This is a genomic window from Promicromonospora sp. NPDC057488 (assembly GCF_042802395.1).
Lineage (GTDB): Bacteria > Actinomycetota > Actinomycetes > Actinomycetales > Cellulomonadaceae > Promicromonospora.
In genome coordinates this window covers 1-55657 of record NZ_JBHVEG010000013.1, presented here as the reverse complement: position 1 = coordinate 55657, position 55657 = coordinate 1, and the positions used below count along the sequence as shown (strand labels likewise).

The 55657-nt window shown below is 72.8% G+C and carries 53 protein-coding genes, 3 tRNA genes and 1 other RNA gene (1 of these 57 cut by a window edge); 42 read left to right on the top strand and 15 right to left on the bottom strand.

The window, feature by feature from the left end; all coding sequences use genetic code 11:
* Positions 1 to 649, bottom strand: the 5' portion of a protein-coding gene (locus tag ACFU5G_RS04760; RefSeq protein ID WP_377241294.1) for a LysR family transcriptional regulator ArgP. Its footprint begins 272 nt before the window's first position; 649 of the gene's 921 nt are visible here — the first part of the coding sequence; the start codon lies at positions 647 to 649; its stop codon lies beyond the left edge, outside the window.
* Positions 650 to 739: 90 nt separating this feature from the next.
* On the opposite strand from ACFU5G_RS04760, the gene ACFU5G_RS04755 reads away from it, so the two are divergent.
* Entirely contained in the window at positions 740 to 1357 is a 618-nt protein-coding gene (locus tag ACFU5G_RS04755; RefSeq protein WP_377241292.1) for a LysE/ArgO family amino acid transporter, read from the top strand.
* Between the two features lie 6 nt (positions 1358 to 1363).
* On the opposite strand, the gene ACFU5G_RS04750 is transcribed toward ACFU5G_RS04755, so the two are convergent.
* Positions 1364 to 2626: a pyridoxal phosphate-dependent aminotransferase gene (locus ACFU5G_RS04750; RefSeq protein ID WP_377241290.1), complete on the bottom strand. Its 1263-nt coding sequence runs from the start codon at positions 2624 to 2626 to the stop codon at positions 1364 to 1366.
* Between the two features lie 179 nt (positions 2627 to 2805).
* Here ACFU5G_RS04750 and ACFU5G_RS04745 point away from each other — a divergent pair, with 179 nt between their 5' ends.
* The 6 genes from ACFU5G_RS04745 to ACFU5G_RS04720 all read left to right on the top strand — a co-directional run bounded on the left by ACFU5G_RS04745 (position 2806) and on the right by ACFU5G_RS04720 (position 7207).
* On the top strand, positions 2806 to 4218 hold the full coding sequence (locus ACFU5G_RS04745) for a CpaF family protein (RefSeq protein WP_377241288.1): 1413 nt from the start codon (positions 2806 to 2808) through the stop codon (positions 4216 to 4218).
* Positions 4218 to 5075 (top strand): type II secretion system F family protein, encoded by an 858-nt coding sequence (locus tag ACFU5G_RS04740; RefSeq protein WP_377241286.1) that lies wholly within the window; start codon positions 4218 to 4220, stop codon positions 5073 to 5075. Before ACFU5G_RS04745 ends, ACFU5G_RS04740 begins: the two co-directional genes overlap by 1 nt.
* The gene (locus ACFU5G_RS04735) at positions 5072 to 5989 is read left to right on the top strand and encodes a type II secretion system F family protein (RefSeq protein WP_377241284.1); all 918 of its coding nucleotides are present in this window, start codon (positions 5072 to 5074) and stop codon (positions 5987 to 5989) included. The genes ACFU5G_RS04740 and ACFU5G_RS04735 overlap by 4 nt, the downstream gene beginning before the upstream one ends.
* 41 nt (positions 5990 to 6030) lie before the next feature.
* Positions 6031 to 6234: a hypothetical protein gene (locus ACFU5G_RS04730; RefSeq protein WP_377241314.1), complete on the top strand. Its 204-nt coding sequence runs from the start codon at positions 6031 to 6033 to the stop codon at positions 6232 to 6234.
* Positions 6231 to 6611, top strand: a complete 381-nt coding sequence (locus ACFU5G_RS04725; RefSeq protein ID WP_377241282.1) for a TadE/TadG family type IV pilus assembly protein — start codon at positions 6231 to 6233, stop codon at positions 6609 to 6611. Before ACFU5G_RS04730 ends, ACFU5G_RS04725 begins: the two co-directional genes overlap by 4 nt.
* 188 nt (positions 6612 to 6799) lie before the next feature.
* Positions 6800 to 7207 (top strand): pilus assembly protein, encoded by a 408-nt coding sequence (locus ACFU5G_RS04720; RefSeq protein WP_377241280.1) that lies wholly within the window; start codon positions 6800 to 6802, stop codon positions 7205 to 7207.
* A gap of 176 nt (positions 7208 to 7383) precedes the next feature.
* Here ACFU5G_RS04720 and ACFU5G_RS04715 read toward each other — a convergent pair whose 3' ends face one another.
* The gene (locus ACFU5G_RS04715) at positions 7384 to 8697 is read right to left on the bottom strand and encodes an endo-1,4-beta-xylanase (protein WP_377241278.1); all 1314 of its coding nucleotides are present in this window, start codon (positions 8695 to 8697) and stop codon (positions 7384 to 7386) included.
* 338 nt (positions 8698 to 9035) lie between these two features.
* Here ACFU5G_RS04715 and ACFU5G_RS04710 point away from each other — a divergent pair, with 338 nt between their 5' ends.
* The 3 genes from ACFU5G_RS04710 to prfB all read left to right on the top strand — a co-directional run bounded on the left by ACFU5G_RS04710 (position 9036) and on the right by prfB (position 11070).
* A complete protein-coding gene (locus tag ACFU5G_RS04710; protein ID WP_377241276.1) occupies positions 9036 to 9446 on the top strand; it encodes a hypothetical protein in 411 nt (136 codons plus the stop codon).
* Positions 9447 to 9478: 32 nt separating this feature from the next.
* Positions 9479 to 9892: an ankyrin repeat domain-containing protein gene (locus tag ACFU5G_RS04705; protein WP_377241274.1), complete on the top strand. Its 414-nt coding sequence runs from the start codon at positions 9479 to 9481 to the stop codon at positions 9890 to 9892.
* Between the two features lie 68 nt (positions 9893 to 9960).
* The gene (gene prfB / locus ACFU5G_RS04700) at positions 9961 to 11070 is read left to right on the top strand and encodes a peptide chain release factor 2 (protein ID WP_377241272.1); all 1110 of its coding nucleotides are present in this window, start codon (positions 9961 to 9963) and stop codon (positions 11068 to 11070) included.
* Between the two features lie 49 nt (positions 11071 to 11119).
* Here the strand turns inward: prfB and ACFU5G_RS04695 are convergent, their stop codons facing one another.
* Positions 11120 to 12163, bottom strand: a complete 1044-nt coding sequence (locus ACFU5G_RS04695; protein ID WP_377241270.1) for an NAD(P)-dependent alcohol dehydrogenase — start codon at positions 12161 to 12163, stop codon at positions 11120 to 11122.
* A 198-nt stretch (positions 12164 to 12361) separates the two neighbouring features.
* On the opposite strand from ACFU5G_RS04695, the gene ftsE reads away from it, so the two are divergent.
* The 5 genes from ftsE to ssrA all read left to right on the top strand — a co-directional run bounded on the left by ftsE (position 12362) and on the right by ssrA (position 16547).
* Entirely contained in the window at positions 12362 to 13138 is a 777-nt protein-coding gene (gene ftsE / locus ACFU5G_RS04690; RefSeq protein WP_377241268.1) for a cell division ATP-binding protein FtsE, read from the top strand.
* 2 nt (positions 13139 to 13140) lie between these two features.
* Entirely contained in the window at positions 13141 to 14052 is a 912-nt protein-coding gene (ftsX, locus tag ACFU5G_RS04685; protein WP_377241266.1) for a permease-like cell division protein FtsX, read from the top strand.
* Positions 14052 to 15422, top strand: a complete 1371-nt coding sequence (locus ACFU5G_RS04680; protein ID WP_377241264.1) for a peptidoglycan DD-metalloendopeptidase family protein — start codon at positions 14052 to 14054, stop codon at positions 15420 to 15422. The genes ftsX and ACFU5G_RS04680 overlap by 1 nt, the downstream gene beginning before the upstream one ends.
* Positions 15423 to 15512: 90 nt before the next feature.
* The gene (gene smpB / locus ACFU5G_RS04675) at positions 15513 to 15995 is read left to right on the top strand and encodes an SsrA-binding protein SmpB (RefSeq protein WP_377241262.1); all 483 of its coding nucleotides are present in this window, start codon (positions 15513 to 15515) and stop codon (positions 15993 to 15995) included.
* Positions 15996 to 16178: 183 nt separating this feature from the next.
* Positions 16179 to 16547: a transfer-messenger RNA gene (gene ssrA / locus ACFU5G_RS04670) on the top strand.
* Positions 16548 to 16650: 103 nt separating this feature from the next.
* On the opposite strand, the gene ACFU5G_RS04665 is transcribed toward ssrA, so the two are convergent.
* A complete protein-coding gene (locus tag ACFU5G_RS04665) occupies positions 16651 to 17355 on the bottom strand; it encodes an SRPBCC family protein (RefSeq protein ID WP_377241260.1) in 705 nt (234 codons plus the stop codon).
* Between the two features lie 149 nt (positions 17356 to 17504).
* Here ACFU5G_RS04665 and ACFU5G_RS04660 point away from each other — a divergent pair, with 149 nt between their 5' ends.
* The 7 genes from ACFU5G_RS04660 to ACFU5G_RS04630 all read left to right on the top strand — a co-directional run bounded on the left by ACFU5G_RS04660 (position 17505) and on the right by ACFU5G_RS04630 (position 26895).
* Positions 17505 to 19385, top strand: a complete 1881-nt coding sequence (locus ACFU5G_RS04660) for a propionyl-CoA synthetase (RefSeq protein ID WP_377241258.1) — start codon at positions 17505 to 17507, stop codon at positions 19383 to 19385.
* Between the two features lie 178 nt (positions 19386 to 19563).
* On the top strand, positions 19564 to 21339 hold the full coding sequence (locus ACFU5G_RS04655) for a beta-N-acetylhexosaminidase (RefSeq protein WP_377241256.1): 1776 nt from the start codon (positions 19564 to 19566) through the stop codon (positions 21337 to 21339).
* Positions 21336 to 22901, top strand: coding sequence for an amidohydrolase family protein (locus ACFU5G_RS04650; RefSeq protein WP_377241254.1), 1566 nt, complete (start codon positions 21336 to 21338; stop codon positions 22899 to 22901). The genes ACFU5G_RS04655 and ACFU5G_RS04650 overlap by 4 nt, the downstream gene beginning before the upstream one ends.
* Before the next feature lie 138 nt (positions 22902 to 23039).
* Positions 23040 to 24284 (top strand): alanine racemase, encoded by a 1245-nt coding sequence (locus ACFU5G_RS04645; protein ID WP_377241252.1) that lies wholly within the window; start codon positions 23040 to 23042, stop codon positions 24282 to 24284.
* Between the two features lie 85 nt (positions 24285 to 24369).
* Positions 24370 to 24774 carry a RidA family protein gene (locus ACFU5G_RS04640; RefSeq protein WP_377241250.1) on the top strand — a complete coding sequence of 135 codons (405 nt, stop codon included), beginning with the start codon at positions 24370 to 24372 and terminating at the stop codon, positions 24772 to 24774.
* A gap of 71 nt (positions 24775 to 24845) precedes the next feature.
* On the top strand, positions 24846 to 26114 hold the full coding sequence (locus ACFU5G_RS04635) for an MFS transporter (protein ID WP_377241248.1): 1269 nt from the start codon (positions 24846 to 24848) through the stop codon (positions 26112 to 26114).
* Positions 26107 to 26895: a MerR family transcriptional regulator gene (locus ACFU5G_RS04630; RefSeq protein ID WP_377241246.1), complete on the top strand. Its 789-nt coding sequence runs from the start codon at positions 26107 to 26109 to the stop codon at positions 26893 to 26895. Before ACFU5G_RS04635 ends, ACFU5G_RS04630 begins: the two co-directional genes overlap by 8 nt.
* 37 nt (positions 26896 to 26932) lie before the next feature.
* Here the strand turns inward: ACFU5G_RS04630 and ACFU5G_RS04625 are convergent, their stop codons facing one another.
* Positions 26933 to 27907: a DUF4349 domain-containing protein gene (locus ACFU5G_RS04625; RefSeq protein ID WP_377241244.1), complete on the bottom strand. Its 975-nt coding sequence runs from the start codon at positions 27905 to 27907 to the stop codon at positions 26933 to 26935.
* Positions 27908 to 28215: 308 nt separating this feature from the next.
* Here ACFU5G_RS04625 and ACFU5G_RS04620 point away from each other — a divergent pair, with 308 nt between their 5' ends.
* From ACFU5G_RS04620 to nagB, 6 genes are all read left to right on the top strand, one after another.
* A complete protein-coding gene (locus tag ACFU5G_RS04620) occupies positions 28216 to 29370 on the top strand; it encodes an ROK family transcriptional regulator (protein ID WP_051432856.1) in 1155 nt (384 codons plus the stop codon).
* 90 nt (positions 29371 to 29460) lie between these two features.
* Positions 29461 to 30753 (top strand): extracellular solute-binding protein, encoded by a 1293-nt coding sequence (locus tag ACFU5G_RS04615; RefSeq protein WP_377241242.1) that lies wholly within the window; start codon positions 29461 to 29463, stop codon positions 30751 to 30753.
* Positions 30754 to 30888: 135 nt separating this feature from the next.
* The gene (locus ACFU5G_RS04610; RefSeq protein WP_377241240.1) at positions 30889 to 31836 is read left to right on the top strand and encodes a carbohydrate ABC transporter permease; all 948 of its coding nucleotides are present in this window, start codon (positions 30889 to 30891) and stop codon (positions 31834 to 31836) included.
* Entirely contained in the window at positions 31833 to 32684 is an 852-nt protein-coding gene (locus tag ACFU5G_RS04605) for a carbohydrate ABC transporter permease (RefSeq protein WP_377241238.1), read from the top strand. Before ACFU5G_RS04610 ends, ACFU5G_RS04605 begins: the two co-directional genes overlap by 4 nt.
* A gap of 65 nt (positions 32685 to 32749) precedes the next feature.
* The gene (locus ACFU5G_RS04600; RefSeq protein ID WP_377241236.1) at positions 32750 to 33733 is read left to right on the top strand and encodes an ROK family protein; all 984 of its coding nucleotides are present in this window, start codon (positions 32750 to 32752) and stop codon (positions 33731 to 33733) included.
* Entirely contained in the window at positions 33733 to 34512 is a 780-nt protein-coding gene (gene nagB, locus ACFU5G_RS04595) for a glucosamine-6-phosphate deaminase (protein ID WP_377241234.1), read from the top strand. Before ACFU5G_RS04600 ends, nagB begins: the two co-directional genes overlap by 1 nt.
* A gap of 49 nt (positions 34513 to 34561) precedes the next feature.
* On the opposite strand, the gene ACFU5G_RS04590 is transcribed toward nagB, so the two are convergent.
* The gene (locus tag ACFU5G_RS04590) at positions 34562 to 35971 is read right to left on the bottom strand and encodes an AAA family ATPase (protein WP_377241232.1); all 1410 of its coding nucleotides are present in this window, start codon (positions 35969 to 35971) and stop codon (positions 34562 to 34564) included.
* Positions 35972 to 36153: 182 nt separating this feature from the next.
* Here ACFU5G_RS04590 and ACFU5G_RS04585 point away from each other — a divergent pair, with 182 nt between their 5' ends.
* The 5 genes from ACFU5G_RS04585 to ACFU5G_RS04565 all read left to right on the top strand — a co-directional run bounded on the left by ACFU5G_RS04585 (position 36154) and on the right by ACFU5G_RS04565 (position 41030).
* A complete protein-coding gene (locus ACFU5G_RS04585) occupies positions 36154 to 36456 on the top strand; it encodes a DUF3039 domain-containing protein (protein WP_377241230.1) in 303 nt (100 codons plus the stop codon).
* Complete coding sequence (locus ACFU5G_RS04580) at positions 36453 to 38258, top strand: DEAD/DEAH box helicase (protein WP_377241228.1); 1806 nt, start codon at positions 36453 to 36455, stop codon at positions 38256 to 38258. Before ACFU5G_RS04585 ends, ACFU5G_RS04580 begins: the two co-directional genes overlap by 4 nt.
* A 92-nt stretch (positions 38259 to 38350) precedes the next feature.
* Positions 38351 to 39799, top strand: coding sequence for a nicotinate phosphoribosyltransferase (locus ACFU5G_RS04575; protein ID WP_377241226.1), 1449 nt, complete (start codon positions 38351 to 38353; stop codon positions 39797 to 39799).
* A 173-nt stretch (positions 39800 to 39972) separates the two neighbouring features.
* Positions 39973 to 40281: an ATP-dependent Clp protease adapter ClpS gene (gene clpS / locus ACFU5G_RS04570; RefSeq protein ID WP_377241310.1), complete on the top strand. Its 309-nt coding sequence runs from the start codon at positions 39973 to 39975 to the stop codon at positions 40279 to 40281.
* Entirely contained in the window at positions 40278 to 41030 is a 753-nt protein-coding gene (locus ACFU5G_RS04565; RefSeq protein WP_377241224.1) for a DUF2017 family protein, read from the top strand. The genes clpS and ACFU5G_RS04565 overlap by 4 nt, the downstream gene beginning before the upstream one ends.
* Positions 41031 to 41036: 6 nt before the next feature.
* On the opposite strand, the gene ACFU5G_RS04560 is transcribed toward ACFU5G_RS04565, so the two are convergent.
* Positions 41037 to 41864 (bottom strand): MBL fold metallo-hydrolase, encoded by an 828-nt coding sequence (locus ACFU5G_RS04560; RefSeq protein WP_377241222.1) that lies wholly within the window; start codon positions 41862 to 41864, stop codon positions 41037 to 41039.
* On the bottom strand, positions 41864 to 42667 hold the full coding sequence (gene murI / locus ACFU5G_RS04555) for a glutamate racemase (RefSeq protein WP_377241220.1): 804 nt from the start codon (positions 42665 to 42667) through the stop codon (positions 41864 to 41866). The genes ACFU5G_RS04560 and murI overlap by 1 nt, the downstream gene beginning before the upstream one ends.
* 193 nt (positions 42668 to 42860) lie before the next feature.
* Between murI and rph the strand changes: the two genes are divergently transcribed.
* Positions 42861 to 43619 carry a ribonuclease PH gene (rph, locus tag ACFU5G_RS04550; RefSeq protein WP_377241218.1) on the top strand — a complete coding sequence of 253 codons (759 nt, stop codon included), beginning with the start codon at positions 42861 to 42863 and terminating at the stop codon, positions 43617 to 43619.
* A complete protein-coding gene (locus ACFU5G_RS04545; protein WP_377241216.1) occupies positions 43616 to 44299 on the top strand; it encodes a non-canonical purine NTP pyrophosphatase in 684 nt (227 codons plus the stop codon). The genes rph and ACFU5G_RS04545 overlap by 4 nt, the downstream gene beginning before the upstream one ends.
* A 124-nt stretch (positions 44300 to 44423) precedes the next feature.
* Here ACFU5G_RS04545 and ACFU5G_RS04540 read toward each other — a convergent pair whose 3' ends face one another.
* Positions 44424 to 44807 (bottom strand): DUF3054 domain-containing protein, encoded by a 384-nt coding sequence (locus tag ACFU5G_RS04540; protein ID WP_377217954.1) that lies wholly within the window; start codon positions 44805 to 44807, stop codon positions 44424 to 44426.
* Positions 44808 to 44867: 60 nt separating this feature from the next.
* Between ACFU5G_RS04540 and ACFU5G_RS04535 the strand changes: the two genes are divergently transcribed.
* A complete protein-coding gene (locus ACFU5G_RS04535) occupies positions 44868 to 46547 on the top strand; it encodes an ATP-binding cassette domain-containing protein (protein ID WP_377241214.1) in 1680 nt (559 codons plus the stop codon).
* Here ACFU5G_RS04535 and ACFU5G_RS04530 read toward each other — a convergent pair.
* Positions 46544 to 47113: an NUDIX hydrolase family protein gene (locus tag ACFU5G_RS04530; RefSeq protein WP_020013270.1), complete on the bottom strand. Its 570-nt coding sequence runs from the start codon at positions 47111 to 47113 to the stop codon at positions 46544 to 46546. The genes ACFU5G_RS04535 and ACFU5G_RS04530 overlap by 4 nt on opposite strands.
* Positions 47114 to 47267: 154 nt before the next feature.
* Between ACFU5G_RS04530 and trxA the strand changes: the two genes are divergently transcribed.
* Positions 47268 to 47630 (top strand): thioredoxin, encoded by a 363-nt coding sequence (trxA, locus tag ACFU5G_RS04525; protein ID WP_377241212.1) that lies wholly within the window; start codon positions 47268 to 47270, stop codon positions 47628 to 47630.
* 41 nt (positions 47631 to 47671) lie between these two features.
* Here trxA and ACFU5G_RS04520 read toward each other — a convergent pair.
* The 3 genes from ACFU5G_RS04520 to bcp form a co-directional block, all read right to left on the bottom strand.
* Positions 47672 to 47753 (bottom strand) — tRNA-Leu (locus tag ACFU5G_RS04520).
* A gap of 35 nt (positions 47754 to 47788) precedes the next feature.
* Entirely contained in the window at positions 47789 to 49000 is a 1212-nt protein-coding gene (locus tag ACFU5G_RS04515; protein WP_377241210.1) for an acyl-CoA dehydrogenase family protein, read from the bottom strand.
* A complete protein-coding gene (gene bcp / locus ACFU5G_RS04510; protein WP_377241208.1) occupies positions 49000 to 49482 on the bottom strand; it encodes a thioredoxin-dependent thiol peroxidase in 483 nt (160 codons plus the stop codon). Before bcp ends, ACFU5G_RS04515 begins: the two co-directional genes overlap by 1 nt.
* 198 nt (positions 49483 to 49680) lie before the next feature.
* Here bcp and ACFU5G_RS04505 point away from each other — a divergent pair, with 198 nt between their 5' ends.
* From ACFU5G_RS04505 to ACFU5G_RS04495, 3 genes are all read left to right on the top strand, one after another.
* Complete coding sequence (locus tag ACFU5G_RS04505) at positions 49681 to 49977, top strand: GroES family chaperonin (protein WP_377241308.1); 297 nt, start codon at positions 49681 to 49683, stop codon at positions 49975 to 49977.
* A gap of 115 nt (positions 49978 to 50092) precedes the next feature.
* Positions 50093 to 50168 (top strand) — tRNA-Lys (locus ACFU5G_RS04500).
* Between the two features lie 107 nt (positions 50169 to 50275).
* Positions 50276 to 50348 (top strand) — tRNA-Lys (locus ACFU5G_RS04495).
* Between the two features lie 57 nt (positions 50349 to 50405).
* Here the strand turns inward: ACFU5G_RS04495 and ACFU5G_RS04490 are convergent.
* Positions 50406 to 50708 (bottom strand): hypothetical protein, encoded by a 303-nt coding sequence (locus ACFU5G_RS04490; RefSeq protein WP_377241206.1) that lies wholly within the window; start codon positions 50706 to 50708, stop codon positions 50406 to 50408.
* A 141-nt stretch (positions 50709 to 50849) separates the two neighbouring features.
* Here ACFU5G_RS04490 and ACFU5G_RS04485 point away from each other — a divergent pair, with 141 nt between their 5' ends.
* Entirely contained in the window at positions 50850 to 54359 is a 3510-nt protein-coding gene (locus ACFU5G_RS04485; RefSeq protein ID WP_377241205.1) for a metallophosphoesterase, read from the top strand.
* On the top strand, positions 54356 to 55585 hold the full coding sequence (locus ACFU5G_RS04480) for a HupE/UreJ family protein (RefSeq protein ID WP_377241203.1): 1230 nt from the start codon (positions 54356 to 54358) through the stop codon (positions 55583 to 55585). Before ACFU5G_RS04485 ends, ACFU5G_RS04480 begins: the two co-directional genes overlap by 4 nt.
* Positions 55586 to 55657: the final 72 nt, after the last annotated feature.

Genomic DNA, 55657 nt, shown 5'->3' with positions numbered 1-55657 from the left:
CGCGTGCGCGCAGGTAGACGTCCTGCAGGTCGTCGGTCCGGTCGAAGACGACGACGGGCGCGGCGGCGAGCGCGTCCGGCGTCGGGCCGTCGGGGAACCAGCGCTCCGCGAAGGCGCGCGTGCACGCCGGGCGGTAGCGCATGATCCCGAGCGAGGTGCTGCGGCAGCCCTGCACCTGCGCGGTCTGCGACGTGACCGCGGCCATGACCACGCCCTCGCGCAGCAGGTCGGCCGTGCGGCTGTCGTCGGCGCGGTGCAGGTCGAACGTGACGCCCTCGACCTGGGCGAGGGCGGGCAGCACCCACGTGGCCAGCGAGTCGGCGCTGACCGCCAGGGGCACGGTGACGAGGCGGGCGGGCGCGCCGCTCTCCTCGTCCTTCGCCGGGGCGTCCTGGGCGCCGAGCTCGACGGCGACCTCCGCCCCGAGCAGCTCGGTCTGCCGGGCGAGGCGCAGCAGCGCCTGGCCCGACGGCGTGGCGACCACCGGGCGGGCGCGCCGGACCAGCACGCTGCCCGCGGCGTTCTCCAGCGCGCGGATGCGCTGGCTCACCGCGGACGGCGTGACGTGCAGGGCGCGGGCCGCGGCGTCGAACGAGCCCTCGGCGACCACGGCGGCCAGCGCCTCGAGCTGGCGGGAGTCCCATCGCATGGCACCAGTGTGGCGCATCTTCAGTTCTGCTTACGCGGCGTGAGAAACATGAACTGGTCTTCAGGCGGTGCGCTGCCTAGCGTTGACGTCATGCTCGCCCTGCTCGCCGGACTCGGATTCGGCCTCTCGCTCATCGTCGCCATCGGAGCCCAGAACGCGTTCGTGCTGCGCCAGGGGCTGCGCCGCGAGCACGTGGGCGTCGTGGCGGCGATCTGCGCGGCCTCCGACGTCGCCCTCTACGCGGCGGGGGCCGCCGGGTTCGGGCCGCTCGTGGAGCGCTGGCCCGACGCCGTCGTCGTCGTGCGCTGGCTCGGCGCCGCCGTCGTCGTCGGCTACGGGGCGATGGCCGCCTGGCGCGCGTTCAAGGGCGACACGACGCTCGCCGCGGCCGACGACGGCGCCCTCGGCGACGGCCCCGGCCGCCGCCTCAAGCCCGTGGTGCTCACGGCGCTCGCCCTGACCTGGCTCAACCCGCACGTGTATCTCGACACGGTGGTGCTGCAGGGCTCGGTCGCGGCCACCTACGGCGACACGCGCTGGTGGTTCACTGCCGGTGCGATGGTGTCCAGCCTCGCCTGGTTCGCCGCCCTCGGGTACGGCGCGCGGCTGCTCGCCCCCGTGCTGCGGCGCCCGAACGCGTGGCGCGTGCTCGACGGCGTGATCGCGCTGATCATGCTGGCCGTCGCCGTCTCGCTGCTGGCGGGCTGAGCCCCGCTAGCTCAGCGGGACCCCCAGGCCGGCCAGCCGGGTCGCGGCGTCGCGCAGCACGGCTTCCTGCTTCACGAAGGTGAACCGCACGTGGTTCGCCAGGGCCCGCGCCGTCGGGGAGCCCGGGCGGCAGAACGCCGACGCCGGGATCGCCACGACGCCCGCCAGCTCGGGCAGCCGCCGGCACAGCTCGACGCCGTCGCGCAGGCCGAGCCGGGCCAGCACGGCCGACGCGTCCGCCATCACGAAGTACGTGCCGTCCGGCCGGGTGACCGTGAAGCCGGCGGTCTCCAGCCCGGCGCACAGGAGGTCCCGGCGCTCGGCCAGGGACGCGGCCAGCGCGCGGGGCGTGTCGTCGTCCGCCAGGGCCTGCGCGATGGCCGGCTGGAACGGCGCGCCCGACGTGTACGTCAGGTACTGCTTGACGGTCCGCACCGCCGTGACCAGGTCGGCCGGGCCGTGCAGCCAGCCCACCTTCCAGCCGGTGAACGAGAAGGTCTTGCCCGACGACGAGATGGTCAGCGTCCGCTCCGCCATCCCCGGCAGCGTCGCGACCGGGACGTGCTCGGCGCCGAACGTCAGGTGCTCGTAGACCTCGTCCGTCACCACGATCGCGTCGTGCTCGCGGGCGACCGCGGCGACGGCGGCCAGCTCGTCCCGCGTGAGCACCGTCCCGGTCGGGTTGTGCGGGGAGTTGAGCAGGATCATCCGCAGCCGGTCGGTGGCCGCCGCGCGCAGGGCGTCGACGTCGAGCCGGAACCCGTCCGGCCCTGCGACCAGGGGGACGGTGACGTGCGTGGCGCCCGACATGCCGATCGCGGCCGCGTGCGAGTCGTAGAACGGCTCCAGCGTGAGCACCTCGTCGCCCGGCCGGGTCAGCGCCAGGACCGACGCGGTCAGCGCCTCGGTGGCGCCCGTGGTGACCAGCACCTCGGTGTCGGGGTCGACGTCCAGGCCGTAGTGCCGCTTCTGGTGCTCGGCCACGGCGTGGCGCAGCTCCGGCACGCCGTCCCCGGGCGCGTACTGGTTGCGCCCCGCCTCGATCGCCTTGATCGCCGCCTGCTTGACGTACTCCGGGCCGTCCACGTCGGGGAAGCCCTGGCCGAGGTTGATCGCCCCGGTCCGGACCGCCAGGGCGGACATCTCGGCGAAGATCGTGACGGCCACGCTGCCGTCGTCGGCCAGCAGGCCGGCGGCGCTCGCGGTGGCCTGCCAGCGGTCCTGGCCCCGGTCGGACGAGTCACGGCCAGGTGAATGAAGGGCGTTCATGGGCTAGACGATAGCCACCGCCCGTCCACCGCGGGTTCATCTCCGACATCCCGTACAACCCGCTTTACCTGCACCTTTGTGGACAAGCCTGTGGATTTGGTGGATAACTCGGCCTCCTGGGGAAAGTTATCCACAGGGTGCCCTGCGGAGATGAACGTTTGGATCTAGCGTTGCCGGTCATGGGCGATGAGGGGGCGCGGATCCTCGAGCACGAGGTCCGCGAGCTGGTGCGGCGCAGGGGGCTGGACCCGATCGGTGATCGGGCGGGGTTGTCGACCCTGGTGACGGACGCGGTGGGCGACTACGCGACCCGGGCGAGCGTCGGCGTGGTGCCGCCGCTCGACGACCCGGACGCCGCCGCTCGCGCCGTGACCGACGCGGTGGGCGGGTTCGGCCCGCTGCAGCCGTACCTCGACGACCCGGAGATCGAGGAGGTCTGGCTCAACGCGCCGACGCACGTCTACGTCGCGCGGCGCGGGGTGTCCGAGCTGACCAGCACGGTGCTGACCGACGAGCAGGTGCGCGACCTCGTGGAGCGGATGCTCAAGACCTCCGGGCGCCGGCTCGACCTGTCGAGCCCCTTCGTGGACGCCCGGCTGCCCGGCGGGGAGCGCCTGCACGTGGTGATCCCCGACATCACACGCTCCGCGTGGGCCGTGAACATCCGCAAGCACGTGGTGCGGGCCCGGTCGCTGGCGGACATGGTGCGGCTCGGCTCGCTCACGGCCCAGGCCGCGACGTTCCTCGACGCCGCCGTGCGGTCCGGGCTCAACGTGCTCGTCTCGGGCCAGACCCAGGCGGGCAAGACCACGATGCTCAACGCGCTGGCGGGGTCGATCCCCGGGTCCGAGCGCGTCATCTCGGCGGAGGAGGTCTGGGAGCTGCGCCTGCCGGTCCGCGACCACGTGGCGCTGCAGACCCGCCCCGCCAACCTCGAGGGCACGGGCGAGGTGCCGCTGCGGCGCCTGGTCAAGGAGGCCCTGCGCATGCGCCCGGACCGGCTGGTGATCGGCGAGGTGCGGGAGGCCGAGGCGTTCGACCTGCTCATCGCCCTGAACAGCGGCGTGCCCGGCATGTGCACCCTGCACGCCAACACCGCGCGCGAGGCCGTCGCGAAGATGACCACGCTGCCCTTGCTCGCCGGCGAGAACGTGTCGGACCGGTTCGTGGTGCCCACCGTCGCCTCCGCCGTGGACCTCGTGGTGCACCTCGGCCTGACGCGGGCGGCGGACGGCGTGGTGCGGCGCCAGGTTCGCGAGGTCGTCGCCGTCACCGGTCGGGTCGAGGAGGGTCGCATCGAGACGGCGGGCATCTTCGCCCGCGACGCCGACGGGGACCTGCGCCGCGGCGACGGCATGCCGCCCGGCGAGGACCGGTTCGAGCGCGCCGGGTTCGACGTGCACGCGCTGCTCGCCGACCCGCGGGCGCTGTCGCCGGACGGGGCGCCCTGGGGCCTGGCGCCGACGGCCGGCCGCGCGGTGGGCGCACCGGCGGGTGGCACGCTGCCGGCGGACGGCCGTGGCGCGCGCCCCACGGGGCCGTGGGCCGGTGTGAGCACCCGCGCCGGGTCGAGCCCCTGGGCGACCCGCTGATGGGCGCCGTCGTCGGCCTGCTCCTCGGCGCGGGCCTGTTCAGCGTGTGGTGGTCCTGCTGGACCCCGACGCCGCGCCCCACCGGCCGGGTGACCTGGCAGATGCGCACCCGCGACCTGCTCATCCAGGCCGGTGCGCCCTCCGTGACCCCGGCGATGCTCGTGGGCTCCTGCGTGGGGCTCGGCGTCGTCACGCTGCTCGTGGCGCTCGCCGTGACCAGGTCTCCCGCGATCGCCGTGTGCTTCGCGGCGCTCGCCGCGCCCGGACCCGTGGTGCTGGTCCGCGCCCGCGCCCGGCACCGCCGCCGGGCGCTGCGGGAGGTGTGGCCCGAGGTGGTGGACCACCTCGCCTCCGGCGTGCGCGCCGGGCTGTCCCTGCCCGAGGCCGTGGCCCAGCTGGCGCACCGCGGCCCCGTCGAGCTGCGCGAGCCGTTCGGCCGGTTCGCCCACGACTACCGGGCCGGCGGCCGGTTCGGCGACGCCCTCGACGCGCTCAAGGAACGCCTCGCCGACCCGGTGGCCGACCGCATCGTCGAGGCCCTGCGGCTCACCCGCGAGGTCGGCGGCCAGGACCTGGGCCGGCTGCTGCGGACCCTCAGCGGCTTCCTCCGGGAGGACGCCGCCACGCGCGGCGAGTTGGAGGCCCGGCAGAGCTGGACCGTCAACGGCGCCCGGGTCGCGGTCGCCGGGCCGTGGGTCGTCCTCGCCCTGCTGTCCACCCGGCCGGAGACGGCGCGCGCCTACGACTCGCCGGCGGGGATCACGGTGCTCGTCACCGGCGGCCTCTGCGCGCTGCTCGCCTACCGGCTGATGCTCCGGATCGGACGGCTGCCCGCCGAGCGCAGGGTGCTGCGGTGACGGGCTGGGCGGCCGGGGCGCTCGTCGGGCTCGGCGTCGCACTGGGGGTGCTGATCGTGCTCTCCCGCCTGCGGGCCCGGGCCGTCAGCCTCGACGAACGGCTCGCGCCCTACCTGCGCCCGCGCGACGCGACCTCGACGCTCCTGCGCGAGGCCAGTCGCACGTCGGCGGTGGTCCGGCTGCTCGGCCTGCACGACGTCGGCGCCCGGCTCGAACGCTTCGGCGCACCTCGGGAGGAGATCCGCCGCCGGCTCGACCGGGCCGGCTCCGCCGAGACCGTCGACCACTTCCGGGCCCGCCAGGTCGTGTGGACGGTCGCGGGGCTCGCGGTCGGGCTCGGCCTCGCCCTGCTGCTCGCGGCGACCCGTGGAGCGGCGGTCGTCCCGCTGGTCGCGCTCGTGATCGTCGCCGGCGGGTGCGGGTACGTGGCGTGCGACCAGGTCCTCACCCTGCGGGTCCGACGCCGCGAGGAACGGCTCCTCGCCGAGCTGCCGACCATCGCCGAGCTGCTCGCCCTGGCCGTGGCGGCGGGCGAGAGCCCGCAGGCCGCTCTCGAACGGGTGGCGTCCACCGCCCGAGGCGAGCTGGCGGGCGAGATCCGACGCATGATCGCCGAGGTGCGTGCCGGCGCACCCGTGACCGCGGCCCTCACGGCGCTCGCGGACCCGTCCGGGCTGCCCCCGCTGTCCCGGTTCGCAGAAGGCATCGTGGTCGCGCTGGAACGAGGCACCCCGCTGGCGGACGTGCTCCGGGCGCAGGCCCGCGACGTGCGCGAGGCGGGCCGCCGCTCCCTCCTGGAGGCGGGCGGCCGCAAGGAGATCCTGATGATGGTCCCGGTCGTGTTCCTCGTGCTGCCGGTCACTGTCGTCTTCGCTGTTTTCCCCAGCCTGGCCACCCTCCGGATCGGGCTCTGAGCACGACTCCGCCAGGGAGCCTGCCGACGAAAGGAAGCGCTGTGCGCGACGACCGAGGGACCAAGAACATGACCGAGACTCCTGCGGCAACCGAGACCACCGAGGCCGAGCGCGGCGACGTGCCCGGCTGGGTGCTCGTCACCCTGATGACCGCCGGACTCGTGGTGGCGCTCTGGGCCATGGCAGGCCCGCTGCTCGAGGGCGCGTTCCGTCAGGCGATCAGCAGCGTCACGGGCCAGGGGTGAGCGCCGGCCGGCGGGAGCACGGCTCCGCGGCAGCCGAGTTCCTGCTGGTGTCGGTGCTGGTCCTGGCCCTGCTGCTCGGGGTGGTCCAGGTGGCGCTGGCCGTCCACGTGCGCTCGCTCGCGATCGACGCGGCCGCCGAGGGCGCCCGGGTGGCGGCCCGCGCCGACCGGAGCCCGGCCGACGGCGTCGCCCGCACGCGGGCACTCCTGGCCGGTGCCCTGACCGGCGACTACGCCCGCGACGTCAGCGCCGGCCGTGCCACGCTCGACGGCCTGGCGGTGACCGAGGTGACCGTCCGCACGCCGCTGCCCGTCATCGGGCTGCTGGGGCCGGGCGGCACGCTGACGGTGCGCGGCCACGCCCTGGAGGAGGAGTGAGCCGGCCACACCAGGGATCGGGGGAAAGTGTGCAGGCACCCGAGGAGGTAACGCTGAGTGCACACTGCTACGTCTCCGTTACCTCGTCGGGAGCGATGAGTCCTCGCCCAGACCCTCCGAGCGTCCTGGGTCGGAGCTCGCGGCGGCGCCCGAGGCGCGCGGGTCGCACGAGCGAAGAGGGTTCCGCGATGGTCGAGTTCCTCGGCGTCGCGCTGATCCTCCTCATCCCGCTGGTCTACCTCGTGGTCACGCTCGGCCGGGTGCAGGCCGGCGCGTTCGCCGCCGAGGGCGCGGCGACGAGCGCGGTCCGCGCGCTGGTCACGGCCGAGTCGGCCGCGGTCGGGACCGCCCGGGCGGACGCCGCCGTGCGGCTCGCCCTGACGGACCAGGGCTTCGCCGGCCACGAGGGCGCGCTCACCCTGGAGTGCTCGCAGTCGCCGTGCCTGACGCCGGGCGGTGCCGTGGGCGCCGTCGTGCGCGTCGAGGTGCCCCTGCCCCTGCTGCCCGACGCCGTGCGCGGCTGGGTGCCGCTGTCCGTCCCGGTGGAGGCGGAGCGCACGGGGACGGTCGACGAGTACGCGGCGGTCCGCCCCTGAGCGGCGCCCCCGAGGTGCGCCCGGCAAGGTCTCGGGCACGACGACGGTCCGCACTCCTCCTCGGGGTGCGGACCGCCGTCGTCCTGCAAGGCCGGGTGGCCGCGGCTGGGCCAGGGCCCGCCCGCCCGGTGGCCGGGCGTCAGGTTGTCGAGCGTCAGGTGAGCGTCAGGTGAGCGTCAGGTGGTCGCGCAGGTCGCCGTGGGCAGGTTGGTGTTCCCGTTCTTGTAGAGCGTGATCCCGAACGAGTTCCCGTTCCCGTTCGGTGTGGCCGTCAGCGTGCCGGTACTCCCGGAGACCGTTGCGTTCCAGGAGTTCTGCAGGCTCTGGCTGCCCTGGAGCCCGATCGAGACGCGCCAGGTCGAGCTGCCGGAGACCGCGAGCGAGACGTTGAACCGGTCGGACCACTCCTCCGCGCGGGTGACCGACACCGTGCAGCTGCCGGTGGGTGGGGTGGTGGTGCCGCCGTTCAGGGCGTCGAGCGTGGCGGTGTAGGCGGCCTTCTTGTTGCCGTTGCCGTCGAACAGGAGCGGGGTGCCGCTCGCGCGCCACGAGTCCGTGTCACGGACGCCCCACACGCTGATGCCCGTGCACCGCGACACGGCGAGGCAGGCCTGGACGACCCGGCGGTAGTTGTCCGCCTGCGCCGAGCCCGAACCCTCGATGTCGAGCTCGGTGATCTGCACGTCGACGCCCAGCGCCGCGAAGCTCGACAGCGTGGTCTGGTAGTTGCTCGGCACGGGGCTCTGCGCGTTGAAGTGCGACTGGAGGCCCACGCAGTCGATGGGCACCCCGCGCGACTTGAAGTCGCGCACCAGGTTGTAGACGGCCTGCGTCTTCGCGTGCGACCAGTCGTCGGTGTTGTAGTCGTTGTAGCAGAGCTTGGCGTTCGGGTCGGCGGCCCGGGCGGCGCGGAACGCGGCCTCGATCCAGTCGTTGCCGGTGCGCTGCAGGTTCGAGTCCCGGCGGGCACCCGAGGAGCCGTCGGCGAACGCCTCGTTCACCACGTCCCACGAGTGGATCTGGCCCCGGTAGTGGGTCGCGACCTGGGTCACGTGGTTGAGCATCGCGGACCGCAGCGCGGAGCCGCTCATGTTCTGCATCCAGCCCGGCTGCTGCGAGTGCCAGGCCAGCGTGTGGCCGCGGACCTGCTTGCCGTTGCTCCGGGCCCAGCTCACGATGCGGTCGCCGTTGGTGAAGTTGAACTGGTTCTGGTTCGGCTCGGTGGCGTCGATCTTCATCTCGTTCTCGGCGGTGACCATGTTGAACTCGCGGTTCGCGATGGTGGTGTACGCCGTCTCGGAGAGTTTGTTCGCCGCGATCGCCGTGCCGAAGTACCGGCCGGACTCCGCGGCGGCCGCCTGCAGGGTGCTGCCGGCGGCCTGCGCCGTGGTGGCCGCGATGCCTCCGCTGAGCACCACGGCGGTCAGGGTGGCGAGCGCGACGGCTCGCAGGGTGCGCGGCCGGCGCGGTGGGGTGAGCGTTCGGGTCATCGTCGTTGATCCCCTCTGTAGGACGAGCCGTCGTTGGCCCGTCGGACATCGAAAAGGATTTCTATCCGACATGTCGGGTGTCAAGGGATTCCGCTAAACGTTTTCTAAGATCGGGCCGATCTAAACGTTTAGGTACCGCCCGGAGCCGTGACCAGCCACGTCAGGGTTGTCCACAGGCCCGTCGGGCCGGGCCCGTGCGCCCCGCGCACAATGGGCCGATGAGCCCCGCCGACCCCTCCACCGCGGGACCTGCCGCCCCTTCGGCCGCCAGGCCCGGCCCTCCTTCCGTCGCGCCTTCGGCCCGCGCGGCGACGGGGGACCGGGAGGGTGGCCGGATCATGCTGCTCACCTCGGCCTTCGTCGCGTTCGCGCTCATGCTGGTCGCGGTGGTCGCCTCCGCGACCGCGGTGCACCTGGACCGCAAGGCCTTGTACGACGTCGCGGACCTCGCCGCCGCCGACGCCGCGGACGCGATGTCCCCGGACGCGTTCTACGCGGGCGTCGGCGCCCCGGCCGATGGCGCCCCGCTCACCCTGTCCGACGCCGCGGTGCGCGCCTCCGCCGAGCAGTACCTCGCCGAGCACCCGCCGGGGCTGCCCGTGGCGGTGACCGGAGCGGCGTCGCCGGACGGCCGGTCCGCCCGCGTGACGCTCGCGGCCGTGTCCCGGCCGCCGCTGCTGCGCTGGTTCACCGACGCGTTCGGCGGCGGGGTGCCCCTGTCGGCGTCGTCCACGGCCCGAGCCTGGTGAGCGCGGCCAGGCTCGGCGAGCCGGGTTAGGTTGTGGCCATGAGCGAGCAGAGCACCGGCGAGCAGGGCGCGAACGAGCAGGGCGGCACCCGCCTGGAGCCCCAGCAGATCTTCGACCTCGCCCGGCAGGGCGCTGACGTGCTGCTCGACCTGGTGGACGCCGGCCTGCCGGTGGAGCTGGCCGACGAGGCGGACAACACCCTGCTGATGCTCGCCGCGTACCACGGGCACGCCGCCCTGACGGCGGGTCTCGCCGAGCGCGGCGCGGACGTGAACCGGCTCAACGGCAACAACCAGGCGCCGCTCGCGGGCGCCGTGTTCAAGAACGAGGCCGACGTGATCCGGGTGCTGATCGAGCACGGCGCCGACCCGGATGCGGGGACGCCCAGCGCCCGTGCGACCGCGCAGATGTTCGGCCGCGAGCTGCCCGAGCCGGGGGCTCGCTGACCCGGGCGTGAGGCGGCGCGGGATTTTCCGGCGTCGGGCACCGGGATGCGCGGGTAACCTTGAACATCGTGGCCACCAACGACTTTCCCGCTGAGATCAAGGCGCTTCGCACGACCCTCGAGTCCATCGAGGCCGTGAGCGACCCCACCGCGCTCGAGGCGAAGATCGCCGAGCTGTCGGAGCAGGCGTCGGCGCCCAACCTGTGGGACGACCCGGAGGAGGGCCAGAAGGTCACCTCCGCGCTGTCGGCCGCACAGGCCGAGCTGAGCCGGGTGGAGAAGCTGGCCGCCCGCATCGACGACGTCGAGACCCTCGTGGAGCTCGGCAACGAGATGGACGACGCCGACTCGCTCACCGAGGCCGAGGAGGAGGTCGCGAAGATCCGCAAGGACCTCGCCGCCCTCGAGGTCCGCACGCTGCTCAACGGCGAGTACGACTCCCGCGAGGCGGTCGTGACGATCCGCGCGGGCGCCGGTGGCGTGGACGCCGCCGACTTCGCCGAGATGCTGATGCGCATGTACCTGCGCTGGGCCGAGCGGCACGGCTACCCGACCAAGGTGGGCGACACGTCCTACGCCGAGGAGGCGGGCCTCAAGTCCGCGACCTTCGAGGTCAACGTGCCCTACGCCTTCGGCAACCTGTCGGTCGAGGCGGGCACCCACCGCCTGGTGCGCATCTCGCCGTTCGACAACCAGGGCCGCCGGCAGACGTCGTTCGCGGCTGTCGAGGTGATCCCGCTCATCGAGACGACCGACCACGTCGACATCCCGGACACCGAGCTCAAGATCGACGTGTACCGCTCGTCGGGCCCGGGCGGTCAGTCGGTCAACACCACGGACTCCGCCGTCCGCATGACGCACATCCCCACGGGCGTCGTCGTCGCGATGCAGAACGAGAAGTCGCAGATCCAGAACCGTGCGGCCGCCTACCGCGTGCTCCAGTCGCGCCTGCTGCTGCTCCGCAAGGCGGAGGAGGCCGCGAAGAAGAAGGAGATGGCCGGCGACATCAAGGCCAGCTGGGGCGACCAGATGCGGTCCTACGTGCTGCAGCCGTACCAGATGGTCAAGGACCTGCGCACCGAGCACGAGTCGGGCAACCCGCAGGCCGTGTTCGACGGCGCCATCGACGACTTCATCGAGGCCGGCATCCGCTGGCGCCGCGGCGGCTCCGGCAGCTGACGTCCCACGCCGGGCAGCCTCCGCGAGGCCGCCCGGCGTTCTCGCGCCCTCAGGCGTGCGGCACGATGACGGCGCGTCCGGAGAGCTGCCCCGACTCCAGCTTCCGGTACGCCTCGTCGTACCGGTCGAGGGTGTATCGCTCGACGTCGGGCACGATCTGCCCCGCCCGGTACATCGCGACCACCTCGTAGAGCTCCTCGACGGTGCCCCAGTAGGTGTTGGTGATCTCCGCCTCGTACGGGTTGGTGAAGAAGCTCCACTCGGTCACCCCGCCGGCGATGCCGACCACGGTGAGCCGCCCCTGCTGGGCGAGGCACGCCTGCGCCGTCCTGATCGTGGGCGCGGCGCCCACCAGGTCGAAGGCCGCGTCGACGCCGCGGCCGCCGGTGATCTCGCGGATCGCCGCGACCTGGTCCGGCCCGCCGGGCACGGTGACGGCGCCGGCGGCCGCCGCGCGATCCATCGCGTCCTGCTTCATGTCGGTGGCGATCACGGTGGCGCCGGTCAGCGCGGTCAGGATCTGCACGGCGATCTGCCCCAGCCCGCCCAGGCCCACCACCAGCGCGAACCTGCCACCGCCGGCCAGCTTCGGCAGCGACAGCTTGATGGCGTGGTACGGCGTGAGGCCGGCGTCGGCCAGGGGAGCGGCCGCGACCGGGTCGGCGTCGCCCAGCGGCACCAGGTTGCGGGCGGGGGCCACCATGTACTCCGCCATGCCGCCGTCGCGCCCGATCCCGGTGGCCGCCCACGGCATGGTCGCCGCGTTCTCGCAGTACGTGTCCTGGCCGCGCGAGCAGGCCTTGCAGTGCCCGCACCCGTTGGGCCCGTAGACGAGGTACGCGTCGCCCTTGGTGAACCCCGTGACCCCCGGACCGAGCTCCTCGATCCAGCCCGACGCCTCGTGGCCCAGCACGAACGGCGGCGCGGACGCTCCCGGCTGCCCCTCGGCGAACTCCTTGTAGAGCGCGACGTCGGAGTGGCAGGCGCCCGAGCCCGCGATCTTCAGCAGCACCTCGCCCGGGCCGGGACTCGGCCTGTCCACCTCCCGCAGGCTGGGAAAGGTCTGGAACTTCTCGAACACGACTGCACGCATCAGCTCACGCTCCTGTCGCCGGGGGTCGGTTCCTCCATGAGAACTCATCGGCGTTGGTCCGGCGCGGGATACCTGTTCGGTGAAATGCCGCGTCCGAGTGTTTTGGCCGGATATGGCGAGCAACTCGGGGCGACGGGGTGATCTCCATCGGCGTGTCTGCCCGACACGCCACCCGATCTCCCACCTAGGGTCGGGCTCGTGATCAGGTTCGAGAACGTGTCGAAGGTCTATGCGCGCGGCGCACGACCTGCCCTCGACCAGGTCTCCGTGGACGTCGAGCGCGGCGAGTTCGTGTTCCTCGTGGGGGCCTCCGGCTCGGGCAAGTCGACCTTCCTGTCGCTGGTGCTGCGCGAGCAGCGGCCCACCCGCGGCCGTGTCTACGTGGCCGGCCGTGACGTCGCGAACCTCTCGGGGTGGCGCGTGCCCACGCTGCGCCGTCAGCTCGGCGTGGTGTTCCAGGACTTCCGGCTGCTGCAGAACAAGACCGTCCACGAGAACGTGGCGTTCGCCCTGCAGGTGATCGGCAAGCCGCGGCACGTCATCCGTGACACCGTGCCCGAGGTCCTGGAGATGGTGGGCCTGACGGGCAAGGGCAAGCGGATGCCCACCGAGCTCTCGGGCGGTGAGCAGCAGCGCGCCGCGATAGCGCGCGCCATCGTCAACCGGCCGCAGATCCTGCTGGCCGACGAGCCGACCGGCAACCTCGACCCCACCACGTCCCTCGGCATCATGCGCCTGCTGGACCGCATCAACCGCACCGGCACCACGGTCGTCATGGCCACGCACGACGACGAGATCGTCAACGAGATGCGCCGCCGCGTCGTCGAGCTGTCCGACGGCGTCGTCGTGCGCGACGAGGCCCGGGGTGGCTACGGCGAGCGCGAGGCGATCCTGCCCGACGTCGGCGCCTCGCCCGTGCTCGATGCCCCCGGCAGCGGTACCCGCGCCCCGGTCCAGACGGTGCGGGGGTCCTGAGCGTGCGCTTCCAGTTCGTGCTCGGCGAGGTCTTCAGCGGACTGCGCCGGAACACCACCATGGTCGTTGCCGTGGTGCTCGTGACGTTCGTGTCGCTGACGTTCGTCGGCGCCGCCGCCCTGCTCCAGGCCCAGATCGGCAAGCTCAAGGACGACTGGTACGACCTCGTCGAGGTCTCCGTCTTCCTCTGCCCCCAGGGCTCGGTGTCGCCCACGTGCGCCATGGGCGAGGCCACCGAGGACCAGATCGACTCCGTGCGCCAGGTCATCGACACCGAGCTGTCGAGCCAGGTCAGCAAGGTCTACTTCGAGTCGAAGCAGCAGGCGTTCGAGGCCTTCAGCGAGCGCTACCCCGACGGCTACCAGGGCACGCAGCTCACCGCCGACGACATGCAGGCCTCGCTGCGGCTCAAGCTGACCGACGCCGAGCAGTTCGCCGTGGTGAGCGACGTCCTGTCCGGGCGGGACGGCGTCGAGATCGTCGAGGACCAGCGGGCCGTCTTCGAGCCGCTGTTCCGCACGCTCAACGTCGCCACCCTGCTCGCGGCGGGCCTGGCCGGCGTCATGCTCCTGGCCGCGGTCCTGCTGATCACCACCACCATCCGGCTCAGCGCCGTCTCCCGGCGCAAGGAGACCGAGATCATGCGCCTGGTGGGCGCGTCCAACCTGTTCATCCAGCTGCCCTTCCTCCTGGAGGGCGCGCTGGCGGCCGTGCTGGGCTCGCTGCTCGCCGGCGGCGGGCTCTGGCTCGCCGTGCGCTTCATGGTCAGCGACTGGCTCGAACGGTCGGTCGACTGGGTCGCGTACGTCTCCGAGGTCGACGTGTTCCGCGTCGCGCCGCTGCTCGTGATCATGGCGGTCGCGCTGGCCGCCCTCTCGTCCTTCTTCACCCTGAACCGGTACACGAGGATCTGATGTCCACTCCCCGAAACCCCCGCTCCAGGGTCCCCGGCCGCGGCGCCGTCGCCGCGGCGCTCGCGGTCGTGCTGCTGCTCGGCGGCTCGTCCGTGGTGCAGGCCGACGACCTCGACGACCGCCGCGCCGCCGCGGAGCGCCAGCAGGCGGCCAAGGAGAAGGAGCGCGAGAGCCTCGAGGCCGAGCTGGAGCACACGGACACCAAGCTGGCGGACGCCGTGCTGGAGCTGGACCAGGTCGAGGGCCGGCTGCCGGTCGCGGAGGCCGAGCTGGCCGTGGCCGAGGCCGAGCTGCAGCGCGCCGAGCGCGAGGCGGCGATCCTCGCCCAGCGCCTCGCGGACGCCCAGCTCGAGGAGGCGCAGGTCACCCAGCAGCTCCAGGACGGCTCGGGCAAGGTCGACGGCGCCCGCGACGACATCGCGCAGATGGCCCGCGAGGAGTTCCGCGGCGCCGGCAGCACCTCGACCATCGGCCTGGTGACCGGCGCCCAGAGCACCGAGGAGTTCATCGACGGGTACTCCGTGTCGTCGTCGGCCGCCCGGATCCGGGCACGCACGCTCGCCGAGCTGCAGGACGCCGAGGCGACCGCCCGCAACCTGCAGGCGCGGCTGACGGCGATCCGCGAGGTGGTCACCGAGCTCAAGCGGCTCGCGGACGAGAACGTGCGGTCCAAGGAGCAGGCCAAGCAGGCCGCGGTGGAGCGCAAGGCCGAGATCGAGCGCCTGATCCGCGAACAGGAGCGGCTGAAGGCGAGCATCGAGCGGCGCAAGGACGCCGCCCTCGCGAACATGCAGTCCAACGAGCAGGAGCTCAGCTCCATCGAGTCGGACCTGAAGTCGATCATCCGCGACCAGAAGGCGCGGGACCAGCGCCTCGCCGAGCGGCAGGCCGAGCAGGGCTCCTCGGGCGGCTCGTCCGGTGGTGGCGGTTCGTCCGGGGGCGGGGGCAGCAAGGGCTCGTCCGGGACCATGTCGTTCCTCAGCTACCCGACGGCGAACCCCTTCATCACCTCGTCGTACGGCATGCGGTTCCACCCGGTGCTGAACTACTCCCGCCTGCACGCGGGCACCGACTTCCGGGCCTACTGCGGCACCCCGATCCTGGCCGCCGCGGACGGCACGGTGCTGTACGCGCGCACCCTGGCGGGCCTGGGCAACCAGGTGCTGATCGACCACGGCTACTCGTCGAGCGGCCAGAGCGTGATGTCGAGCTCGAACCACCTCACGTCGTTCGCCGTCTCGGCGGGGCAGCGCGTCTCGCGCGGTCAGCTCATCGGCTACTCGGGCACCACGGGTACGTCCACGGCGTGCCACCTGCACTTCGAGCTCTACATCAACGGCTCGACCGTGGACCCGATGACCTGGCTCTAAAAGCCTGGTCCCGCTGGACCGGGCGCGTAAACTGGGACGTCGCGCGACCCGCAGCGGGTTCTGCGCGCTCGCAGAACCCGGAGGGAGACCATGGCCAAGAAGAACGTCGATGATCCGCGCAAGATCGTGGCGAACAACAAGAAGGCCCGTCACGACTACGTGATCGAGGACGTCTTCGAGGCCGGGCTGGTGCTGTCCGGCACCGAGGTCAAGGCGCTCCGGATGGGCCGTGCGTCCCTGACGGACGGCTACGCCAACATCGACCGTGGCGAGGCGTGGCTCGAGAACGTGCACATCCCCGCCTACTTCCAGGGCACGTGGAACAACCACGCGCCGCGGCGTCGGCGCAAGCTGCTGCTGCACCGCGAGGAGATCGCGCGCCTGGAGTCCAAGTCCCGGGAGAAGGGGCACACCCTGATCCCGCTGTCGCTGTACTTCCTGGACGGCCGCGCCAAGGTCGAGATCGCGCTCGCGCGAGGCAAGAAGGAGTACGACAAGCGCCAGACGCTGCGCGAGCAGCAGGACATGCGGGAGGCGCACCGGGCGATCCGGCACAAGGAGATGCTCGGCTGAGCCGGAGGCGCAGCGCAGGCTCAGCCGACAACAAGCAGAGTCTGAGCTGCCGTTGAGCAGAGCCCGAGCCTGCAGGCTCGGGCGACTGTTGCGGAAATAACGTTCCCCAACAGCGCGTTGATCAACTAGGCTGGAGAGGTTCCGGACGGGCGTAGCTCGCCCGGGACTGTTGAAAAATCCATAGGGGCTGATCGGTTTCGACGGTGGTCGTGCTTCGAGGAGAAGCGGGCCGAGGATGCAGGCTTATCTCGTAAACGATGCCTGTAAACCAATAGTTGCCGATAACTCGCGCAACGAGTTCGCCCTCGCCGCCTGAGCGAGCCCGAACTCCGTCGGCCTGGGAGACGCTTCCGTCCCAGTAGCCGGCGTCATCTAGGAAGCCTCTGCTCGTAGCTCTCGTCATCGGGGCTACGGGAACACTTAGATGGCTGGGCCTGTCCGCGAACGTGTCTGCGCGAGCGCGGGGGCCGAGAAAATCCATAGCAGACTGCGCCCGGAGAAGTCCTCGAAAACCGATACCGGACCCGGGTTCGATTCCCGGCAGCTCCACGGATCAGGAGTCCCCGCCTCGTCGAGGCGGGGACTCCTTTGTCTTGTCCGACCGTCTTGTCCGACGGCGCCCCGCACCCTCGCCGCCCCGCACACCCGGCGCCCGTCACACCCGGCGCCGCGTCATCGACGACGGCAGCCCGCGCGCGTGCGCCCGCTCGGCACGCTCGCGGATGCCGAGCAGCATCCGCCGCGTCATCAGCAGCGTGACCGGGTCCATCAGCTCGCCGACCAGCCAGGACAGGCGTCCCGCGAGCCCGGGGGAGCGCGTCGACCGGCTGCGGACCAGCAGCCGGCAGCGGTCCGGTCCGTCGTCGGCCAGTACGAACGCCCAGGTCGCGTTCCACGGGTGCTCCGGCGGCCGCTGGCGCAGCACCAGCGCGTGCGGCGGGTCGACGAGCGCCACGCGGAACGCGTAGCCGTCGGGCACGCCCAGCGCGCCGGGCGGCGTCGCCCGGACGGGGCTGCCCACGGTCAGGTGCTGCCACTCGGGGTGCACCTCGTCGGCGCTGTGGATGTCCAGGCCGAACAGGTCCTCGAGCCAGTCGTAGCTGTACCAGCCGCCGCGGTCCTGGCCGAGCTGGACCAGCCACGGCCACACCTCCGCGCTCGGGGCGGTGACGGCGATGGCCCGCGTGGAGCTGGAGTCGGCCGCCAGGTAGTCGTCGCCGGGCAGCGGGCCGGCCACCTCCTCCGGCGTCGCGCCCCAGTTCCGCAGCCGGGCGCGCGTGGTGACGGCGCCGGCCACCGTCGCGGTGAGCGCGGTGGCCATGACCCAGGCCCGCCGGTGCCCTGGACTGACGTGGTCCATCCACCGACCACACCACGGCGGCCGTCGGGCACCCAGGGCCGAACGTCCCGACGGGATCGGATTTCGTCCCGGACCGTGCGGACGTCTCCGTGGCAGACTGGCAGCGGCGCGGACACCGGGGTCCGTGAGCCGGAGCGGAAGGGCACCACATGGCCGACTACGCGGACGTCTACCGGCGCAGCCTCAGCGACCCCGAGGGCTTCTGGGGCGAGCAGGCGGCTCTCGTCTCGTGGTTCCACAAGCCCACCCGGGTGCTCGACGCCGACAGCCCGCCGTTCTACCGCTGGTTCCCCGACGGCCGGCTCAACACCTGCTACAACGCGCTCGACCGGCACGTGATCGCGGGCCGCGGCGACCAGACGGCGCTGATCTACGACAGCCCGGTCACCGGGACCACCGAGTCGTTCACCTACGCCACCCTGCTGCAGGACGTCGCGGCGTTCGCCGGCGCCCTGCGCGACCTCGGCGTCGAGCAGGGTGACCGCGTGGTGATCTACATGCCGATGGTGCCCGAGGCGGTCGTCGCGATGCTGGCCTGCGCGCGCCTGGGCGCGGTGCACTCCGTGGTGTTCGGCGGGTTCGCGGCGAACGAGCTCGCCGTGCGGATCGACGACGCCCAGCCGAGGGTCGTCGTCTCCGCCTCGTGCGGCATCGAGCCGAGCCGCGTCGTGGAGTACAAGCCGCTGCTGGACCGGGCGCTGGAGCTGGCCGACCACGAGCCGGCGTCGTGCGTGGTGCTCCAGCGGCCGCAGGCCGTGGCGACGCTCGTCGAGGGGCGCGACCTGGACTGGGCGACCGCGATGCACGCCGGGCGGACCAACCCCGCGCCGTGCGCGGAGGTCGCGGCCACCGACCCGCTCTACATCCTCTACACCTCGGGCACCACGGGGAAGCCCAAGGGCATCCTGCGCGACAACGGCGGGCACGCCGTGGCCCTGGCCTGGTCGATGCGGAACATCTACGACATCGAGGCCGGCCAGGTGTGGTGGACGGCGTCCGACGTCGGCTGGGTGGTCGGGCACTCCTACATCGTCTACGGGCCGCTGATCGCGGGTGCGACCACCGTGCTCTACGAGGGCAAGCCGGTCGGCACGCCCGACGCCGGCGCGTTCTGGCGCGTCGTCGCCGACCACCGGGTCGAGGCGCTGTTCACCGCGCCGACCGCGATCCGCGCCATCAAGAAGGAGGACCCCGAGGGCATCCTCGTGGCCGCCCACGACACCACCTCCCTGCGGCACCTGTTCCTCGCGGGGGAGCGGCTCGACCCCGGCACCTACGAGTGGGCCGGCCGGATCCTGGGCGTGCCCGTCGTCGACCACTGGTGGCAGACCGAGACCGGGTGGGCCGTGGTGGCCAACCTGCGCGGGCTCGACCCGATGCCCACCCGGCCCGGGTCGCCGTCGGTCCCCGTACCGGGCTTCGACGTGCAGGTGCTGCTGCCCGACGGCTCGGTCGCGGGGCCGAACCAGGAGGGCAGCCTCGCCCTGCGCCTGCCGCTGCCGCCCGGCACGCTGCAGACGCTGTGGCGGGACGACGCCAGGTACGTGTCGTCCTACCTCGCCGCCTTCGACGGCTACTACCTGTCGGGCGACGGCGGCTACGTGGACGACGACGGCTACGTCTACGTGATGGGCCGCACCGACGACGTCATCAACGTGGCCGGGCACCGCCTGTCGACCGGGGCGATCGAGGGGGTCCTGGCCGGCCATCCCGCCGTGGCCGAGTGCGCCGTCATCGGGGCCGCCGACGCGCTCAAGGGTCAGGTGCCGCGCGGGCTCGTGGTGCTCAAGGCCGGGGTGGACCCCACAGGCGTCGCGGCCGAGCTCGTCGCCGCCGTGCGCGACCAGATCGGCCCCGTCGCCGCGTTCAAGGACGTCGAGATCGTCGCCGGCCTGCCGAAGACCCGCTCGGGCAAGATCCTCCGGCGCACCATGCGCCAGCTGGCCGACGGCGAGCACCCCACGGTCCCGTCGACGATCGAGGACCCGACGGTCCTGGAGACCCTGGAACCCATCCTCCGCCGCACCTGAGGGACAGCCGCCGAACGCCAGCCGCCGAACGTAGGGTCTGTCGGCGGATGAACGCGCATGCGGCGACAGACCCTACGTTCGACGCGGCGTGCCGCGTGCCGCGTGCCGCACGCCGCGTGCCGCACGCCGCGTGCCACGTGCCGCGTTCCGGTGAGGGTGCCGCGCTAGGGTGTCCGGCGTGCACCAGCCCGGAGGTCCTGGCCTTGTTCCCCTGCCTGCGTCGACGCAGGCGCTGGGTGGTTCGGTGCTGCTCACCGACGGCGCGCGCGTCGCGGCCGACCCCGTCCTGCGCCCGGCCGCGCGCTGGTGGCGCCGGGTCACCGAGGAGGCGTACGGCATCGACCTGGTGCCGGTGACCGACGGGCCCGCCGACGTCGTCCTCGCGCTCGCGGCCGACCTGTCAGCCGGGGGCTACCGGATCGAGGTGCGCGAGGCGCCGTCGGGCACCGGTACGACACACGGAACCGCCACGGTGCGGGTCGAGGCCGCCGACCTCGCTGGTGCCCACGCCGCCACGCAGACCCTGCGCCAGCTCGCCGGCCCGTCGGCGTTCCGCCGCGCGCCCGCCGACTACCGGACCGCGGGCACGCTGCCGGCCCTGCCGGCGGTGCGCATCGAGGACCACCCCCGGTTCGAGTGGCGCGGCGTGCTGCTCGACGTCGCCCGGCACTTCCTGCCCAAGCACGACGTGCTGCGGTTCATCGACCTGGCCGCCGCCCACCGGCTCAACGTGCTCCAGCTCCACCTCACCGACGACCAGGGCTGGCGGGTGCAGATCGACCGCTACCCGGAGCTGACGCGCACGGGCGCGTGGCGCCGGGAGTCCACCGTCGGCACCTGGCGCACCGGCTCCCGCGACGGCCGGCCGCACGGCGGCTTCTACACGCAGGACGACCTGCGCGAGATCGTCGCCTTCGCCCGCGACCGCGGGATCACCGTGGTGCCCGAGATCGACGTGCCCGGCCACGTCGAGGCCGCAGTCGCCGCGTACCCCGAGCTCGGCACGCGCAAGGACCGCAGCGGGGTGCGCACCACCTGGGGCATCAGCCAGGACGTGCTCGACCCGTCCGAGGGTTCGCTCGCGTTCTTCCGGCACGTGCTGGACGAGGTGCTGGACGTCTTCGACTCGCCCTGGATCGGCCTCGGCGGCGACGAGGTGCCGCCGACGCTCTGGCGCGAGTCGCCGCAGATCGTCGAGCGCGCCCGGGCGCTGGGCCTGTTCGGGCCAGGCGGCGCGGTCGACGTCGGGCGGCTGCACGGCTGGTTCGTCGCCCGGCTCGCCGAGCACGTGTCCGACGCCGGCCGCCGCGCCGTCGTCTGGGACGAGGCCGTCTCGCCCATGCTGCCGCGCGACGTCGTCGTCACCTCCTGGCGCGGGTACGCCCAGGGCGCGGCGGCGCTCGCGGCGGGGCACGACGTGGTGATGGCGCCCGAGCAGGTCGTCTACCTCGACCACCGCGCGGGCGACCACCCGGCAGAGCCCATCCCGGTCGGCTTCCTGCGCACTGTCGAGGACGTCTACGCCTTCGACCCGCTCCCGCCCGAGCTGGTCGAGCCCGCCCACGGGCGGGGGCGGCTCCTCGGCGCGCAGGCGCAGGTGTGGACCGAGCACCTCGACAGCGCGCGGCGGGTCGACTACGCGACCTACCCGCGGCTGGCCGCGTTCGCGGAGGTCGCGTGGTCGCCGCAGGCGGCCCGGGAGCCGGGCTCCGAGCGCTCCAGGGAGTTCCTGGCGCGCCTGGAGCGGCACCACCTGCCGCGGCTCGACGCGTACGGGGTGGAGTACCGGCCGCTCGCCGGCCCGCACCCCTGGCAGACGCGACCCGGGGTGCAGGGCTACCCGCGCGACCTCGCGGCGGAGACCGCCGTCGGCGGCTGGGCCGGGCTCGGCGGCTGGCGGGAGGACGGCGGCGTCGAGAACCTGCCCGAGCGGACGCCGGCGAGCGACACGTGACCGGCACGGTCCTGGTGCGCGGCGCCCGGCTGCCACAGCCCGACGGATCCCTGTCGGGACCGGTGGACCTGCACGTGGTGCGCGGCCGCGTCGCCGCGATCACGCGGGCGGGCGACGCCGGACCGGACACGGCCGCGACCGGCACCGCCGTCCTCGACGCGCACGGCCGCCTGGCCCTGCCCGGGTTCGTGGACGCGCACACCCACGCCGAGGCCGCCGTCTTCCGCCCGGACGTCCAGCTCGCGCTGCTCCGCCAGGGCATCACCACCCTCGTCGCGGGGCAGGACGGCGTGTCCTTCGCGCCGTCCGACCGCGCCACCTACGACTGGGCGAGCACGTACTTCGCCGCGATCGACGGGGACCACCCGGTGTTCGCGGGCGGCTCCGTGGGCGACCTCCTGGCGACCTACCACCGCACGGTCCCGGTGAACGTCGCCTACCTCGCGCCGCACGGCACGCTGCGCTACCGGGTGCTCGGCGCGGCGCAGCGCCCGGCGACGGACGCGGAGATCGCCGAGCTGGTCGCCCTCCTCGAACAGGCCCTGGACGACGGCGCCTGCGGCTTCTCGACCGGGCTGGAGTACGTGCCGGCCGCCTACGCCGACGAGCGCGAGCTGGTCGCGCTCGCCCGGGTGGCCGCCGCCCGCGGGCTGCCGCACGTGAGCCACATGCGCGGGTACGAGGACCGGGGCGTCGAGGGCCTGGCCGAGCTGCTGCGCATCGCGCGCGCGTCCGGCGTCGCGACGCACGTCTCGCACCTGCACGGCCCCGCCCGGGAGCTGCTGGAGCAGATCGAGGCGGCCCGCGCCGCGGACCACGACCTGACCTACGACTCGTACCCCTACCTGCGCGGATGCTCCATCCTGTCGATGGTCTCCCTGCCCACCTGGCTGCCCCTGGCGGACGCCGCCGCGACCGTCGCGGCCCTGCGCGACCCCGCCCTCGCCGGGCGCCTGGCCGAGCACTTCGCGGGGCTGACGGACCTCTGGCCGCGCATCACCTTCGCGTCCGTGCCCGGCCTGGAGTGGGCCGAGGGTCTGACCCTGCCCGACGTCGCCGCGCGGCTCGGGCGGTCGGCCCCCGACACCGTGGTCGAGATCCTGACGACCACGGCGCTGCGCGCGAGCTGCGTGTTCGCGCAGCCGCCCACCAACTCGCCCGAGTCGGTGCGCACGCTCGCGGGGCACGACGCGCACCTCGCCGGCTCGGACTCGATCTACTGGGGCGGGCAGCCGCACCCCCGAGGCTGGGGCGCCTTCGCCCGGTTCCTCGACGAGCACGTGCGGCGCGGCTCGTGGACCTGGTGGGACGCGGCCCAGCACCTGTCGGCCCGGGCCGCCCGGCGGTTCCGCCTCGCGGGCCGCGGCGAGCTCGCGCCCGGGGCCGTCGCCGACCTCGTGCTCGTGGACCCGGGCACCGTCCGGGACGAGGCCACGTACGAGCGCCCGCGCACCCCCGCCGTCGGCATCGAGGACGTGCTGGTGGGCGGCGTGCCCGTGCTCGCGGGCGGAGAGCTCACGGGCGCGACGCCGGGCCGCGGGCTGCGCCCCGCCGTCGTCTGACCCCCCTTCGAGGCCCGACTTTTCTTCGCTCTCACTCCCGTGAAAGCGAAGAAAAGTCGGGCCTCGAAAGGGAGTGGCGGGAGCCCGGTGATGCGGACCGGTTCGTCGGCAGCCCGCACCGCACGGCAGGATGGGGTCGTGCTGCGCATCGACGACCCCCGGTTCTCCTGGCCCCTGCTGACGCTCGACGAGCCGGCTCTGGACCACAACATCGCGACCGTGGCGGGCGCCTTCGCCGCTGCGGGCGTGGAACACGCGCCGCACGTCAAGACGCACATGTCCCGCCAGATCTGGGAGCGGCAGGTCGCCGCCGGCGCCTGGGGCGCCACGGTCGCGACCCCCGCCCAGCTCCGGACGGCCCTCGGCTGGGGCGTCCCCGGCGCCGGCCGTCGCGCGTTCCTCGCGAACGAGCTCGTGGACCCCCGCGAGATCGCGTGGCTCCGGACCGCCCTGACCGACGGCACCGCCGACGAGGTCTGGGTCTACGTCGACTCCGACCGCGGCGTCGACCTGCTCGCCGACGGCTTCGCGGGCGCCGCCCCCGAGGTCGCCGCGCGGCTGGGCGTGCTCGTCGAGCTCGGCGTCCCCGCCGGCCGTACCGGGGTACGCACCGTGCCCGACGCCGTGGCGCTCGCCGGCCGGGTGGACGACGCCGGGCTGCGGCTCGTCGGCGTCGCCGGCTACGAGGGCCCGGTCGCCGGCGGCACCAGCACCGAGGAGCTGGCCGCCGTCGGGCAGTGGTGCGACGGGCTGCGCGAGGCGGGCGCGCTGATCGCGAGCCTCGTCGACGGCCCCGTCGTGCTCAGCGCCGGCGGCAGCGCGTTCGCCGACGTCGTGACCCGGCGTCTGGGCGAGCCGCTCCAGGCCGCCGCGGACGACGGCGCCGCCGCCGGGGCGCTGTCCACCCGCGTCGTGCTGCGCTCCGGCGCCTACGTGACCCACGACCACGGCCACTACCTGCGCACCGACCCGTGGACCCGGCTGGGCGCGGAGCCGCTGCGGCCCGCGATCACGGTCTGGGCCTCGGTGCTGTCCGCGCCGGAGCCCGGGCTGGTCATCTGCGGCATGGGCCGGCGCGACGTCTCGTTCGACATCGACCTGCCGACGCCGCTCGTCGTGCGTCCGGCCGACGCCGACGGCCGGCTGGGGGAGGCCCGCGAGCTGACCGGCGTCGCCGTGACCGCGCTCAACGACCAGCACGCCTACCTGTCCCTGGACGGCGCGGCGGGCAGCGCGGCGGAGGGCCCGGCGGACGGCGCGCTCCGGCCCGGCGACGTGGTCGGGTTCGGCATCTCGCACCCGTGCACCACGCTCGACAAGTACCGCACGGCCCTGGTGACCCGCGGCGACGAGGTCGCCGAGCAGGTCACGCTGAGCTTCTGACCGGCGCCGCCGTCGGCGCCACGCCGCCGCGCACGGCACCCGTAGACCTCCCGACCGACCGCTGACAGAACCACAAGGAGAAACGATGACCGCGAAGACCGCCATCTCGACCCCGGACGCCCCGGCGCCCGCGCACACCTTCCACCAGGGCGTGCGCAAGGGGCCGTTCGTGCAGGTCTCGGGGCAGGGCCCCATGGACCCGGCGACGAACGAGTACGTGCACGAGGGCGACGTCGCCGCCCAGACCACCCGCACGCTGGAGAACGTCCGGGCGATCGTCGAGGCCGCCGGCGCGACGTTCGACGACGTCGTCATGCTGCGCGTGTACCTGACCAAGCGCGAGGACTTCGCCATCATGAACGAGGCCTACGGCGAGTTCGTGACCAAGCACTGCCCGGGCGGCGTGCTCCCGAGCCGGACCACGGTGTTCACGGGGCTGCCCCGCGAGGAGATGCTCGTCGAGATCGACGCGCTCGCGATCACCGACTGACCCGCGGCCGCGGCCGGCCAGGGACCGGCCGGGCTTGACCCCGACGCAACGTCATAGTTCTGACTGGGGTCATGAGGCTCACTCCCGTCGCGTACCTGGCGTCCTACCTGCTCTCCCTGCTGGGCAACTCGATAGCGGGCGTGGCGCTCCCGCTGATCGTCCTGCAGACCACCGGGAGCGCCCTGGGGACCGGTGCGGTGGCCGCGGCCACCGCGATTCCCGCGGTGCTCGCCGGCCTGGTCATGGGAGTGGTGATCGACCGGATCAACCGCCGGACGTCATCCGTGGTCACGGACCTCGTCTCGGCGGCCTCCGTCGCGGCACTGCCCGTGGTCGATATGGTCTCCGGGCTCAACCTCGGCTGGTTCATCCTGTTCGGCGTCATCGGGTCGTTCGGCGACGTGCCCGGGATGACCGCTCGTGAGGCCCTGCTGCCGGCGATCGTGCGGCACGGCGGGGTCACCTCCGAACGCCTCATGGGCATCCGGGAGGGGCTCGGCGCGATCGCGCTGCTCCTCGGGCCGGCGGCGGCCGGAACGCTGATGGTGCTCTTCGACGGGTCCACCGTCCTGTGGATCACCGCGGCGACGTCGCTCCTGGCCGCACTGCTCACGCTCCTCGTCCCGCACCGGGTCGGGGACATCTCGACCTTGAGCGGTGTCGCTGCGGGGAGCGGCGTCGCCGGGAGCGGAGGCAACGCCTGGGCGCAGCTCCGCGACGGCTGGCGGGTGCTGTTCAGCAGCCCGTTCCTGGTCGCGACCACGGCGCTCACCGTCGTCTCGGCGATGGTGCTGGGGCCGTTGCAGGCCCTCGTGCTGCCGGTCTGGTTCCTGCAGGTCGAGCGGCCCGGGATGCTCGGGTTCGTGCTCACCGCTCTCGCCGCCGGGCTCCTCGTCGGCGCTACGTCGTACGCCGCCGCCGGCACGCGTGGACGCCGTCGGACCTGGTTCCTCGCGGGGCTCGTGGGGACGGGGCTCGGCTTCGGCATCATCGCCACGCTGTCCTCGGTGTGGGTCGTCCTCGCCGGCGCCTTCGTGGTCGGGCTCTCCAGCGGCCTGTTCGGCAGCCTGATGGGCGTGCTCATGATCGAGCGCATCCCCGAGCAGATGCGCGGGCGGGTCATGGGCACCCAGAACTCGATCATGATCGCGGCGCCGACGGTCGGCCTCATGGCTGCCGCGGTGGTCACCGAGTACATCGGCGTCGGTACAGCGGCCGTGGCGCTGGCCGGGGTATGGCTGGTCGCCGTCGCGGTGGGCCTGTTCGCACGGTCGCTGCGTAATCTGGAGCGGTCCGAGGAACCGACGACGCAGGAGGCGATGGTGACCACCGGTGCATAGCGGCGAGCTGGCCCGCCTCGCCGGCGTGACCGTCCGGACGCTGCGCCATTACCACCAGGTGGGCCTGCTCGACGAGCCGGAGCGGCGCTCCAACGGCTACCGCGACTACGGCGTGCAGAGCCTCGTCCGGGTCCTGCGCATCAAACGGCTGGCGGCCCTCGGGATTCCGCTCGAGCGCATGCCCAGCCTGCTCGACGACGAAGCCGGCCCCGACGGCTCCGTCGAGGAAGACCCGAGGAAGGTCCTGGACGAGCTCGACCTGGAGCTGGCCGGGCAGATGGACCGGATCGCCGGCCGGCGCAGGCTGATCGCGCGGCTGCGCGAGCACTCCGCGGCCCCCGACCTCCCGCCGGAGCTGGCCCCGTTCTTCGCGGTGTTCGCCACGTCGGGTCTCTCGCCGGAGCTCGTGCGGGCGGACCGTGACCAGTCGGTGCTCCTCGCCCACCTCGTCGGCGAGGACGCGATGCCGTTCCTCGAGCGCTTCTACGAACGGCTGACCAGGCCCGACATGGTCCCGGCCGTCACCGGGATCGCCGAACGCTTCGCCCGGCTCGGTCCGGGCAGCACCGAGGAGGAGACCACCGCCCTGGCGGACGAGTTCGTCCGGACGTTCCGGCCGGTGCTCGCCGAGCTCGCCGCCGCCGGCGAGCACATCGACCTCAGCGGGTCCGCGGACCTGTTCGGCGAGTACACGTCCGGGCAGTTCAACGAGCAGCAGCTGCGGGTGGTCGAGCAGCTGGAGGCAAAGTTCGAGGCACAGGGGGAGCCCGGCCCGACGTAGGGCCGGGGCCCGTAGCCAAGGGCCCAGAGCCAAGGACTCAGGGCTCGACGGGCTCCGGCTCCACGGCGGGCGGCGTCGGACCGCCGGAGCGGGCCTTGGCGAGCTGCCTGCGCACGCCGACCACGACCAGCAGCACCACCCCGCCGAGCGCGAGCCACGGGATGATCGCGCCGAGGATCAGCACCACCACGTTGAACGTGCTCACCAGCGCGCTCCACCCCGCCGTCAGGCCGCCGACGAAGCCGCCGGGCTTCGCCTGCGCCGCCGGGGTCCCCTCCGCGACGATCTCGACCTGCAGGGTGGACATCGCGACCTCGTCCGAGAGCCGGTTGCGCTCCGAGACGCGGGAGTCCAGCTCGGCCTGCCTCGTGGAGAGCTCGGCCTCGATCTCGATCAGGTCGGCGGTGCGGTCGGCCTCGGCCATGAGCTCGCGCAGCCGGTCGGTCGACGTGCGGAGCGCCTCGATGCGGGCGTCCAGGTCCTGCGCGGTGCCGGTGACGTCGAGCGTCTCCACGTGCCGGTCGCGCACGTCGCCCAGCTTGTCGAGGGCGTCCAGGGTGGCCGAGACGCGGTCGGCGGGGATGCGCAGCGTCATCGACGCGCTGCCCGGCTCGTCGTCGGTCTCGGCGCGCTCGTCGCGGGCCTCGACCCGGCCGCCGGCCTCCTCCACGAGGCCGGCGATCTGCTCGGCGGCGGCGAACGGGTCCTCGACCGCGAGCGTCGCGTTGCCGGTGGTGACGAGCTCGCGGTCCACGGTCTCCTCGTGCGCCTCGGCGAGGCCGATCGCGCCGGTGGCGGCGTCGGCCGCCTGGTCCTCCGCGGCGCCGGGGGCGACCATCTCGCTGCGCGCCGCGGCGCCGTCGGACCCGGCCTCCGAACCGGAGTCCCCGCCGCCGGAGCATGCCGCGAGGGAGACGACGAGGGTCCCGCCGGCCACCGCGGCCACGAGTGCGTGGACGAGTCGGCGCGCGGGCGGGCCCGCGTCACCCAGAGCAGACCGGTTGCGAATCATGGGACGAGCGTAGGAGCCAGGCAGCGCCCGAACCGGCCTCAACTGAGAACTGTGATCCCTTTGTGAACTTGTGGCCCAGGTGACCCGATTTTTCATCTGTTTTGCACGGTTCTTGATCACGTTCCGGTCACGCCGTGCTCCGCCCGCCCGCTTGGTGCAGGCTCGGATTCGTCAGGCACGTGAAGTAATCAGTCCACGTCGAGCAGGGTCCGTCCCGAGCCAGGAGCAGCGTGACCCAAGTAACAGTCTTGTTACGGGTCATACCCGGCAATGGACAGCGACTCTGTTAAGGAGGTCTACTAACAAACATGGCGACGGCGACAGAACGCAGCGGCACCGGGCGAGGGCTCGGGGCACGGCTGCGCGCGACGTCCAAGGTGCTTCCCGAGCACGCCAGGGCGCACAACAGGTCCCTGGTGCTGCAGCACCTCTTCCACGAGGGGCCCACCTCCCGGGCCGACCTCGCACGAGCCACCTCGCTCACCCGCGTGACCATCTCCGACCTGGTCTCGGTGCTCATCACCGAGGGCCTGGTCGAGGAGCTCGGCACGCGCCCCGGTCAGCGCGTCGGCAAACCCGCCATCCTGGTGGGCCTGCGCACGGACGCCTACCAGATCGTCGCGGTGGACCTCACCGAGCACGGCCACATGCGCGGCGCGGTGCTCAGCCTCACCGGCCAGATCCAGGTGCGCCGGCAGCTCGACATCGACGGGCGCACGGGGGACGAGCTGGTCGACCTGCTCACCCGCTTCGTCCGGCGGCTCGTCGCGGCGGCGAACCACCCCGTGATCGGCGTCGGCGTGGGCTCGCCCGGCATCATCGACCTGGACGGGCGCGTCGTCGAGGCGCCGAACCGCGGCTGGTACGACGTGCCGCTCGCCGAGCTCCTGGGCGAGCGCCTGGGCCTGCCCGTGCACGTGGCGAACGACGCCAACACGGCGGCGCTCGGCGAGTTCACCTACGGCGGCGCGACCGGCAGCATGCTGGTGGTCACCGTCGGCGCGGGCGTCGGCGCGGGCGTGGTGGTCGACGGCGTGCGGGTGCACGGCCAGCGCGACGCCGCGGGCGAGATCGGCCACGTCACCGTCGTGGACGACGGCGAGCCCTGCGCCTGCGGTCGCGTGGGCTGCCTCGAGACGGTCCTGTCCGTGCCGGCGCTGCGGCGCGCGGTCGCGGACAAGAGCCAAGAAGATTCCGACGCCGCCCTGGCGTCGGCCGGCCGGGTGCTGGGTGTGACCCTCGCCCCGGTCGTCAGCGCGCTCAACCTCACGGAGGTTCTGCTGAGCGGTCCGCGCGACCTGCTCGACGGCCCCCTGCGCGAGGCTGCGCTGGACACCATCCGACAGCGGACCATGCCGGCCATCAACACCGGCCTGCAGCTGCGGATGGCCGCACTCGACGAGGACGTGGTGCTGGCGGGTGCCGCCGTCCTCGTGCTTTCCGCCCAGCTGGGGGTCTCGTGAGCATCAGTGCGCACGCGTGGGCGGTGGGCATCCCATCGAGCTTTCCCTTTGTTCCGCGACACACGGTCGTATCCCGGGAGGAACCCACACGTGAACAAGAACCGTCTCGTCGGCGCTGCGGCGTCGGCGATCACCCTGACGCTCGCGCTCAGCGCCTGCGGTAACGCCGGCGGGGCCGCGGCCCCCGAGGAGACCGGTCCCGGCGAGGTCCGGGTCTGGCTCGTCGGCACCGACACGCCCCCCGAGGCGCGCGACTACCTCAAGAAGACCTTCGAGGAGGAGAACCCGGGCAGCACCCTCACGGTCGAGGAGCAGGCCTGGGACGGCCTGGTCGACAAGTACACGACGGCGCTGTCCGGCTCGGACGCCCCCGACGTGGTCGAGATCGGCAACACCCAGGCCGCCGCGTTCACCTCGGCGGGCTACTTCCGCGAGATCACCGCGGACGAGTTCGAGACGCTGGGCGGCTCCGACCTGCTCCCCGGCTTCGTCGAGGCCGGTGACTGGGAGGGCAAGCACTACGCCCTGCCGTACTACTCGGGCTCGCGCGTCGTCTTCTACTCCAAGCAGGTCCTGGGCGACACCCCGGTGCCGACCACGCTCGACGAGTACGTCGAGACGGCCGTCGACCTGAAGACGGACGACCTGTCCGGCGTCTACTGGCCCGGCCAGGACTGGTACAACGCCCTGCCCTTCATCTGGGAGAACGGCGGCTACATCGCCGAGCAGGCCGAGGACGGCACCTGGGACGCGGGCTTCTCGTCCGAGGGCGGCCTCGCGGGCCTGGAGCAGATCCAGACCATCATGACCAAGGGCAACAACGCCCCGTCCGACGCGCAGGAGACCGACCTCCAGGTGCCGTTCTGCGAGGGCAAGGTCGCCTTCCTCTCGGCGCCGAGCTGGATCCAGTGGTCCATCAACGCTCCCGAGAAGCCGGAGGACCCGGACGGCGTCCCGGGCTGCGCCTCGACGTACGGCAAGGACCTCGAGGGCCTCGCCCTGCCGGGCAAGGACGGCGGAGCCGCGCAGGTGTTCGCCGGCGGCTCGAACATCGCCATCGCGCAGAAGTCCGCGCGTCCTGACCTCGCGATGAGCGCCTACGAGATCCTGCTCAGCGACGAGTACCAGTCGATCCTCGCCGGCATCGGCCTGTTCCCGGCCAAGACCTCGCTCTTCGAGCAGGTCGACCAGTCGACGTCGATCGGCAAGGCCGCCGCCGAGGCCGCCGCCAACGCGAAGCTCACGCCGGCGTCCCCGAAGTGGGCCGACGTCGAGTCCAAGACGCTGCTGCAGACCGCGTTCTCGCGGATCGCCGCCGGCGAGGACGTGAAGACCATCGCGGAGAAGCTCGACGCGGACATCGAGGAGATCCTCAACAGCTGACCTCGGTCAGCACGACTTCCCGTCCCGCCCGGCGCCACCTCGAGCCCGGGCGGGACGGGACACCACTGCCCGCCTGATGCCCGCGGCTGCTCTTCCAGTGGAGCGGCAGTCGGCCGCCTCAGAGGAAGACAGGACATGAGCTCCACACTTCTCGACGCCCCGGCGCCACCGCGCCAAGAGATCCGGCGCAAGCGCCGGCCCCCGTACCTGCCCTGGCTCCTGCTGTCGGCCGCGATGGTCATCCTCGGCGTGCTGACCGGGTTCCCCCTCGTCCGCCTGGTCGTGATGTCGTTCCAGGAGTACGAGCGGGCCCAGCTGATGGGCCAGCCCGCCGAGTGGGTCGGGTTCGACAACTACGCGACGATCCTGACCGACGTCGACGGCTTCTGGACCGTGCTGGCCCGCAGCTTCGTGCTCATGGTCGTCCTGGTGGTCGTCACGATCGTGCTCGGCATGCTCGTGGCCCTGCTCATGATGCGGGTCGGCAAGGGCCTGCGGCTCCTGGTCTCGGTCGGCCTGCTGCTGGCCTGGGCCATGCCGTCGCTGGCCGCGACCACCGTCTGGGGCTGGCTCTTCGACACGCAGTACGGCGTGGTCAACAACCTGCTCACCAGGTTCACCGGGGACCGGTGGTTCGGCTACTCCTGGCTGCTCGACCCGCTGTCGTTCTTCGTGATCGTGACGTGCATCGTCGTGTGGGGTGCCGTGCCGTTCGTCGCGTTCACGCTCTACGCGGGCCTGACGCAGATCCCGGAAGAGGTCATCGAGGCCGCGCAGCTCGACGGCGCCGGCGCGTTCCAGCGCTTCCGGCTCATCCAGCTGCCGTACGTGCGCAGCATCGTCACGGTGCTCGTGGTGCTGTCGATGATCTGGGACCTGAAGCTCTTCACGCAGGTCTTCGTGCTGCAGGACATCGGCGGTGACCGTGAGCTGACCAGCACCATCGGCGTCTACATCTACCAGATGGGTATGGCCCAGGGGCACTACGGCCTGGCGAGCGCGATCGGCGTCATCTTCGTGATCGTCATGCTGGCCATCGCCTACCCCTATGTGCGGCGCACGCTGCGGGAGGAAGAGCTGTGATCAAGGTTCGCAAGCGACTCGCCGACACCGGGTTCGGCGTGATCGCCGTCTTCGTCTTCGTGCTCTCGGCCTTCCCCGTGTACTGGATGGTCAGCACCTCGTTCCTGCCGAACAACCGCATCCGTGGTGAGAACCTCGCGTTCTTCCCCACGCCGGACGTGTTCACGCTGGACAACTACCGGGCCGCGATCTTCAGCCCACGAGCGCCGTTCGCGCCCGCCGTGCTGAACTCGATCGGGGTCACGTTCCTGACCCTGCTGATCGTCCTGGTCGTCGGGTTCGTGGCCTCGCTCGCCCTGACCCGGTTCCAGTTCAAGGGACGTCGCACCTTCATCGTGCTGATCCTGGTTGTCCAGATGATCCCCGGAGAGGCGATGATCATCTCGATGTTCCGGATCATCGACGGCTGGCAGCTGCTCAACACGATCATCGGACTCACGCTCGTGTACGCGGCGGGAGTGCTGCCGTTCACCATCTGGACGCTGCGCGGATTCGTCAACGGTGTACCCAAGGAGCTGGAGGAGGCGGCGATGATCGACGGCTGTTCCCGGGCCGGCGCGTTCTGGCGGGTCACGTTCCCGCTGCTCGCCCCGGGCCTGGTGGCCACCGGTGTGTTCGCGTTCATCCAGGCGTGGAACGAGTTCGTCACGGCGCTCGTGATCATGCAGCGGCCCGAGGCGATGACCCTGCCCCTGTGGCTGCGCACGTTCGTGCAGGCCACGCAGGCCACCAACTGGGGTGCGGTCATGGCGGCCTCGGTGCTCATCGCGATCCCCGCGGTGGTCTTCTTCCTCATCGTGCAGGGTCGGATGACCGGCGGGCTGGTCTCCGGCGCGGTGAAGGGCTGATGGGCGGTCGGCGGAAGTCCGGCGGCAGCAGTTCCAAGGGTGGTTCCAGCAAGCGAGAGGTCGGGATGGGAAAGGTCGGCAAGCGGCAAGGGGCTGCCGCGCCCGAGTACACGGTCGGCCTCGACATCGGCGGCACCAAGATCCTCGGCGCGCTCCTCGACCCGGCGGGCGAGGTGGTCGCCACGGTGCGCCGGTCCACGGTGCACGGGGCCGACGGCCTGGTCGCCGGTGCGGCGGGCGCCGTGCGGGACGTGGTGGAGTCCGGCGGGGTGGAGCTCGGGGCGGTGGTCGGCGTCGGGCTGGGCATCCCCGGCATCGTCGACCACGTGTCCGGCACCGTGAAGCACGCGGTCAACCTGGGGGTGCACGACGACGAGCTGCCGCTCGCCGACCTGCTCTCCCTGGCGCTGGGCGGCGTGCCCGTGGTGGTGGAGAACGACCTCAACGTGGCCGCCGTCGGCGCCGCGCACGTGCTGGAGCGCTCGGAGAGCCAGGCCGGCGGGACCCCGGAGCACGAGGACCTCGCGTTCCTCGCGCTGGGTACGGGCCTCGCGTCCGGCCTGGTGCTGGACGGCGAGCTGCGCCGCGGCGCGAGCGGCGCGGCCGGCGAGATCGGGCACATCCCCGTGGACCCGCTCGGGCCGGAGTGCCCGTGCGGGCAGCGGGGCTGCCTGGAGCGGTTCGCCTCGGGCAAGGCGCTGGAGGCGGCGTGGCCGTCGCGGCGCGGCAAGCCCGCCCCGGTCGAGCTGTTCGAGGCGGCACGTGCGGGCGACGAGGAGGCCGTCGCGGTCAAGGACCGGTTCGCGGCCGCCACGGCGTCCGCGGTGCGGCTGCTGGTGCTGACCACCGACGTGCGGCACGTCGTGCTCGGCGGCGGCGTGGCCCAGCTCGGCACCGAGCTGCTGGACGCGGTGCAGGACGCGCTGCGCGAGCAGGCCAAGGTGTCGTCGTTCCTCGGCTCGCTCAAGCTGGCCGAGCGGGTCAGTCTGGCGCCGACGCACGTTCCGGTCGCGGCGGTGGGCGCCGCGGTCCTGGGAAGGAGGAGCTGATGGAGGTCGTGATCGCGCCGGCGGCCGAGCTGGCGAGGCTGGCGGCGGACGCCGTCGAGGGCCTGCTGCGGAGCAACCCGGAGACGGTGCTCGGCCTGGCCACCGGGTCCTCGCCCCTGGCGGTGTACGACGAGCTGGCCACCCGGCACAAGGACGGGCTCTCGTTCGCGCGGGCCCGGGCGTTCATGCTCGACGAGTACGTCGGGCTGAGCGCGGACCACCCGGAGCGGTACCGGAACGTGATCGAGAAGGAGTTCGCCGCCCGCGTCGACCTGCCCGCCGGCGCGGTGCAGGGACCCGACGGGCTGGCGTCCGACCTCCCGGCGGCCTGCGCCGCCTACGAGCAGGCGATCACGGACGCCGGGGGCGTGGACCTGCAGATCCTGGGGATCGGCACGGACGGCCATATCGCGTTCAACGAGCCGGGCTCCTCGCTCGCGTCGCGTACGCGGATCAAGACGCTGACGAAGCAGACCCGCGAGGACAACGCGCGGTTCTTCGGCGGGTCCGTCGACGACGTGCCCCGGCACTGCCTGACCCAGGGCCTGGCCACGATCATGTCGGCGCGGCACCTGGTGCTGCTGGCGTCCGGGCGGGCCAAGGCCGAGGCGGTCCACCAGCTCGTGGAGGGCCCGGTCTCGGCGATGTGGCCCGCCACGATCATGCAGCTGCACCCGCACGCGACCGTGCTGGTCGACGACGCGGCCGCCTCCCGCCTGCAGCTCGGCGACTACTACCGGCAGACCTACGCCGACAAGCCGGACTGGCAGGGCCTGTGACCACCTGTCAGACGCTCAGGTCCCTCGGGTGACCTGAGCGTCTGACACGTCAGAGGTAGTTGCCCGCGACCGGGGCGGGCTTCCACCGGCCCGACGTCGCCACGTCGGCGACCCGGCCGGTCGTGAGGCCCTCCGGTCCGTGCTCCAGGATGGAGCGGCGGGCGACCTCCCGCAGGTCCGCGCCCGTGGCGCCGTCCAGGTACGAGGCGATCAGGTCCACGTCCACCGCGGCGTCCGGGGGCAGGAAGAGGCGGAGGATCGCCGTGCGCCCCACCTGGTCCGGCGGCGGCACCTCGATGATGGTGTCGAAGCGGCCGGGCCGCTTCACCGCCGGGTCCAGGGCGTCCGGGTCGTTCGTGGTCGCGACCGTCAGCACGTCGTCCGAGCTGCGGGTGCCGTCCAGGGCGTCCAGGAACTCGGCGAACGACGTGTCGCCGCGCGAGCCCTTCGAGGCCACCGAGTCGATCTCCTCCAGCACGACGAGGCACGGGCCGAGCCCGCGGATCTCCTCGTACAGCTCGGTCATCCAGGTGCGCAGCACCTCGGCGGTGACGAGCACGACCGTGAGCGGCCCCGCGAGCTCCGTGGCGATCACGCGCGTCAGCTTGGTCTTGCCGACTCCGGGCCTGCCGGCCAGCAGCAGGCCGCGCGACGTGGTGTGGCCCAGGGCCCGCAGCGCGTCGCGGCGGGTGGTCACGCTCGAGCAGAACAGGTCCACCTCGCGCCACAGGTCGGCGGGCAGCACCACGTCGCCGCGCACCTGGACCGTGTGCTTGACCGGCGTCAGCTCGACGGTCCCGTTGCCGGGCCGGGCCGACAGCACACCGCCGCGGTAGGGGTGGTCCGCCTCCAGCGTGCGGGTCAGGTCCGCCAGGACCTGCTCGGCGAGCGCGAGCCCGCCCGGCGGGGTGAACGCGGTGATCGTGGGCGTGCCGTACCGGTAGGCGACCTCGACGGCCACGGGCGTGCCGTAGGCGGTCCCGGCCGGGAAGTGGACGGTCGCGACGGCCGGCACGCTCACCGAGGTGCCGTTGCCGAGGTCGAGGGCCGCGCGCTGCGGCGCTCCGCCGGGGCCGAACACGGCGACGTCGTCGGGGTGCCGGTCCACCCAGCGCTGCAGCGCGTACGCGTGCAGCCGCTGCAGGGTGCGCGACATGTCGCGGGAGACGTTCACGAGCGTGCTCTCGTCGACCTCCCACAGGCGGCCGAGCCACTCGCTGGACGTGCGGGGCTCGCGGGGGCGGTCGGGGACCGGGCGGCCGAGCATCGCGGCCACGGCGGCGACGGCGCGCCGTGCGGCCTCGTCGTGGTCGCCGAAGTCGGGCCAGACCGGGTCGGGCGCACCGCGGGGGATGGGGTCGTCCGACAGGACGGTGGACAGGGTCGCGGCGAGATCGGTCGCGGGGACGGCGCCGTCGTCGGGCAGAGTGAGGCTCCTCTCAGGGCGGGAAGATGACATGCAGACAGTTATAGCGGGGGTCACCGACACGACCGCAAGGAATTCCGCGCGTCAGACGGCGCGGGATCCCGCGCGGCGGCGCGCGGCGGGCCGTCACGTGAGGTCGGAACGGGACCTTTCGGCCTGGTCCGGAGCGCGCGCCGCTGGAGTCGGTGTCGGTGGTCCCGCGTAGACTCGGGTGCATGACCGAACCACTCTCCAGCCCGCAGGACGAGCCCAGTACGCAGGGCGGTACGAGCGTCCTCGAGCGCGAGGAGACCCGGGAGGAGACCGAACCGGGAGACCACGAGCGGTTTGCGCACTACGTGCGCAAGGAGAAGATCATGGAGTCCGCCATGAGCGGCAAGCCAGTGATCGCGCTCTGCGGCAAGGTCTGGGTTCCGGGCCGGGACCCGGGCAAGTTCCCGGTGTGTCCCCGGTGCAAGGAGATCTACGACGGTCTCCGCGACCCGCAGGACGGCGGCGAGGGCGACTCCACCAAGTGACGAGCCAGCCGCAGCAGCTGCCCCACACACCGTCGTCTGCGGCCGCTTCGTCGCTCAGCCCTGCCTTTCCACGTCGCGCCCCCTGGGGCACGGCGTCGAGCCTGCGCGCCTGGCAGGCGGAGGCCCTGGAGCAGTACCGCGTGTCGAACCCGCGGGACTTCCTGGCCGTCGCCACCCCTGGCGCGGGCAAGACGACGTTCGCGCTCCGCATCGCCACCGAGCTCCTCGAGCAGGGCATCGTCCGGCGGGTCACCGTCGTGGCGCCCACCGAGCACCTCAAGACCCAGTGGGCCGACGCCGCCGCGCGCGTGGGCATCCGTATCGACCCGCACTTCAAGAACTCGCAGGGCCGGCACGGCTCGCACTACGACGGCGTCGCGCTGACCTACGCCCAGGTCGCGGCCAAGCCGGCGCTGCACCGTGCCCGCACCGAGGCGCAGCGCACCCTGGTGATCCTCGACGAGGTGCACCACGGTGGCGACGCCCTGAGCTGGGGCGAGGCCGTCCGCGAGGCGTTCGAGGGCGGTGAGCGCCGGCTGGCGCTGACCGGCACCCCGTTCCGTAGCGACACGTCCGCGATCCCGTTCGTCCAGTACGAGGCCGACGCCGAGGGCATCCGCCGCTCCAAGGCCGACTACACCTACGGCTACGGCGAGGCGCTCCGCGACCACGTCGTCCGGCCCGTCCTGTTCATGTCCTACGCCGGCGACATGCGCTGGCGCACCAAGATGGGCGACGAGATCAGTGCCCGCCTCGGCGAGGCCATGACCAAGGACATGACCGGCCAGGCGTGGCGCACCGCGCTGGACCCGGAGGGGCAGTGGATCCCGTCGGTGCTCTCGGCCGCGGACAAGCGCCTGACCGAGGTGCGTCGCACCGTGCCCGACGCCGGCGGCCTGGTCATCGCCACCGACCAGGACAACGCGCGCGCCTACGCCGCGCACCTGCACGAGATCACGGGCAAGCGCCCCACGGTCGTCCTGTCCGACGACGAGGGCGCCTCGGGGCGCATCGAGGAGTTCGCGCAGAGCGAGGACCGCTGGATGGTCGCCGTGCGCATGGTGTCGGAGGGCGTGGACGTGCCGCGGCTCGCCGTCGGCGTGTACGCCACGAGCGCCTCGACGCCGCTGTTCTTCGCGCAGGCGATCGGCCGGTTCGTGCGGGCGCGCAAGCGCGGCGAGACGGCGTCGATCTTCCTGCCGAGCGTCGCGCCGCTGCTGAACCTGGCCAACTCGATGGAGCAGGAGCGCGACCACGCGCTCGACCGGCCGCGCACGGCCGAGGAGCAGGGCATCGAGTACGACCCGGAGGCCGCGCTGATCGCGGAGGCCAACAAGGAGGAGAAGGCGTCGGGCGAGCTGCTGGGCTCGTTCCAGGCGCTCGAGGCCCAGGCCTCGTTCGACCGCGTCCTGTTCGACGGCGGCGAGTTCGGCGCGGGGGCGGACGTGGGCTCGGCGGAGGAGCTCGACTTCCTCGGCCTGCCCGGCCTGCTGGAGCCCGACCAGGTGGCGACGCTGCTGCGGCAGCGCCAGGCCGACCACCTCAAGGCGCGCGGCGGGGCGCCGTCGGCCCGCGAGGTGGAGGCGGAGCGGTCGGAGCAGGAGCACCGGCGCGCGGCGGAGCTGCGCAAGGAGCTGTCCAAGCTCGTCTCCGCGTGGGCCAAGCGCAGCGGGCAGCCGCACGGCATCATCCACACCGAGCTGCGCCGCAAGTGCGGCGGGCCCGAGGTGCCGCTGGCGACGGCCGATCAGCTGACCGCCCGCGTGGCGCAGGTGCGGCGCTGGTTCGTCGGTCAGAAGTAGCAGGAGAGCGAGACGATCCGCATGGTGAGACAGGAGCCCGACATGGCCGTATTCGCCCGGCCCAGGCCAGTTCTCTGGCCTACCGTGAGTGCATGACCGACGAGCTTCGGAGCATCGGCGCTCCGCTCACCGACTCGTGGCCTGCGCTCGACAACGGTGTCGTGGAACCGCGGCCGCTCCCTGCCGCACCCCTCCCGGCGGTCCGTCCGTCCGTGGCCCTGCTCACCGACCGCTACGAGCTGACCATGCTCCAGGCGGCCCTGGCCGACGGCACGGCCCACCGGCACTGCGTTTTCGAGGTGTTCACGCGGCGCCTGCCCGCAGGCCGGCGCTACGGCGTCCTGGCCGGGACCGGCCGCGTCCTGGAAGCGCTGCCACACTTCGTCTTCGAGGACGCCGAGCTGGCGTATCTCGAGCAGAACGCCGTGGTGGACCGCCGCACGCTGGACTACCTCGCGAACTACCGGTTCACCGGGACCATCCAGGGCTACGTCGAGGGTGAGGTGTTCTTCCCCGGCTCGCCCGTGCTGCAGGTCGAGGGCACGTTCGCCGAGGCCGTGCTGCTGGAGACCCTGATCCTGTCGATCCTGAACTACGACTCGGCGGTGGCGTCGGCGGCGTCGCGGATGACGAGCGCGGCCGGCAACCGGCCGGTGCTGGAGATGGGCTCCCGGCGGGCCAGCGAGCAGGCCGCCGTCGCGGCCGCGCGCGCCGCCGTGATCGGCGGCTTCGCCGGCACCTCGAACCTCGAGGCCGGCATGCGCTACGGGCTCGACACCATCGGCACCGCCGCGCACGCCTTCACGCTGCTGCACGACAGCGAGCGGGAGGCCTTCGCGTCGCAGGTCGCCTCGCTCGGCCCCGGGACCACGCTGCTCGTGGACACCTACGACGTGAAGCAGGGTGTGGCGACCGCCGTCGAGGTGGCGGGCACCGGGCTGGGCGCGGTGCGCCTCGACTCGGGCGACCTCGGCGGGCTGGCGGGGGAGGTGCGCCGGCAGCTCGACTCGCTCGGCGCGCGGGACACCAAGATCGTGGTTACCTCCGACCTCGACGAGTACGCGATCGCGTCGCTGGCCGCGGCGCCGGTGGACGTCTACGGCGTCGGCACGTCGCTCGTGACCGGGTCGGGCGCGCCCACCTGCGGCATGGTCTACAAGCTGGTGGCGCGCGCCGACGCGTCGGGTGTCCTGCAGCCGGTGGCCAAGGCGTCGGCGAACAAGGCGTCCGTGGGCGGGCGCAAGGCGGCCGCGCGCCGCTACGGCCGCGACGGCTACGCCATCGAGGAGATCATGGTGACCGGCCCGGACACCGCCGTGGCGGAGTGGACGCCGCAGAGCGACGACCTGCGGCCCCTGCTCGCGCCGCTGGTGGTCGACGGCGCCGTCGACTCGCGCTGGGTGGGCCCGTACGGCGTCGCGAACGCCGCGATCAACCACGGCATGGTGCGCGCCGAGCTGCCGCGCGGGGCGCGCCGGCTGTCCAAGGGCGACCCGGCCATCCCGACGGTGGACCTCCGGCTCGCCGACCGCCGCTACTGAGCGGTCCGACCTGCGCGAGGACCGCTGCGTGAACCCGTCGTGACCGACCGGTGGCCGGAGGTCACAGCCCGGCGACAACTTCCGGCGAATCTCGGACAGGGGTGTCCAGTCCAGGGACGAAACAGCCTAGAGTGAGACCTGTGACAACTTCCCCGCTGCCGCTGCTCGTGCCCATGGGGTCAGCCGGGACGGCCGTCGAGGAGGACACCGAGGAGGCGCTCGCCTCCGGGATCGCCGACCCGTGGGTGACGATCGTCTGGAACGATCCGGTGAACCTGATGTCGTACGTCACCTACGTGTTCGAGAGCTACTTCGGGTACCCGCGCACCAAGGCGGAGCAGCTCATGACCCAGGTGCACAAGAACGGTCGCGCCGTCGTGTCCAGCGGTGGGCGCGAGCGCATGGAGGTGGACGTGCAAGCGATGCATGGGTTCGGGCTGTGGGCGACGCTGCAGGAGTCGGGCGCTCGGGGAGCCGCATGACGCCGTTCCGCGCCATGCGGCGGGGCTACGAGGCTCGGTTCGAACCGGTGGAGCGGGTCGTCCTGGCCAAGGTGGCACGCGACGTCTCCGCGATGCTCCGCGAGGAGGCGGGCCTGGACCTGTTCTCCGACGGCGGCGAGCCCGGTCCGTCGTCGCACCATGCCCCGGGCAAGGGACAGGCCTGGGCCAACGGGCTCCTCGCGCCGGACGAGCTGACCGACGCCGACCTCGCGCGGCTCACGGGCGTGACCGGTGTCGGGCGCATCCCGACGGACCCCGCGGCGCAGCGGCTGCTGCCGGACGCGAGCAAGGACGACACGGACATCGCCGACGAGTTCCGGCGGCTCACGCAGAACGACGTCGCCCAGGCCAAGGTGGACCGCCTGGAGGCGTTCGCCGCGCTCCTGGACCTGCCCTCGGGCGACGACGCGCCCTCGACGGTGGGCCGGCACGGTGCGCCGCCCCCGGTGCGGGTGCCGCGGGAGGACGCCGAGCAGTTCGCCGGCGCGCTCACGGACGTGCGGCTCGTCATCGCCGAGCGGCTCGGCCTGAAGACCGACGACCAGGTCATGCAGCTCACCGACGAGATCATGTGGGACCGGCAGGCCGGCCGCGAGATCCCGGTGGCCACCGACGGCCGGGCCGCCCGGCGGTTCTGGTCCGGGGTCTTCGTCGCGGCGGGCTACGCCCAGGAGACCCTGATGGACGTCATGCTCGCCGAGCTGCGGGGCAAGCGCCCCCTGGCGTAGGCCGGGTCAGATCTCGTAGACCGTGCCCGGGACCGCCACGTCGACCGGGCCCGCGTAGGTCGCGCGCGCCTCGGCCAGCGAGTCCTCCGGGTCGTTCCACACCGGCAGGTGCGTGAGCAGCAGCCGGCGGGCGCCGGCGTCGGTCGCCACCTGCCCGGCGCGGTGGCCGGTGAGGTGGATGCCGCGTTCGACGACGTCGTCGCGCCCCTCCAGGAACGCCGCCTCGCTGAGCAGCAGGTCGGCGTCGCGCGCGAGGTCCACCACGGAGGTGCACGCGTCGGTGTCGCCCGTGTAGGCCAGGGTCGCGGTCCCGCCCGCCGACGACGGGCCGGTCACCCGCACGCCGTACGTCTCCACCGGGTGGAACACACGGTGCGGCTCGATCGTCAGCGGCCCGACCTCGATCTGCTTGTGGTCGGCCCAGGAGCGGAAGTCGAAGTCGTTCTCCATGGACTCGCCGTCGCTCAGCCCGTAGGACAGGGCGACGTGCCGCTCGGTGGTGGACGGCCCGTAGACCGGGAGCGGACCGTTGCGGCGGCCGGCGCGCAGCGACCCGTGCTCGGGGTGGTAGCGCAGATATACGTACAGACCCGCGAGGTCCGCGCAGTGGTCGGGGTGCAGGTGCGAGATCGAGACGGCGTCGAGCAGCCGGGGCTCGACGTGCCGCTGGAGGGCGCCGAACGCGCCGTTGCCGAGGTCGAGCAGCACGTTCCAGTCGCGCGCCTCGTAGCCGGCCGTGGCCGACTCCGCCGCGGTGACCTGCACCAGGTACGACGACGCGGGGGTGGCGGGACCGGGGAACGAGCCGGAGACCCCCAGGGGGATGAGGCGCATCAGACGGCCTCCACGAGGGAGACCTCGGGGCCGAGGAACCGGCTGGCCAGCTGCCCGAACGGGGCGGGGTCGCCGGTCGTGAGGAAGCGGTGCACCGGTGCACCGCCGTCGGGCGAGCGCTCCAGGTCGTGCGCCACGAGGGTGCGGTACACGTCCTTGGCGGTCTCGTCCGCGCTGGAGACCAGCGTGACGTCCTCGCCCATGACGTAGGAGATGGCGCCCGCGAGCAGCGGGTAGTGGGTGCAGCCCAGCACGAGCGTGTCGACGCCGGCTTCCTTGACCGGGTCGAGGTACTCGTGGGCGAACTTCTGCACCTCCGGGCCGGACGTGCGGCCCTCCTCGACGAAGCGCACGAACTCCGGGCAGGCCTTGCTGGTGATCGTCAGGCCGGGGGTGACGTGGAAGGCGTCGTCGTACGCGCGCGACCGGATCGTGGTGCGCGTGCCGATCACGCCGATGCGGCCGGTCCGGGTGGCGGTCACGGCGGCCCGGGCGGCGGGCAGGATCACCTCGACCACGGGGATGCCGTGGCGCTGCTCGTACCGCTCGCGCGCGTCGCGCATCATCGCCGACGACGCGGTGTTGCACGCGATGACCAGCATCTTCACGCCGTCGGCCATGAGCCGGTCCATGGCGTCGAGCGCCATGGCGCGCACCGCCGCGATCGGCTTGGGCCCGTACGGGCTGTTCGCGGTGTCGCCGAGGTACCGGACCTGCTCGTTGGGCAGCTGGTCCAGGATGGCGCGCGCGACCGTGAGGCCGCCGAGGCCGGAGTCGAAGATCCCGATGGGCGCGTCGTTCACGGGGTGAAGCCTAGCGACGTGATCGTGTCGGAACCGTTACCAGCGCCACGCGCTGTGCGTGACGCGCGCCACGTTCCGGCAGGTCAGCGGGGTTCTTTCCGGCAGGCGAAATGTCCGTCGCCCGTCGGGGTGCCCGGCGGGGCCCGTCCCGGGCCGCCGTCGGGCGCCAGGTCGCAGCACCTAGGCTGGGCGCATGACCTCCAGCACCGACCAGATCGTGCGCGCCGACGGGCGCGCCACCGACCAGCTCCGCCCCGTGAAGATCACCCGGGGATGGCTCGACGAGGCCGAGGGTTCGGTGCTCGTGGAGTTCGGCCGCACACGCGTGCTGTGCGTCGCCTCGTTCACCGAGGGCGTGCCGCGCTGGCGCAAGGGCTCCGGCGAGGGCTGGGTCACCGCCGAGTACGCGATGCTGCCGCGCGCCACCAACGAGCGCAGCCAGCGCGAGTCCGTCAAGGGCAAGATCGGTGGCCGCACGCACGAGATCTCGCGGCTGATCGGCCGCTCGCTGCGCGCCGTCGTCGACATGAGCGCGCTCGGCGAGAACTCGATCGTGCTGGACTGCGACGTGCTGCAGGCCGACGGCGGGACCCGCACCGCCGCGATCACCGGCGCCTACGTAGCCCTCGCCGACGCCATCGCGTGGGGCCGCCGCCACGGGCACGTCAAGGGCGGCAAGCAGGTGCTGTCCGACTCCGTCGCCGCGGTCTCGGTCGGCATCATCGACGGCACGCCCATGCTCGACCTGCCCTACGTCGAGGACGTGCGCGCCGAGACCGACATGAACGTGGTGGTCACCGGCGGCGGCAAGTTCATCGAGGTGCAGGGCACCGCGGAGCACGCGCCGTTCGACCGCGCCGAGCTCGACGCCCTGCTCGACCTCGCGGTGGGCGGCACCGCCGAGCTCACCAAGATCCAGCAGGACGCGCTCGCGCGGGAGATCGGGGCATGACCGCCCTGACCGTGCCGTCCGCCGCCCGGATCGTGCTCGCCACGCATAACGCCAAGAAGGTCGTGGAGCTGCGGGCGATCCTCGCCGAGTCGGGCCTGGACCTGCCCGACGGCGAGCTGGTGACCTCCGGCGAGGTCGGGGCGCCGGAGCCCGTGGAGGACGGCGTGACGTTCGCCGAGAACGCGCTCATCAAGGCGCGGGCGGTGTGCGCCGCGACCGGCCTGCCCGCCGTCGCCGACGACTCGGGCCTGGCCGTGGACGTCCTGGGCGGGGCCCCCGGCATCTTCTCGGCCCGCTGGGCCGGCAAGCACGGGGACGACCTGGCGAACCTGGACCTGCTGCTCGGCCAGCTCGGGGACGTGCGCCCCGAGCACCGCCAGGGCGGCTTCGTGTGTGCGGCCGCGCTGGTCACGCCGGACGGGCGCGAGGAGGTGCGCCTCGGCGAGATGCGGGGCGTGCTCGCGACGGCGCCGCGCGGCGCCAACGGGTTCGGCTACGACCCGATCCTCGTCCCGGAGGAGGACCCGCTGTTCGCGGGGCCGTCCGCCGAGACCCTGGTCGACGGCCCCGGCCGGCGGACGGCCGGGGAGCTGACCCCGGACGAGAAGAACGCGATCTCCCACCGCGGCAAGGCGTTCCGCGCGCTGGCCCCGCTGGTCGTCGAGGCGCTCCGCGGCTGAGGCACGCTCGCCTGGGCGTACTCGGCTCGGCGCGCTTGCCCGGCCGCGCTCGACCATGCACCTGCTGCCAGAACGGGACTCGCTCTGGCAGCAGATGCATGGTCTCGGTCGGACCAGGCGCCCGTCAGCTCTCGGCCGCGCGGGCCTGGCCGCGGCGGATGCCCGTCACCAGGCCGCGCCAGCCGAGCATCGTGATCGCCAGGAAGATCGCGGTGACCAGAGCGAACGACCACGCCAGCCCGCCGCCCGAGAGGCCGCGCAGCGCCAGGCCACCGAGCACGGTGACGGCCCAGATGATCACGCCGGTGGGCCAGACACGCGAGGGGTCGCGCCACGCGCGGGCCACGGCCCAGCCGATCGCGGCGGCCAGCGCGAACGGCCACACCACGCGGCCCAGCGCGGCGACGAGCGACCCGTCGTGCGACGTGATGCCGACGACCGTGAAGACGAGGACGGCGACGGCGTCGGCCACGGCCGCGGGCCAGACCGGGGTTCGAGAAGTGCTCACCTGCGCATCCTAGGTGCCCCCGACTTCGGCGTCGGCAGCGGTCCCCCGTAGGCTGGGCGGATGCACCTCGTCGCCCAGGACCTCGGTTTCGCCTATCCCGGGCGGCCCGTCATGGACGGCGTCAGCTTCTCGGTGTCGCAGGGCGGGCGCCTCGGCGTGGTCGGCGAGAACGGGTCGGGCAAGTCCACGCTGCTGCACCTGCTGGCCGGTGACCTGCTGCCGAAGTCGGGCGAGGTGCGTCGGCAGGGCAGCGTCGCGCTCGTCGAGCAGGAGCTGCATCCCGGACCGGGCCAGACCATCGGCGACCTGATCGCCGGGACCCTGGCGGGGCTGCGTACCGCCGCCGCGGAGCTGGACGCCGCGGCCGCCGCGTTCGACCACGCCTCGGGCGACCTCGCGGTGCTGGAGCGCACCCTCTCGCTCGCGGAGCACCTCGCGGTGTGGGACGCCGACCGCCGCGTCGAGGTGGCCCTCACGCGCCTGGGCGCCCCGCGCGACCCCGCCCGCCGGCTCGACCAGCTCAGCGTGGGGGAGCGGTTCCGGGTGCGCCTGGCCTGCCGCCTCGCGGAGCGCGCCGACCTGCTGCTGCTCGACGAGCCCACGAACCACCTGGACGACTCCGCCATCGAGTTCCTCACCGGCGAGCTCGTCGCCTGGCGCGGCGGCGTCGTCCTGGTCACCCACGACCGCGAGCTGCTCGACGACGTCGCCACCGCGATCCTGGACCTCGACCCGTCCTGGGACGGCAAGCCCGTGCTCTACGGCCAGCCGGGCTACCTGGCCTACCGGTTCGCCAAGACCCAGGCGCTGCACCGGTGGCGGCAGCGCTACCGCGCCGAGCGCAAGCGGGCCGCGGCCCTGGCCGAGCGGCTCGACGAGTCCTACGAGGGGCTGTCCGACGAGTGGCGCCCGGGCAAGGGCTCGCAGAAGCACCGCCGCGCCACGCGCGCCCGCATCCACGTCAAGGCCGCCGACCGGCTGGTCCAGAAGCTCGAGGCCGAGGCCATCGAGGTGCCCGCCCCGCCGGTCGAGCTGGGCTTCCCCGACCTGCCGGCGATGTCGCCGGGCTGGGACCCGAGCAACCCGGTCGTCGAGGTCCGGTCGCCGCGCGTCGACTTCCCCGCTGGATCCGCCCCGGCCGCCGCGGGCGACGACGGCGCCCGCCTGGACCTGCCCGGCACCCGGGTGGCGATCCCGCCGTCGGGCCGCCTGCTCGTGGTGGGGCCGAACGGGACAGGCAAGTCGACGCTGCTCGCGGCCCTGGCCGGCACGCTGGAGCTGGACCGGGGGAGCCGGAACGTCGCGCCCGGCGCGCGCATCGGCGTCGTCGGCCAGGAGAGCGAGCCGATCACCGGCAAGGCGCGCCTGCGGACCGGGTTCGAGACCTACGCCGACGAGGCGCTGCGGCTGCTCTCCTCGGGCGAGCTGGACCCCGACCACGTGGTGCCGGTCGCGGGCCTCGGCCTGCTCAGCGAGGAGGACCTGGACCGGCCGCTCGCCGAGCTGTCCGCGGGGCAGCGCCGCCGGTTCGAGCTGGCCCGGGCGCTGCTGCACGCCCCGCACCTGCTGCTGCTCGACGAGCCGACGAACCACCTGTCGATCGACCTCGTGGACGAGCTGACGCGCGCCCTCCAGGTGACGCCGTGCGCCGTCGTCGTCGCGACGCACGACCGCCGCATGCGCTCGGACCTGGAGGACTGGCCGGTCCTGGACCTGACGCAGGCGGGCCGAGGCCGCTAGGGCAGCCGGCCCACGTGGGCCATCGCCTGCTTGATGAGCATGCCCTGCCCGTTCATCATCTCGGCCTGGACGTCGTCGGCGCAGGCTTCCTCCGGCGTCAGCCAGGCGAGGTCGAGCGCGTTCTGCTGCGGGCGGCAGTCGCCCGTCACGGGCACCACGTACGCGAGCGACACCGCGTGCTGGCGCGGGTCGTGGAACGCGGTGATCCCCGGGGTGGGGAAGTACTCGGCGACGGTGAACGGCTGCGGCGACGGCGGCACCTGCGGCAGGGCCACCGGCCCGAGGTCCTTCTCGATGTGCCGCAGCAGCGCGTCCCGGAGGCGCTCGTGGTACATCACGCGGCCCGAGACCAGGGCCCGGGTCATCACGCCCTGCGGGTTCACGCGCAGCAGCAGCCCGACGGCGACCACGTCGCCCGAGTCGTCGACGCGCACCGGCACGGCGTCGACGTACACGAGCGGGAGCTGCGCGCGTACCACGGCGAGGTCCTCGTCGGTCATCCAGCCCGAGACCGGGGCAGGCTCGCGGTAGAAATCGTCGGCAGGGTAGTCGGCAGTGTCCGTCACGGGTCCGTTCTACCAGTTCGGGCGAAGCGGTGCCTGACCCGCGCCGTCCGATCGGTACCCGAATGTGACACGGACCGCCGAACCGGCCCTCCTGGAATAGCAGAGGGTGGGGCTGTGCTCTACCAGGTAGACGCCCAACGAAAGGAAGCGTGACATGGCAACTGTCGACATCACCGACGCCACGTTCGAGAAGACGGTCAGCGACAACGGGATCGTCCTCGTGGACTTCTGGGCCACGTGGTGCCCGCCGTGCAAGATGTTCGGGCCCGTCTTCGAGGCCTCCTCGGACAAGAACGAGGACATCGTGCACGCGAAGATCGACACCGACGCGAACCCCGGCATCTCGGCCGCCGCGCAGGTGACGTCCATCCCGACGCTCATGGCGTTCCGGGACGGCGTGCTCGTCTTCCGCCAGGCCGGCGCGCTGCCCGCCAAGGGCCTCGCCGAGGTCGTGGAGGCCGTCCGCGGTCTCGACATGGACACCGTCCGCAAGGACATCGCCGCGCAGCAGAGCTGACGCGGCAGGGCCGGCACCAGGGGGCGCCGGGGAACACGGGGTGCGCGAGGGGGGACTCGAACCCCCACGTCCGAAGACACCAGGACCTAAACCTGGCGCGGCTGCCAATTACGCCACTCGCGCGCGGCGCTCAGTCTACGTGCAGGTGAGCGGGCAGGTCAGCGGAACGCGGCGATCCCCGTGAGGTGCCGGCCCAGCACCAGTGTGTGCACCTCGTCGGTGCCCTCGTAGGTGCGCACCGACTCCAGGTTGCTGGCGTGCCGCATCGGCGAGTGGTCGAGGGTCACGCCGTTGCCGCCCAGCACCGTCCGGGCGGCGCGGCAGACCTCGATCGCGATGCGGGCGTTGTTGAGCTTGCCCGCCGAGATCATGTGCCCCTCAAGCCGCCCGGCGTCCTTGAGCCGGCCCAGGCGCAGCGCCATGAGCTGCGCCTTGGTGATCTCCAGCGCCATGTCGACGAGCTTGGCCTGCGTGAGCTGGAAGCCCGCGACCGGCGTGCCGAACTGCTCGCGCCCCTGCGCGTAGGCCAGGGCGTCCTCGAAGGCGTCCCGGGCCGCGCCGACCGCGCCCCACACGATGCCGTAGCGCGCCTCGTCGAGGCAGGCGAAGGGCCCGGCCAGGCCGGGGTGCTCCGGCAGGATCGCGTCCGCCGGGAGCCGCACGCCCGCCAGCGTGACGTCGCACTGCACGGACGCGCGCATCGACAGCTTGGGCTCGATCGGCACCGCCGCGAAACCGGGGGTCGACGTCGGCACGACGAACCCGCGCACGCGGTCCCGCTCGCCGCCGTCGGCCTGGGGCTCGCGCACCTTCGCCCAGATGATGGCGACGTCGGCGAACGAGGCCATGCCGATCCACCGCTTGGCGCCGTCCAGGACCCACTCCCCGCCGGCGTCCCCGCCCTCGGAGCCGGGCTCGAAGCGGGCGCGCGTGGTCATGCTCGCCGGGTCGGACCCGGCGCCGGGCTCGGTGAGCCCGAAGCAGCCCACGACCTCGCCCGTCGCCATGCGCGGCAGCCACTGCTGCTTCTGCGCCTCGGAACCGTGCTTGTGGATCGCCGACATCGCCAGCGAGCCCTGCACCGAGACGAACGTGCGGATGCCGGAGTCGCCGGCCTCCAGCTCCTGGGCCGCCAGCCCGTACTCGACGGCGGACCGCCCCGCGCAGCCGTAGCCGTGCAGGTGCATGCCGAGCACCCCGAGCTCGCCCAGCTCGGGGACGAGCTCGCGCGGGAAGTGCGCGTCGGCGAACCAGCGCGCGATGTCCGGGCGCACGCGGCGGTCCACGAACTCCCGCACGCGGTCGCGCGTCGCGAGCTCGGTGTCGCTGAGCTCGGCGTCGAGGTCGAGCAGGTCGGCCGGCGATCCCACTAGGAGTCGAGCCCCAGCACCTTGCGGATCCGGGCCACGTGGCCCGTCGCCTTCACGTTGTAGAACGACTCGGCGACCGTCAGGTCCGGGTTCACCACGAACGTCGAGCGGATGACGCCCACGTACGTCTTGCCGTAGTTCTGCTTCTCGCCCCAGGCGCCGTACGCCTCCAGCGTCGCGTGGTCCTCGTCGGACGCGAGCGGGAAGGTGAGCGTCTCGTCCTGCGCGAACTTGGCCAGCTTCGCGACCTTGTCGGGCGAGATGCCGACGACGGCGTAGCCGGCACCCAGCAGGGACGCCTCCGAGTCGCGGAAGTCGCACGCCTCCTTGGTGCAGCCCGGCGTCGCGGCGGCCGGGTAGAAGTACACGATGACGCCCTTGTCGGTGCTCTGCGCCAGGTCGGCGAGGCTGACGGAGGCGCCGTCGGCGGTCGGGAGGGTGAAGTCGGGAGCCTTGTCCCCGGGCTCGAGGCGAGTCGTCATGCCCGTAACGGTAGTCCTTTTCCCCGGCTCTCCCCGGTGCGACCGTGCCGCCCGGAGGGGTGACGGAGAGGTAGCACCGGTAGCCCTGCGTTACCTCGCTCGACGGGATCGTCCTGCCCCAGGGTCGCGTAGCGTTGTCCTGTGAGCACCTCCGCCGTGACCGACTCCGTGACGAAGCCCGGAAATCTCCCGATCCGCATGCTGCACGACCGGCTGCTGGTCGAGCCCGAGACGGACTCCGCGGAGCGCCAGTCGACGGCGGGCCTGGTGATCCCGGCCACCGCCGTCGGCCCCAAGCGGCTCGCCTGGGCCAAGGTCGTCGCCAAGGGGGAGCACGTGCGGCAGGTCGACGTGGGCGACCGCGTCCTGTTCGACCCCGAGGACCGCGCCGAGGTGGACCTGGGCGGCACGGACTACGTGCTTCTGCGCGAGCGCGACGTGCACGGCGTCGCCGAGAGCGACGAGGCGGACGGCTCCACCGGGCTCTACCTGTAGGCCGGCGGGCCGTGCCCCGGGGGACGGGGCCGGCCTGTCGTGCAGTTCACAGGGCGGGCCCGCTCGTTCGGTTACCGATGACGCCCCTGGTCCTGGTAGTGTTTCTCTCCGTTGCGCGCCATTAGCTCAATTGGCAGAGCAGCTGACTCTTAATCAGCGGGTTCTAGGTTCAAGTCCTAGATGGCGCACCAACGCGACGGTCCGATACCCCCCTTCCAGGGGTGGTGACGGGGGTTGTCGCGAGGCGGAGAAAGTGGTGCGCCGAGGGTCCGAAGCCCTGGTAATCTTTCCGTCGCAGGCGCCATTAGCTCAATTGGCAGAGCAGCTGACTCTTAATCAGCGGGTTCATGGTTCGAGTCCATGATGGCGCACAGCATGACGAAGGCCCCCACCACGGTGGGGGCCTTCGTCGTTCCGGGACCAGTTGGTCAGAGCAGCTCGACCGGGAACAGCTCCGTCCGCGCCACGACCCGGTCCCGCTCCTCCGTCAGCGCGGTGCGGCGAGGGTCGGCGAGGTACCCGTCGAGCTCCCGCTGCCCGGTGAACCGGTAGAGCTGGACCTCGTGCGGCCGGCCGGCCGCGCCGTCGGACGCCGCACGCTGCAGCACCACCCCGCCGTGCTCCGGGACCAGGGCCAGCACCTTGTCCTCGTAGGCCGCCAGGCCCGCCTCCTGGCCCGGCTGCGCCCAGAGCAGGCAGCACAGCCGGATCTCCTCGTCGTGGTTCGTCATGGTCCGAGCGTAGGGCTCGTGGGTACCCACAATTTGTCCGTTTGTTGCCTTGTGCACCCGTGGAGTTCATCCGGCCCGGCCAGGTTTGTCCCCCGGGCGTGCTCGGAGCCGTCCACCTCACGGAACATAGGGAGGACGGCCATGCGGCCAGTCACCAGGAAACAGCGGGGCCGGCAGCAGGCCGGCCTCGTCGCGGCGGTCACGGCCGCGACGCTCGCCATGACGGGCTGGGCGGCGACGTCGTCGTCAGCCGCCCCCGCGGACACCGCGCGTCCCGACACCGGCACGACGGCGTCGGCCCCGCACCAGCCGGAGGCCCCGACGTCGGGCGCCCCGATCCTCACTCCCGACGACGGCGAGTTCCTCGAGGGCACCGTGCCCGTCGCGGCCGAGCCCGTCGCCCCCGGGGACGACGTCACGCGCCTGACCGTCGACGGCAAGAACGTCCCGGGCGCCACGGAGACCCTCGGCACGTCGGTGCTCGGCTACACCGTGGGCACCAACTCGACCGAGGCGCGGTACAAGAACTACGTGTCGGTCAACGGCTCGGAGCCCATCTACCTGCCCGACGCCGTGAGCCAGCGCGTCGAGCTCGAGGTGCCCGACGAGTACCTCGTGACCGGCGAGAACACGGTCGAGGTCGTGGTGGGCACCATCGACTCCGACTGCGGCGTCAACCACGACGACTTCGTGCTGTCGGACTTCACGCTGGCGCCCCTCGGCGAGCTCGCCGACGGTGAGGAGAACGAGTACACCTACTCGTTCGGCGACGGCACCTGCGGCAGCAACACGAGCCTCCTGCTGCGTGCCGAGCTGACGTTCTTCGTCCAGGGCGACCCGCAGGGCACCACCGGCCTGAGTGCCGACCTCGACACCACCACGCTGACCAACGGCGCGCACACGATCGAGGCCCGCACGGCGTCCGGCGACAAGACGGCGCACCGCGTCCGCGTGAACAACGCGCCCGCCGGCGCGCCGCGCCTCTCGCCGGTCGACGGCACGCTGGCCAACGGCACCGTCACCGTCACGGGCGCCCGCCCGGCCGACGGCGAGGGCGGCACCGCGGAGCTCACGGTCGACGGCGACGCCGTCGAGACCACCGAGACGCTCGGCGCGGGCGACGCGGCCTTCTCCTTCAACGTGGGCTCGAACGCCGTCGACGGCAAGGCGGCGAACCTGCTGGTCGTCAACGGCATCGAGATGCCGCTGGGCGGCTCGTACGCGAGCCAGCGCGCCGACGTCCCGGTCCCGAACGACTGGCTGCGCCCCGGCGACAACACGGTCAAGGTCGTGACCGGCACCTTCGCGGGCGACTGCAACCGCGACGACTTCACGATCTCGAACCTCGCGCTGACGCCCGCCGCGGGCACCGCGACCGGCGTCGGGCTCAAGCCCTCCTACGCGATGGGCGACGGCACCTGCGGCTCCAGCGGCACCGCCCTGCGCGAGATCACGGTCACCTTCACGGTCGACGCCCCCGCGCGCGGCCTGCGCGCCGACGTCGACACCGCCACCCTGTCCGACGGCGAGCACGAGCTCGGGGCGACCTCGACCACGGGCGAGACCGCCACCCGCGCGCTGTTCACCGACAACTCCGGCCCGGCGCTGGTCTCCGCGACCCCCGCGGACGGCGACCGGCTCACCTCGGCGGTGCCGCTCGCGGTCTCCGTCGAGGACGCCTCCGGTGTGGTCGAGGGCCCCGACGTCACGCTCGACGGCGACAAGATCGCCGTGGGCGACCCGGTCGGCCCGGGCCTGCCCGCCGGCGCGCACACCCTCGTGGTGACCGCGACGGACGGCCTCGGCAACGACGTCACGCACGAGATCGACTTCGTGAGCGCCGGGATCCCGGACGTGCCGGCGGACGTCGCGCCGGCGTCGGGCACCGAGGGAGTGGGGCGCACCGCCACGCTGAAGGCGACGGTGGCCGCGCCCGACGGCGGCGACGTCACCGCGCGCTTCTCCGCCGCGGAGATCCTCACCCCGAACAAGGCGTGGCAGGGCAGCACGGGCGCCGTGCCGACCACCCTGGACGTGCGCGGCCAGAAGAACCTGAGCACCAAGGCGCTGGAGCCGGGCGACGGGAAGTCCGTCACGTCCCCGGCGTCGGGCGACGTGACCTACCAGCGGTTCGACGTGCCCGTCCGCGGCAAGGTCGAGGCGCCGGTGCTGCGCTGGGAGGGCACCGCCGACCCGGCGCGCCTGGTCAGCCTGCGGGCCTGGAACCCGGACACCGACACCTGGGACGTCGTCGCCTCTGCGCGCGGCGCGGTCGAGGGCGGCACCGTGCTGGAGGGCACCGTGTCCCGCGACTACGTGGACCGCGGCGCGGTGCACGCCATGGTCACGGGCGAGGACCCCTTCGCCGACGACCTCGACGCCGGTGACAAGGACCGGTTCGACGACCCGGACGACTACGACTTCTCGATGGTGCACTACACGGACACCCAGTACCTGACCGAGGGTGCCGTGGAGCAGGAGACCGCCGAGGAGCGGGCCGTCTGGGCGCAGGGCTACAACGGCGTCATGGACTGGATCGTCGACAACGCCGACGAGCGCAAGATCGCCTACGTGGCGCACACCGGCGACATCGTCGAGAACAACATCCGGGCGTTCCCGCCCGAGATGGAGGACCAGGTCATCGGCGAGTTCGAGTTCGCGTCGCAGGCGCAGGCCCGGATCGACGCCGCGGGCATCCCGAACGGTGTGGTCGCGGGCAACCACGACAACCAGTCCGGTACCGACGCGACGCTCTACAACCAGTACTTCGGTCCGGACCGGTACGAGGGGCTCGAGGAGGGCTGGGAGGACGCGTCCTACGGCGGCGTCATGGAGCCCGGCTCGAACGAGAACCACTACGACCTGTTCTCGGCCGGCGGCCTGGACTTCGTGGTGGTGGGCCTGTCCTACGGCGTCACGCGTGACGAGGCCGAGTGGGCCGCCTCGATCTTCGACCGGTACTCCGACCGCAACGGCATCCTGCTGACGCACGACTACCTGGAGCCGTCCGCGTCGCCCGACGGGCGCGGCGCCAACTTCGGCGGGTCCGACGGGCCGCTGCTGTACAACCTGCTCGTCAAGGACAACCCGAACGTGTTCATGGTGCTCGCCGGGCACCGGCACGGCGTGGGCACCAACGTGCGCCCGCCCGTGGTCGGCGACATCGGCGGCGGCGTCGTCGAGCTGCTCGCGGACTACCAGTTCTACACGGTGTCCGCCGGCCAGCTCGGACTCACCGAGATCGGCGGGTACAAGCCCACCGACCAGCTCCAGTTCGGCGCGTCGTTCTTCCGCATGCTGCAGTTCGACGTCGACCGCGGTGAGGTCTCCATCGACACCTACTCGCCGCTGCTGGGCGAGTTCGGCGCCACGGAGTACGACACCGAGCACCGGTACAACGGGCTCGAGGACAACATGGTGCTGCCGGTCGACCTGACCTCCCGCACCACGTCGTTCAGTACCGACTCGGTGGTGCTCTACGATCCGGTGGACGAGATCGGCCGGGACACCGTGGCCTCCGGTGAGGTCGCCTCCGTGAAGTGGTCGGGCCTCAAGCCGGACCGCACGTACGCCTGGTTCGTCACTGCCCGCACCCCGGGCGGCGGCACGACGACGGCGTCGCCGGCGTACTTCACCACGGCGCGGCGTTGAGGCTCGGTCCTCTCCGCGGACGCACCGTGGCCCTGGCGGGGCTGCTCGCAGTACTGAGCAGCCCCGCCGTGGGGCAGGTCGCCTCGGCCCACGACGCCACGAGCGACGTCTACGCCGAGGTGACCACGGCGCCGTCGTCCTCCGGTCCGGAGGACGGCGGTCCGGACGTCGTGGCCGTGCTCGACCTGGAGTACGACCTGCTCATGAAGTCCGCCTGGCTGCGGGCCGAGGCGTACGAGGCGACCGGCCGGGACGACCAGCTCGCCCAGCTCGACGAGCACGAGGCCGAGGTGGACGGGTACGTCACCGACCGCTTCGCGGTCAGGTACGACGGCGAGCCGTGCGCGCCTGCGCTCTCCGGCGTCGACCTCGTGGAGCGGGGGGAGCGGCCGTACGCCTCCCTGACCTACACGTTCGCGTGCGACGGCGAGCCCGAGGGCGTGCACGAGGTCTCCAGCGCGCTGTTCCCGGACGCCGAGTCGTTCGTGCACTCGACCGAGACGATCATCCGGTACTCGCTCGACGAGGAGGACGGCTCGGCGGTGCTCACCGCGGCGTCGCCCACGCTGACGACGGGGGAGCACCGGCTGCTCAAGCAGGTCGGCGAGTTCTTCGTGCTGGGCGGCGAGCACCTGCTGTTCGGCATCGACCACGTGCTGTTCCTGCTGGCGCTGCTGATCGGCGCACGGCGGCTGCGCGACGTCGTGTGGACGGCAACGGCGTTCACCGTGGCGCACTCGGTGACGTTCCTGCTCGCGGCCCTGGGCGTGGTGTCCGTGCCGGCGATCGTGGTCGAGCCGGTGATCGCGGCGTCGATCGCGGTCGTTGCGGTGGTCGACCTGGTGCTGATCCGGCGGGGCGCTCACGCGGCCGGTCCCGTGCGGGACGCCCTGCGCTGGAGAGGTCCGGCCGGGAGCCGCGAGGAGCGCAGTGCGTGGGACCGGTGGCGGCTGCCCGTGGTGTTCCTCTTCGGGCTGGTGCACGGCGTCGGGTTCGCGGGGGCGCTCGGGATCGACGCGGCCTGGTCGTGGACCCTGCTGTGGTCGCTGCTGTCGTTCAACATGGGCATCGAGGCGGTGCAGCTCGGCATCATCGCGGCGGTGTTCCCGCTGCTGGTGCTGCTGCGGGTGCGGGCGCCGCGGACGGCCCGCTGGACGCTGGGCGCCGGCTGCGCGGTGATCGCGGCGGTGGCCCTGTGGTGGGTCGTGGAGCGGCTGGCGTTCTGAGCTGCTCGACCGTAGGCACAGTCGCGGGATCAGCCGAACGTAGGGTTGGTCGGCGCATGAGCGCTCATGCGC

Excerpts from the sequence above, each read along its gene's own strand:
- ACFU5G_RS04755 (WP_377241292.1), top strand. The coding sequence starts at position 740 with ATGCTCGCCCTGCTCGCCGGACTCGGATTCGGCCTCTCGCTCATCGTC.
- ACFU5G_RS04750 (WP_377241290.1), bottom strand. The coding sequence starts at position 2,626 with ATGAACGCCCTTCATTCACCTGGCCGTGACTCGTCCGACCGGGGCCAG.
- ACFU5G_RS04745 (WP_377241288.1), top strand. The coding sequence starts at position 2,806 with ATGGGCGATGAGGGGGCGCGGATCCTCGAGCACGAGGTCCGCGAGCTG.
- ACFU5G_RS04740 (WP_377241286.1), top strand. The coding sequence starts at position 4,218 with ATGGGCGCCGTCGTCGGCCTGCTCCTCGGCGCGGGCCTGTTCAGCGTG.
- ACFU5G_RS04720 (WP_377241280.1), top strand. The coding sequence starts at position 6,800 with ATGGTCGAGTTCCTCGGCGTCGCGCTGATCCTCCTCATCCCGCTGGTC.
- ACFU5G_RS04715 (WP_377241278.1), bottom strand. The coding sequence starts at position 8,697 with ATGACCCGAACGCTCACCCCACCGCGCCGGCCGCGCACCCTGCGAGCC.
- ACFU5G_RS04710 (WP_377241276.1), top strand. The coding sequence starts at position 9,036 with ATGCTGCTCACCTCGGCCTTCGTCGCGTTCGCGCTCATGCTGGTCGCG.
- ACFU5G_RS04695 (WP_377241270.1), bottom strand. The coding sequence starts at position 12,163 with ATGCGTGCAGTCGTGTTCGAGAAGTTCCAGACCTTTCCCAGCCTGCGG.
- ACFU5G_RS04680 (WP_377241264.1), top strand. The coding sequence starts at position 14,052 with ATGTCCACTCCCCGAAACCCCCGCTCCAGGGTCCCCGGCCGCGGCGCC.
- smpB (WP_377241262.1), top strand. The coding sequence starts at position 15,513 with ATGGCCAAGAAGAACGTCGATGATCCGCGCAAGATCGTGGCGAACAAC.
- ACFU5G_RS04665 (WP_377241260.1), bottom strand. The coding sequence starts at position 17,355 with ATGGACCACGTCAGTCCAGGGCACCGGCGGGCCTGGGTCATGGCCACC.
- ACFU5G_RS04660 (WP_377241258.1), top strand. The coding sequence starts at position 17,505 with ATGGCCGACTACGCGGACGTCTACCGGCGCAGCCTCAGCGACCCCGAG.
- ACFU5G_RS04640 (WP_377241250.1), top strand. The coding sequence starts at position 24,370 with ATGACCGCGAAGACCGCCATCTCGACCCCGGACGCCCCGGCGCCCGCG.
- ACFU5G_RS04635 (WP_377241248.1), top strand. The coding sequence starts at position 24,846 with ATGAGGCTCACTCCCGTCGCGTACCTGGCGTCCTACCTGCTCTCCCTG.
- ACFU5G_RS04625 (WP_377241244.1), bottom strand. The coding sequence starts at position 27,907 with ATGATTCGCAACCGGTCTGCTCTGGGTGACGCGGGCCCGCCCGCGCGC.
- ACFU5G_RS04620 (WP_051432856.1), top strand. The coding sequence starts at position 28,216 with ATGGCGACGGCGACAGAACGCAGCGGCACCGGGCGAGGGCTCGGGGCA.
- ACFU5G_RS04610 (WP_377241240.1), top strand. The coding sequence starts at position 30,889 with ATGAGCTCCACACTTCTCGACGCCCCGGCGCCACCGCGCCAAGAGATC.
- ACFU5G_RS04600 (WP_377241236.1), top strand. The coding sequence starts at position 32,750 with ATGGGAAAGGTCGGCAAGCGGCAAGGGGCTGCCGCGCCCGAGTACACG.
- nagB (WP_377241234.1), top strand. The coding sequence starts at position 33,733 with ATGGAGGTCGTGATCGCGCCGGCGGCCGAGCTGGCGAGGCTGGCGGCG.
- ACFU5G_RS04590 (WP_377241232.1), bottom strand. The coding sequence starts at position 35,971 with ATGTCATCTTCCCGCCCTGAGAGGAGCCTCACTCTGCCCGACGACGGC.
- ACFU5G_RS04585 (WP_377241230.1), top strand. The coding sequence starts at position 36,154 with ATGACCGAACCACTCTCCAGCCCGCAGGACGAGCCCAGTACGCAGGGC.
- ACFU5G_RS04575 (WP_377241226.1), top strand. The coding sequence starts at position 38,351 with ATGACCGACGAGCTTCGGAGCATCGGCGCTCCGCTCACCGACTCGTGG.
- clpS (WP_377241310.1), top strand. The coding sequence starts at position 39,973 with ATGGGGTCAGCCGGGACGGCCGTCGAGGAGGACACCGAGGAGGCGCTC.
- ACFU5G_RS04565 (WP_377241224.1), top strand. The coding sequence starts at position 40,278 with ATGACGCCGTTCCGCGCCATGCGGCGGGGCTACGAGGCTCGGTTCGAA.
- ACFU5G_RS04560 (WP_377241222.1), bottom strand. The coding sequence starts at position 41,864 with ATGCGCCTCATCCCCCTGGGGGTCTCCGGCTCGTTCCCCGGTCCCGCC.
- rph (WP_377241218.1), top strand. The coding sequence starts at position 42,861 with ATGACCTCCAGCACCGACCAGATCGTGCGCGCCGACGGGCGCGCCACC.
- ACFU5G_RS04545 (WP_377241216.1), top strand. The coding sequence starts at position 43,616 with ATGACCGCCCTGACCGTGCCGTCCGCCGCCCGGATCGTGCTCGCCACG.
- ACFU5G_RS04535 (WP_377241214.1), top strand. The coding sequence starts at position 44,868 with ATGCACCTCGTCGCCCAGGACCTCGGTTTCGCCTATCCCGGGCGGCCC.
- trxA (WP_377241212.1), top strand. The coding sequence starts at position 47,268 with ATGGCAACTGTCGACATCACCGACGCCACGTTCGAGAAGACGGTCAGC.
- bcp (WP_377241208.1), bottom strand. The coding sequence starts at position 49,482 with ATGACGACTCGCCTCGAGCCCGGGGACAAGGCTCCCGACTTCACCCTC.
- ACFU5G_RS04505 (WP_377241308.1), top strand. The coding sequence starts at position 49,681 with ATGCTGCACGACCGGCTGCTGGTCGAGCCCGAGACGGACTCCGCGGAG.
- ACFU5G_RS04490 (WP_377241206.1), bottom strand. The coding sequence starts at position 50,708 with ATGACGAACCACGACGAGGAGATCCGGCTGTGCTGCCTGCTCTGGGCG.
- ACFU5G_RS04485 (WP_377241205.1), top strand. The coding sequence starts at position 50,850 with ATGCGGCCAGTCACCAGGAAACAGCGGGGCCGGCAGCAGGCCGGCCTC.